46 protein-coding genes, 2 tRNA genes and 1 pseudogene (2 of these 49 cut by a window edge) are annotated in these 57671 nt (G+C 43.8%); 21 read left to right on the top strand and 28 right to left on the bottom strand.

Annotated features, from left to right (window positions below; genetic code table 11):
- The 5 genes from nifJ to AAIR98_RS06170 form a co-directional block, all read left to right on the top strand.
- A protein-coding gene (nifJ, locus tag AAIR98_RS06190) for a pyruvate:ferredoxin (flavodoxin) oxidoreductase (RefSeq protein WP_423971325.1) crosses the window boundary here: on the top strand, window positions 1-2403 show its 3' portion. Its footprint begins 1167 nt before the window's first position; the window shows 2403 of its 3570 coding nt (coding positions 1168-3570); the start codon falls outside the window, past its left edge; the stop codon is at window positions 2401-2403.
- Window positions 2404-2661: 258 nt separating this feature from the next.
- Window positions 2662-3153: a hypothetical protein gene (locus tag AAIR98_RS06185; protein WP_423971324.1), complete on the top strand. Its 492-nt coding sequence runs from the start codon at window positions 2662-2664 to the stop codon at window positions 3151-3153.
- 111 nt (window positions 3154-3264) lie between these two features.
- Window positions 3265-3561 (top strand): hypothetical protein, encoded by a 297-nt coding sequence (locus AAIR98_RS06180; RefSeq protein ID WP_423971323.1) that lies wholly within the window; start codon window positions 3265-3267, stop codon window positions 3559-3561.
- Window positions 3555-3683 carry a hypothetical protein gene (locus tag AAIR98_RS06175; RefSeq protein WP_423971322.1) on the top strand — a complete coding sequence of 43 codons (129 nt, stop codon included), beginning with the start codon at window positions 3555-3557 and terminating at the stop codon, window positions 3681-3683. The genes AAIR98_RS06180 and AAIR98_RS06175 overlap by 7 nt, the downstream gene beginning before the upstream one ends.
- Window positions 3684-3773: 90 nt before the next feature.
- The gene (locus AAIR98_RS06170) at window positions 3774-4538 is read left to right on the top strand and encodes a hypothetical protein (RefSeq protein WP_423971321.1); all 765 of its coding nucleotides are present in this window, start codon (window positions 3774-3776) and stop codon (window positions 4536-4538) included.
- 135 nt (window positions 4539-4673) lie between these two features.
- On the opposite strand, the gene AAIR98_RS06165 is transcribed toward AAIR98_RS06170, so the two are convergent.
- Window positions 4674-4746: transfer RNA gene (locus tag AAIR98_RS06165), tRNA-Ala, on the bottom strand.
- Between the two features lie 141 nt (window positions 4747-4887).
- On the opposite strand from AAIR98_RS06165, the gene AAIR98_RS06160 reads away from it, so the two are divergent.
- Complete coding sequence (locus AAIR98_RS06160) at window positions 4888-5280, top strand: hypothetical protein (RefSeq protein ID WP_423971320.1); 393 nt, start codon at window positions 4888-4890, stop codon at window positions 5278-5280.
- Between the two features lie 64 nt (window positions 5281-5344).
- On the opposite strand, the gene AAIR98_RS06155 is transcribed toward AAIR98_RS06160, so the two are convergent.
- Window positions 5345-6790 (bottom strand): hypothetical protein, encoded by a 1446-nt coding sequence (locus AAIR98_RS06155; protein ID WP_423971319.1) that lies wholly within the window; start codon window positions 6788-6790, stop codon window positions 5345-5347.
- Between the two features lie 88 nt (window positions 6791-6878).
- On the opposite strand from AAIR98_RS06155, the gene asnS reads away from it, so the two are divergent.
- The 4 genes from asnS (at window position 6879) to AAIR98_RS06135 (ending at window position 10934) form a co-directional block, all read left to right on the top strand.
- Entirely contained in the window at window positions 6879-8174 is a 1296-nt protein-coding gene (asnS, locus tag AAIR98_RS06150; RefSeq protein WP_423971318.1) for an asparagine--tRNA ligase, read from the top strand.
- A gap of 144 nt (window positions 8175-8318) precedes the next feature.
- Window positions 8319-9044: a sugar isomerase domain-containing protein gene (locus AAIR98_RS06145; protein ID WP_423971317.1), complete on the top strand. Its 726-nt coding sequence runs from the start codon at window positions 8319-8321 to the stop codon at window positions 9042-9044.
- A gap of 153 nt (window positions 9045-9197) precedes the next feature.
- Window positions 9198-9920, top strand: coding sequence for an iron-sulfur cluster assembly scaffold protein (locus AAIR98_RS06140; protein ID WP_423971316.1), 723 nt, complete (start codon window positions 9198-9200; stop codon window positions 9918-9920).
- An 18-nt stretch (window positions 9921-9938) separates the two neighbouring features.
- A complete protein-coding gene (locus AAIR98_RS06135; protein ID WP_423971315.1) occupies window positions 9939-10934 on the top strand; it encodes a GGGtGRT protein in 996 nt (331 codons plus the stop codon).
- A 483-nt stretch (window positions 10935-11417) separates the two neighbouring features.
- Here AAIR98_RS06135 and AAIR98_RS06130 read toward each other — a convergent pair whose 3' ends face one another.
- On the bottom strand, window positions 11418-12440 hold the full coding sequence (locus AAIR98_RS06130; protein WP_423971314.1) for a hypothetical protein: 1023 nt from the start codon (window positions 12438-12440) through the stop codon (window positions 11418-11420).
- A 170-nt stretch (window positions 12441-12610) separates the two neighbouring features.
- Here AAIR98_RS06130 and AAIR98_RS06125 point away from each other — a divergent pair, with 170 nt between their 5' ends.
- Window positions 12611-13111: a ferritin-like domain-containing protein gene (locus tag AAIR98_RS06125; RefSeq protein ID WP_423971313.1), complete on the top strand. Its 501-nt coding sequence runs from the start codon at window positions 12611-12613 to the stop codon at window positions 13109-13111.
- Between the two features lie 58 nt (window positions 13112-13169).
- Here AAIR98_RS06125 and AAIR98_RS06120 read toward each other — a convergent pair whose 3' ends face one another.
- The gene (locus tag AAIR98_RS06120; protein WP_423971312.1) at window positions 13170-14240 is read right to left on the bottom strand and encodes a hypothetical protein; all 1071 of its coding nucleotides are present in this window, start codon (window positions 14238-14240) and stop codon (window positions 13170-13172) included.
- A gap of 133 nt (window positions 14241-14373) precedes the next feature.
- Here AAIR98_RS06120 and AAIR98_RS06115 point away from each other — a divergent pair, with 133 nt between their 5' ends.
- Window positions 14374-15834, top strand: a complete 1461-nt coding sequence (locus AAIR98_RS06115) for a bifunctional metallophosphatase/5'-nucleotidase (RefSeq protein WP_423971311.1) — start codon at window positions 14374-14376, stop codon at window positions 15832-15834.
- A 29-nt stretch (window positions 15835-15863) separates the two neighbouring features.
- On the opposite strand, the gene AAIR98_RS06110 is transcribed toward AAIR98_RS06115, so the two are convergent.
- The 4 genes from AAIR98_RS06110 to AAIR98_RS06095 all read right to left on the bottom strand — a co-directional run bounded on the left by AAIR98_RS06110 (window position 15864) and on the right by AAIR98_RS06095 (window position 18361).
- A complete protein-coding gene (locus AAIR98_RS06110; RefSeq protein ID WP_423971310.1) occupies window positions 15864-16007 on the bottom strand; it encodes a hypothetical protein in 144 nt (47 codons plus the stop codon).
- Window positions 16008-16021: 14 nt separating this feature from the next.
- Window positions 16022-16978 (bottom strand): DnaJ C-terminal domain-containing protein, encoded by a 957-nt coding sequence (locus tag AAIR98_RS06105; RefSeq protein WP_423971309.1) that lies wholly within the window; start codon window positions 16976-16978, stop codon window positions 16022-16024.
- Between the two features lie 390 nt (window positions 16979-17368).
- Window positions 17369-17632 carry a DUF167 domain-containing protein gene (locus AAIR98_RS06100; RefSeq protein ID WP_423971308.1) on the bottom strand — a complete coding sequence of 88 codons (264 nt, stop codon included), beginning with the start codon at window positions 17630-17632 and terminating at the stop codon, window positions 17369-17371.
- 39 nt (window positions 17633-17671) lie between these two features.
- Window positions 17672-18361, bottom strand: a complete 690-nt coding sequence (locus AAIR98_RS06095; RefSeq protein WP_423971307.1) for a YggS family pyridoxal phosphate-dependent enzyme — start codon at window positions 18359-18361, stop codon at window positions 17672-17674.
- 399 nt (window positions 18362-18760) lie between these two features.
- Between AAIR98_RS06095 and AAIR98_RS06090 the strand changes: the two genes are divergently transcribed.
- Window positions 18761-19978 carry an MFS transporter gene (locus AAIR98_RS06090; RefSeq protein WP_423971306.1) on the top strand — a complete coding sequence of 406 codons (1218 nt, stop codon included), beginning with the start codon at window positions 18761-18763 and terminating at the stop codon, window positions 19976-19978.
- 53 nt (window positions 19979-20031) lie between these two features.
- Here the strand turns inward: AAIR98_RS06090 and AAIR98_RS06085 are convergent, their stop codons facing one another.
- Together AAIR98_RS06085 and AAIR98_RS06080 are read right to left on the bottom strand one after the other, a co-directional pair.
- Window positions 20032-20637, bottom strand: a complete 606-nt coding sequence (locus tag AAIR98_RS06085) for a DUF2238 domain-containing protein (RefSeq protein ID WP_423971305.1) — start codon at window positions 20635-20637, stop codon at window positions 20032-20034.
- Between the two features lie 9 nt (window positions 20638-20646).
- The gene (locus AAIR98_RS06080; protein WP_423971304.1) at window positions 20647-21372 is read right to left on the bottom strand and encodes a CPBP family intramembrane glutamic endopeptidase; all 726 of its coding nucleotides are present in this window, start codon (window positions 21370-21372) and stop codon (window positions 20647-20649) included.
- A gap of 112 nt (window positions 21373-21484) precedes the next feature.
- Between AAIR98_RS06080 and AAIR98_RS06075 the strand changes: the two genes are divergently transcribed.
- The 5 genes from AAIR98_RS06075 to AAIR98_RS06055 all read left to right on the top strand — a co-directional run bounded on the left by AAIR98_RS06075 (window position 21485) and on the right by AAIR98_RS06055 (window position 24704).
- The gene (locus tag AAIR98_RS06075; protein WP_423971303.1) at window positions 21485-21958 is read left to right on the top strand and encodes a MarR family winged helix-turn-helix transcriptional regulator; all 474 of its coding nucleotides are present in this window, start codon (window positions 21485-21487) and stop codon (window positions 21956-21958) included.
- A gap of 13 nt (window positions 21959-21971) precedes the next feature.
- Window positions 21972-23099, top strand: a complete 1128-nt coding sequence (locus tag AAIR98_RS06070; RefSeq protein ID WP_423971302.1) for a sigma-70 family RNA polymerase sigma factor — start codon at window positions 21972-21974, stop codon at window positions 23097-23099.
- Between the two features lies 1 nt (window position 23100).
- Window positions 23101-23613 carry an adenine phosphoribosyltransferase gene (locus AAIR98_RS06065; protein ID WP_423971301.1) on the top strand — a complete coding sequence of 171 codons (513 nt, stop codon included), beginning with the start codon at window positions 23101-23103 and terminating at the stop codon, window positions 23611-23613.
- Between the two features lie 11 nt (window positions 23614-23624).
- Window positions 23625-24110, top strand: coding sequence for a type IV pilin protein (locus AAIR98_RS06060; protein ID WP_423971300.1), 486 nt, complete (start codon window positions 23625-23627; stop codon window positions 24108-24110).
- 108 nt (window positions 24111-24218) lie between these two features.
- The gene (locus AAIR98_RS06055) at window positions 24219-24704 is read left to right on the top strand and encodes a type IV pilin protein (RefSeq protein ID WP_423971299.1); all 486 of its coding nucleotides are present in this window, start codon (window positions 24219-24221) and stop codon (window positions 24702-24704) included.
- 53 nt (window positions 24705-24757) lie between these two features.
- Here the strand turns inward: AAIR98_RS06055 and AAIR98_RS06050 are convergent, their stop codons facing one another.
- From AAIR98_RS06050 to AAIR98_RS06020, 7 genes and pseudogenes are all read right to left on the bottom strand, one after another.
- Complete coding sequence (locus AAIR98_RS06050; protein WP_423971298.1) at window positions 24758-25333, bottom strand: hypothetical protein; 576 nt, start codon at window positions 25331-25333, stop codon at window positions 24758-24760.
- 67 nt (window positions 25334-25400) lie between these two features.
- Window positions 25401-26006, bottom strand: a complete 606-nt coding sequence (locus AAIR98_RS06045; protein ID WP_423971297.1) for a class I SAM-dependent methyltransferase — start codon at window positions 26004-26006, stop codon at window positions 25401-25403.
- 147 nt (window positions 26007-26153) lie between these two features.
- Window positions 26154-27604, bottom strand: a pseudogene (locus AAIR98_RS06040) (alpha-amylase).
- A 115-nt stretch (window positions 27605-27719) separates the two neighbouring features.
- Window positions 27720-28196, bottom strand: coding sequence for a type IV pilin protein (locus tag AAIR98_RS06035; protein WP_423971296.1), 477 nt, complete (start codon window positions 28194-28196; stop codon window positions 27720-27722).
- Window positions 28197-28255: 59 nt separating this feature from the next.
- Window positions 28256-28332 (bottom strand) — tRNA-Arg (locus AAIR98_RS06030).
- A 116-nt stretch (window positions 28333-28448) separates the two neighbouring features.
- The gene (locus AAIR98_RS06025) at window positions 28449-28820 is read right to left on the bottom strand and encodes a PEGA domain-containing protein (RefSeq protein ID WP_423971295.1); all 372 of its coding nucleotides are present in this window, start codon (window positions 28818-28820) and stop codon (window positions 28449-28451) included.
- Window positions 28821-28828: 8 nt separating this feature from the next.
- A complete protein-coding gene (locus AAIR98_RS06020; protein ID WP_423971294.1) occupies window positions 28829-30499 on the bottom strand; it encodes a DEAD/DEAH box helicase in 1671 nt (556 codons plus the stop codon).
- Window positions 30500-30613: 114 nt separating this feature from the next.
- Between AAIR98_RS06020 and AAIR98_RS06015 the strand changes: the two genes are divergently transcribed.
- The 3 genes from AAIR98_RS06015 (at window position 30614) to guaA (ending at window position 35151) form a co-directional block, all read left to right on the top strand.
- Window positions 30614-31882: a potassium/proton antiporter gene (locus tag AAIR98_RS06015; protein WP_423971293.1), complete on the top strand. Its 1269-nt coding sequence runs from the start codon at window positions 30614-30616 to the stop codon at window positions 31880-31882.
- Between the two features lie 345 nt (window positions 31883-32227).
- Window positions 32228-33580, top strand: a complete 1353-nt coding sequence (locus AAIR98_RS06010; RefSeq protein ID WP_423971292.1) for a glutamine synthetase family protein — start codon at window positions 32228-32230, stop codon at window positions 33578-33580.
- A gap of 41 nt (window positions 33581-33621) precedes the next feature.
- Window positions 33622-35151: a glutamine-hydrolyzing GMP synthase gene (gene guaA / locus AAIR98_RS06005; protein WP_423971291.1), complete on the top strand. Its 1530-nt coding sequence runs from the start codon at window positions 33622-33624 to the stop codon at window positions 35149-35151.
- A gap of 57 nt (window positions 35152-35208) precedes the next feature.
- Here the strand turns inward: guaA and AAIR98_RS06000 are convergent, their stop codons facing one another.
- From AAIR98_RS06000 to AAIR98_RS05950, 11 genes are all read right to left on the bottom strand, one after another.
- Window positions 35209-35691 (bottom strand): type IV pilin protein, encoded by a 483-nt coding sequence (locus AAIR98_RS06000; protein WP_423971290.1) that lies wholly within the window; start codon window positions 35689-35691, stop codon window positions 35209-35211.
- A gap of 102 nt (window positions 35692-35793) precedes the next feature.
- Window positions 35794-43830: an MFS transporter gene (locus tag AAIR98_RS05995; RefSeq protein WP_423971289.1), complete on the bottom strand. Its 8037-nt coding sequence runs from the start codon at window positions 43828-43830 to the stop codon at window positions 35794-35796.
- A gap of 384 nt (window positions 43831-44214) precedes the next feature.
- Window positions 44215-45390 carry a glycosyltransferase gene (locus AAIR98_RS05990; RefSeq protein WP_423971288.1) on the bottom strand — a complete coding sequence of 392 codons (1176 nt, stop codon included), beginning with the start codon at window positions 45388-45390 and terminating at the stop codon, window positions 44215-44217.
- Complete coding sequence (locus AAIR98_RS05985; RefSeq protein ID WP_423971287.1) at window positions 45368-47542, bottom strand: SpoIID/LytB domain-containing protein; 2175 nt, start codon at window positions 47540-47542, stop codon at window positions 45368-45370. Before AAIR98_RS05985 ends, AAIR98_RS05990 begins: the two co-directional genes overlap by 23 nt.
- 136 nt (window positions 47543-47678) lie before the next feature.
- Complete coding sequence (gene lon / locus AAIR98_RS05980; RefSeq protein WP_423971286.1) at window positions 47679-50180, bottom strand: endopeptidase La; 2502 nt, start codon at window positions 50178-50180, stop codon at window positions 47679-47681.
- A gap of 181 nt (window positions 50181-50361) precedes the next feature.
- Entirely contained in the window at window positions 50362-50949 is a 588-nt protein-coding gene (locus AAIR98_RS05975) for an ATP-dependent Clp protease proteolytic subunit (protein ID WP_423971285.1), read from the bottom strand.
- 113 nt (window positions 50950-51062) lie between these two features.
- Window positions 51063-51734 carry a hypothetical protein gene (locus AAIR98_RS05970; protein WP_423971284.1) on the bottom strand — a complete coding sequence of 224 codons (672 nt, stop codon included), beginning with the start codon at window positions 51732-51734 and terminating at the stop codon, window positions 51063-51065.
- Window positions 51735-52017: 283 nt separating this feature from the next.
- Window positions 52018-55812 (bottom strand): hypothetical protein, encoded by a 3795-nt coding sequence (locus tag AAIR98_RS05965; RefSeq protein WP_423971283.1) that lies wholly within the window; start codon window positions 55810-55812, stop codon window positions 52018-52020.
- A 71-nt stretch (window positions 55813-55883) separates the two neighbouring features.
- Complete coding sequence (locus AAIR98_RS05960) at window positions 55884-56018, bottom strand: NAD(P)/FAD-dependent oxidoreductase (RefSeq protein WP_423971282.1); 135 nt, start codon at window positions 56016-56018, stop codon at window positions 55884-55886.
- On the bottom strand, window positions 55970-57046 hold the full coding sequence (locus tag AAIR98_RS05955; RefSeq protein ID WP_423971281.1) for an aminoacetone oxidase family FAD-binding enzyme: 1077 nt from the start codon (window positions 57044-57046) through the stop codon (window positions 55970-55972). Before AAIR98_RS05955 ends, AAIR98_RS05960 begins: the two co-directional genes overlap by 49 nt.
- Window positions 57033-57671 carry the final stretch of a hypothetical protein gene (locus AAIR98_RS05950; protein ID WP_423971280.1) on the bottom strand. Its footprint extends 10431 nt past the window's final position, so 639 of the gene's 11070 nt are visible here — the last part of the coding sequence; its start codon lies beyond the right edge, outside the window — the gene reads right to left on this strand; the stop codon is at window positions 57033-57035. Before AAIR98_RS05950 ends, AAIR98_RS05955 begins: the two co-directional genes overlap by 14 nt.

Raw genomic sequence — 57671 nt, 5'->3', positions numbered from 1 at the left:
AAAACAAACTTTGTGGTAGGTATTGATGACGATATGACAGGCTCAGCCTTACCCGGCACAATACAGTGTGACTCACTTGGCGCGGGCAATACATTTGGCGCTATGTTCTACGGTTTAGGCTCAGACGGTACCGTAGGCGCTAACAAAAACACCATGAAAATTATCAGCGAAAAAACTGATAACTACGCCCAAGGCTACTTTGTGTACGACTCCAAGAAAGCCGGCTCCATGACAACATCACACATCCGCTTTGGTAAGAGTATTATTAAAGCCCCTTATTTAATAGAACAGGCTGACTTTATTGCCGTGCACATGTTCTCTTTCTTAGAAAAGTACGACGTGCTCAGCAAAGCCAAAACAGGCGCGACATTCCTGCTTAACGCCCCCTACCCGGCTGACCAGGTTTGGGACAATATCCCGGCCGAAGTACAGCAGCAGATTATTGATAAAAAACTTAAGTTTTACTCAATAGACGCTTCAGAAATCGCCCTCAAAACAGGTATGGGCGCCAGAACAAACACCATCATGCAAACGGCGTTCTTCGCTATTTCAGACGTTATTGAAACAAGCAAAGCTATAGAAGCTATTAAAGACGCTATCAAAAAAACCTACTCCAAAAAGGGCGAAGAAATCGTACAGAAAAACTACTCCGCTGTTGATTCAGCCATAGCAGGTTTGCATGAGGTTAAATATCCTTCTGAAGTTTCATCTAAACTTCACGTTAAACCCGCTGTGCCGGCCACGGCCCCCAAAATGGTTAAAGAAGTGCTTGGCGAAATGATCGCTTTCCGCGGTGACGCCCTGCCCACTTCAGCCATGCCTAAGGGCGGCGTATTCCCCACAGCCACAACCCAGTATGAAAAACGCAATATCGCCATTATGTGCCCGTCATGGGACACTGAGACATGTATTCAGTGCGGTATCTGCTCCATGGTTTGCCCTCACGCCGCTATCAGAATGAAAGCGTACAGCGCCGACCAACTGGCTAACGCCCCCAAAACATTTAAATCAGCGGACGGTAAAGCTGACCTCGCGGGCAACAAAGTAACCGTACAGGTAGCAGTAGAAGACTGCACAGGCTGCGGCGCTTGCGTATTTAACTGCCCTGCCAAGAACAAAGCCAACCCGGAACTCAAAGCCATCAACATGACGCACCAGATGCCGCTTAGAGACACAGAGATTGACAACTTCGCTTTCTTCTTAGGTCTTAAATCAGCTGATGTCAAAACCAAAAAAGAAAGCATTAAAGGCTCGCAGCTGCAACAGCCGTTGTTTGAATTCTCCGGCGCTTGCGCGGGCTGCGGCGAAACACCGTACGTTAAGCTTTTAACACAGCTTCACGGCGATCATATCGCCATAGCCAACGCCACGGGCTGTTCCTCCATTTACGGCGGCAACCTGCCCACCACGCCTTACTGCAAACGTGAAGACGGCAAAGGCCCGGCATGGGCTAACTCACTGTTTGAGGATAACGCTGAATTCGGTTTAGGCATAAGACTTGCTTATGACCAGCTTAACTCTGATGCCAAAGCCTTACTTAAAGATGTAGCTGCCAATGTTAAAGAAGTAGCCCCGTTAGCCCAGGAAATACTTGGCGCAACGCAGGCCACAACACAGGAAGTTGACGCGCAGAGAGCCAGAGTAGCTAAACTTAAAGAAGTTTTAGCTGCCCAGAAATGCGAACATTGCGCCAGACTTATTACCATTGCAGACTACTTAGTCAAAAAATCTGTTTGGATTTTAGGCGGCGACGGCTGGGCGTATGACATTGGTTATGGCGGTTTAGACCACGTGCTTGCCAGCGGCAAAAACGTTAAAGTTTTAGTCATGGACACAGAAGTCTACTCCAACACCGGCGGCCAAATGTCAAAAGCTACCCCTATGGGCGCTACGGCATTATTTGCCGCGGGCGGTAAAACAACGCCTAAGAAAGACCTTGGTATGATTTCCATGACATACGGCAATATCTATGTCGCGCAAATCGCCATGGGCGCCAATATGAACCAGGCTGTACAGGCCCTGGCGGAAGCTGAAGCCCACGACGGCCCGGCTATAGTAATAGCGTACGCGCACTGTATCGCTCACGGTATCGATATGAGCAAAGGCATGAACGAAGCCAAAAAAGCAGTGCAAAGCGGCCGCTGGGTACTTTACCGCTTCAACCCCGCTCTTAAAGCGCAGGGCATCAATCCGCTTAAGATTGACTCCCCCGCACCTACAATTAAAGTAGAAGACTTTATGAACGGCGAAAACAGATTCAAATCACTCGCTAAGGCAAACCCTGAGCTGGCCGCAAAGCTTGCCAAGTTAGCCTCCGCCGAGTATGACTGGAGACGCAGTGTTTACACGCAGCTTGCCACACTTGCATGCGACGTTAAAAAAGAAGAAACACCGCAAGCCTAAGTAAGCAAAATAGTTTAGTATAAATACCCCGCCATATGGCGGGGTATTTTTTTGTACTAAGAAGTATTAATGCTAATATCTTGGATAAAAATATAACTGTAGGGGCGGAGCTGGTCTCCGCCCGCCGCCGCTTAACAATTTATCTATTGCGGCCTTTAGAATATTTTACCTACCGGTTGGTAGAATTTTGCAATAAAATATACCTCCGCTGCGTTTTAGCACTATAAGCAGTAGATTTTGCAGTAAAGGAGGCCGTTTATGAAAAAAGTATTAATACTTATGTTATCAACCTTATGTTTAGGCGCTTGCGCCACAACCGGCGGGTATACCGCCCGCAGTTATGACAGCGTTTATATATTTGACCAGCCCTCCTACCATACTGAAACAGTTATAGTGAAGGAAAAGGTTAAGCAACCTGTTATAATAGCGTCTTCTAAGTCTAACCATGGTAAATACCATACGAATATAAACGGTAATAAAAATGTAAACCATGGTAAAAACAATAATAAGAAAGAACCTCAAAAAGCCTCTTTTTATGGCAATAATAACAATAAAAAACAAAATAACGGACATATAGGCGGCAATAATAACAAGGGCGATAAAGCTGCCGCCGGACAAGCTAATAACAAAGGTTCTGGGCGCGGCAATAAAAACAATGCTTCAGCCCCCTCAAAAGGTAATGGCGGCCCGGACGGCAACGCCGGCAAAGTAACAGGCGCAAGCATACGCAGTATTAACAGCGGCAGATAATAAGATTATTACTGTTCCCCCCAGACGGTCTAAGGACCTATTTAAAATATAGGTCTTTAGGCCCTGGTTTTTTGTATTGTGTTTCTATAAAATCTTGTAGAGGATATTTATATGAAAAAACTTTTTATATTATTTGCCGTATTATTGTCCGCCACGCTTAGCGCGGGCACAACGCAGGATTTGCAGGCGGTTTTTGACGCTAAAGTTAAGGCGGCGCAAAGCGCCGATATTCCCGCCCCCAAGAACAGGACCCTGAGCCTGTTGATTTTAAAACTTTACCTAAAGAACGGCAGCTTGATATTATCAACAATTTTATGCTTTCCGCCGCGCAAACAGGTTCCGCCGTTATGCACAATGAGGCAGTTTCACTTTTGGCTGTGTATTGCACAGAGCAAAAACTGTTGGTAAACCAATTTTATAAAGGCGACATAACCCAAGAAGCCCCCTGTCTTACCAAAGAGCAAATAGATGAAAAAATGAAAGAAGACAGTGTTGAAGTAACGGAGATTGGCGTACTGGCGCTATTATAGGGCCTATATCAAAAATAGGTCTTTTGACCCATGTTTTTTATGACGTTAATGCTATAATTTAATTAAGTAACTTAACAGAGAGGAACTAAAATGAAAAAAATATTATTGTTAGCCCTTATTTGCGCCGTAGCTGTGACAGCAAACGCGCAGAACGCAAAAAAAGCGTACAAGAATGCCTCAGCCATGGCATTAGAGTTTGCCACATTTGAAGAAGCCCAGGCGCACTTTAAACAAGCCTATGAAAAAGAAATGGCAGCCAAAAAGGCTGAAGAAAAAGAGGCTCCCGCAGGCGAAAGGTTTTGCGCTATGATTGGCCTGGAGGCCAACCCCCATTATACCCGTGACCCGCACTCCTGCCTTTGTTTAGAAGGGGATACAAACATGACATCTAATGAAAATATTAGTTCTTATGTTGTGCGCACAAGCAAAGTCCGCCCAGGTATTTATATTAAACAAGGCGACGAAAAGGGCAATTTTATCGCAGTGCCCGCGCAGTCTGGCGAAGATATTATAGAACCCGGCATTTACCATGCAAAGAATTGTGACGGCAAAGATTGCTCCTCACACGGCTGCTTTATGATTAAGCCTAAAATAGAGGCTGACGTTACAGTTTCTTACCCCGCCATAGAACCGCCTGCCGTTGAGTATGGACCTGGTATACATCATGGTAAATCTTGCAATGGTAAAGACTGTTCAGACAAAACAGGTTGTTTAATGGTTTTGCCAAAAATAGATGCTGTTACAATGGTTGCTTACCCTGCCATAGAACCACCCGCCGTTGAAAAAGGTGAAGTGCAGTGCACATGCGACGGATATCATTGTGACGCAGGCTGGTGCGCTAAAAGCGGCAAATAAACAAATAAAAATTTAAAATAAAACCCAAGCGTTAACATTTTAACGCTTGGGTTTTATTTTGCGGATGTAAATTTATAAAATGAACAAGATTCCATAATAAAAAAAGCACCCCTTAACGGGATGCCTTTTATATTATGGACGTGATGGGAATCAAACCCACGACCTCCTCGTTGCGAACGAGGCGCTCTATCAACTGAGCTACACGCCCTAAAATCAAATTCAACATAAATATTATACCAAATATTAAAAATTGATTCTTAAAAATTCTTAGAAGTAAAACAAAAATATATTTATTTGCCGCGCAAAAATTTACTACCATATCACTAAGCTGGTTACTAACGGAGGATTTATGAAAAAAGTTATTATTTTGTCTATGTGTGTTTTGTTTGCCGCCGCTTGCGCTAAAACTGTGAAAGTTGAAAACACCGGTTATATGTGCTCCGCCCAAAACGCCGTAAAAGCGGGTAATATAGAGGACGCTAAAAGAGTTTACGGTGACGCCTGCGCCAAAGGCGCGGCTAACGCCTGCAACCAGGCGGCCTTCATAGCTTTAGAGCAGGAAAATACCGCCCAAGCGCAGGAATACTTCCTAATGGCGTGTTCCAAAAGCGAGAAAAGCGGCTGCTACAACGCGGGCCTTATTAAAGAGGGCAACGGCGACGCGGCCGGCGCTAAAAAGCTGTATAAGAAAGCCTGTAAAAAAGGCCTTGCCAAGGCGTGCGAAGCAAATAGCAATATTTAAATTAGTATAAAACAAAAATCCCCGGCAGTGTTTAAATGCCGGGGATTTTTTATTTTGTGATTATCTAATAATCATAAGTCGTGGAATATTCTTCAATATATTTTTTAAGTTTCTTTTCCTGTTTGCCGTTGGTGGGTAAATGTATAAAATAATCTGTGCCCGTCATTTCTCTAAATTCTTTCGGGACAAAAAATACAAAGTGTTTATTTTCCAAGCCGAAATGTCTAAAGTACAGTGAGTCCGGCGCCATGGCAAAATGTTCCCCTACTATAGAAACGCTTTTGGCTTTTACTCCTTCTTTTATCAGCAGCGGGCCTACGTTAAAATCTTCCGGTATATTAAAGTGGCTGTGCCCTTTTCCCATATAGGCCAGCATTCTTGGCTTATTTGCCGTTTTTAATGTTTTGGTTATAAGCTCTGTCCAGCTAAAATTTCTTGTGGTAACATTGCTTCTGTCAAGCCTTTGGTCAAAGGCTATAATTTCTGTTTCAGGTGCTTTTTTTGTTTGCAGGTCACGCAATTTCTTTTTAGCGGCTTTGCTGTCTTTATAATCTCTACCCAGCAGGTCTTTGTTGCGCTCAAGCGGAAGTATGTTAATATCGCAAAATAAAGCGTTTAAACAATAACGGTTAACATCATCGCGGCCGGTTGTGTAATCTTCTTCTATATTAAGGTAGCAGTCGTTGCCGGTTTCTTTAAATTTGGCAATATCCTCTTCTTGCATTTCCAGTAAAAACTCAGAGGCAAAGTGCGTCAGCCCCCCCTTACACTGCAGGCTTTTTGCTATGCGGGTGACTTCTTTATAGTATTGGCCGTAATGGTATTCCCCCACTACAAGCACTTCAGTGTCAAAAGGCATTAAAATACTGTAGTCAAAATTTTTATCTATAAATCTAATATATTTAGGGTCTTGCAGGTAAGCAAGCCAGCGCGTTTTTTCTTCCGTTTCAAAAATGCCTTGCGGCGCTTTAAAGTCAGCCAAGGCGTAGTAGTCCGGCATGCTTGAAGTGCTTTGCATATAATGCGCCAGTTCTTTATGGCCTAGTATCATTGCCAGTTCCAACGGGCTAAAGTGTATGGCGGCATCATCGTTAGTGCAAAAATAAGACTCATATTTCTGTTTAGCTTTTTTATAAAGTATTTTAAATTTTTCTAAAGACAATGTCCCTTTGTGATAATTTTTTACCATATCACAGATAAAGCGGGAAGAGTTGTCTACATACTCTTTTTCTGTTTTATATTTTAAAGGCAGTTCCAGGCCAGCTTCAAACATAGCTTTTAATGTGGCCGGGCGGGCAAAGTAGGCTATGCGCATTGCGGCGCTTTGGTTTTTGTTGTTACGTATATCAGGGCATTGTGTGGCAAGCGCGGCACAGGTTTTTATGTCTTCCGTCTGATCACAAACGTATACATTATTTATAAATTGTTCATAAGTATACGGGCAATTTTGCGCAAAAATAATATTAGCGGCCGCAAACACCGCTAATATTGTTAACATAGTTTTCTTCATAATTTCTTATATTATATCATTTATGCCGTCTACACAGTACAGTATTTATTTGATAAAATGAAATAATACTTTAGTAAAAGGAATTATTATGAGCGAAAGAGTTTATATAAATAAGATTGGCAACTACCTTGGCAAAGAAGTAATTTTAAAGGGTTGGCTTTACAATATGCGCAGCAGCGGAAAACTGCACTTTTTGCAACTGCGTGACGGCAGCGGCATTATACAATGTGTTGTTTTTAAGGGTAATGTAACGCCTGAAGTTTTTGAACTCGCCTCTAATTTAACGCAGGAAACCTCGATCTCCGTTACCGGCACCGTTAAAGAAGATAAACGCTCTAAACTGGGTTTTGAACTTGACGTGAAAGATTTGGCCGTTATAGGTAAATCAGTAGATTACCCTATTACCCCCAAAGAACACGGCGACGCTTTTCTTATGCAAAACCGCCACCTCTGGCTGCGCTCTAACCGCCAGGTAGCCATACTTAAAGTGCGTGATGAGATTATCAACGCCATAAGAGATTTTTTTAGAGAGCGTGATTTTACGCTGGTTGATTCCCCTATCCTTACTCCCGCCGCCTGCGAAGGCAGAAGCACACTTTTTGAAACAGATTATTTTGACGAGAAAGCCTACCTCAGCCAAAGCGGCCAGTTATACGCCGAGGCTTCGGCCATGGCACTTGGCAAAGTATATTGCTTTGGCCCAACCTTTAGGGCGGAAAAATCTAAAACCCGCCGCCATTTGACAGAATTTTGGATGGTTGAGCCTGAAGTAGCTTTTAACACTTTAAACGACAATATGGAACTGGCTGAAGACTTTATAGTTTACATAGTGGAGCGTGTGCTCAAAAACAGACGTGAAGAACTGGAAGCTTTAGACAGGGATATCAGCAAGCTTGAAGCGGTTAAAAAACCTTTCCCCCGTTTAGATTATACAGACGCTATAAAACTGTTAAATGACCTTGGCAACCCCACAGACTGGGGCGGCGACATAGGCGGCGACGAGGAAACTTTAATTTCCAACCATTACGACCGCCCTGTTATCATACACCGCTATCCGGCCGACATTAAAGCTTTTTATATGAAGCGCGATCCAAACAACCCCAAGGTTGTACTGGCTATGGACGTTATAGGCCCGGAGGGCGCCGGTGAGATTATAGGCGGCAGTGAGCGTGAAGATGATTACGATGCCCTCGTACAGCGCATGAAAGACCAGGGTATTGAGCCCGAATCTATGGACTGGTACCTTGACCTGCGCAAATACGGCAGCGTGCCGCACAGCGGTTTTGGTATGGGCGTGGAGAGAATGGTACGCTGGATATGCGGCCTGCACCACGTGCGCGAGACTATCCCGTTTGCCAGAATGATGGATAAAATCAGACCGTAAATAATATTAAACTAAGGGCCCCGAAAGGGGCCTTTTTTATTTGTATGCCATTATAAAGGGCGGACACAAGGTCCGCCCCTACAAGTAGTCTTTTCTCTCATTCTTTAATATGTTTTTTTATTTTATTATTGTTAAAATGAAAGTATGAAAAACAAATATTTGCAGGAAGCCGTTAAACTTCTACAAGCTTTGGATAAAGACGCCAATATAGATGAGTCCGCCGCTATAGTGGCCAATACTATTGAACACGATGGCATAGTGCACACATTTGGCGCGGGGCACAGCGGCAGTGTTGCGCTGGAGGGCTTTCACCGCAGCGGCGCGCCGGTGCAAATAAGCGCGATTTTGGACCCGGCGTTGATGTTCCAGCACGGGGCGGAGGCTGGCACTATGATTGAGCGGCAAGAGGGCTATGTTTTACCTATACTTGCCTCGCACGATATGCGCCCGCAGGACTGCATTATTATAATCTCCAACTCCGGCCGTAACCCTGCCGGGATAGACACCGCTATTTACGCTAAAAAGCGCGGGCTTAAAGTTATTGTTATAACTGCGTATGGGGCGCAAAAAGCGTCCCCCTCCCGCCATTCAAGCGGCAAGAAGTTGGCTGATTACGCTGATATTGTTATAGATAATCTGGCGGGTAAAGACGAGGCGAATATAGAGTTATACGACGGCAAGAAAGTAGGGCCGCTTTCCACAATAACAGGGGCGGCTATAATAAACGCTGTTTATTTTAGGGCGGTAGAGTTACTGTTGGCTAAAGGCATTAAAACACCTGTATATTCCAGCTCAAACGCCGGCGGTGACGATGGTAACGAGGTATTGGCGGAAAAATACGGCGCCAGAGTAAAACACCTTAAAGGTTAACACTATTATTTCTCCCTTTTGTAAAGGGAGATTATTACAAACTCCTCTAAATTTTATAAAATAAGCATATAGCTAAACTAACTTTTTAAGGCGCACGTCCGCCTTATTTTTATGCTTTGTTTTAGTTTTTATATTTAACTTAGAGGAGACAATATGAGCTGTGACACAAAAAAATGTCAGTATGAATGTTCACATGAAGTACAGCAAATGTGTAGTGTAGCCCGCGGCCCCAAACACGGCCCGGCGCCCATACCTGAAGAAGGTAAATGGGTAAAAGCCACACAAGTAACCGATATCAGCGGTCTTACCCACGGTGTGGGCTGGTGCGCACCCCAACAGGGCGCGTGCAAATTAACTTTAAACGTTAAAAACGGCGTAATTGAAGAGGCCTTAATAGAAACCTTAGGCTGCAGCGGTATGACGCACTCCGCCGCCATGGCCGCCGAAGTTATTACAGGCAAAACTATTTTAGAAGCTCTTAACACAGACTTAGTGTGCGACGCTATTAATACAGCCATGAGAGAGCTTTTCTTGCAGATAGTATACGGCAGAACACAAACCGCTTTCTCAGAAAACGGCTTACCCATAGGCGCGGGCCTGGAAGACTTAGGCAAAGGTTTACGCTCACAGGTCGGCACCATGTACGGCACCAAAGACAAAGGCGTACGCTACCTTGAAATGGCCGAGGGCTATATTCTTGAGCTTGGTTTAGACAAAGAGGGCGGCGAAGTTATCGGCTACAAATTTGTGCACCTTGGCAAAATGATGGACGCCATTAAAAAAGGCACAGACCCTAAAACCGCTTATGAAAAAAATATAAGCACCTACGGCAGATTTGACGAAGCCGCAGCCAAAATTGACCCCAGGCACCAATAATTTAAGGAGAGCATAGATATGATTAGATTTGAAGGTTATGAAAGAAGAATCAACCAAATAAATGCCTGCCTTAAAGAATACGGCATGACAGATTTGGAAGACGCAAAAAAAGTTTGCGACGGCAAAGGCATTGACGTTGACGCCATTGTCAAAGGCATACAGCCTATAGCTTTTGATAACGCCGTTTGGGCCTATACACTTGGCGCAGCTATCGCTATTAAAAAAGGTTTAACAAACGCCGCTGAAGCCGCCGAAGCTATCGGCATCGGCTTACAGGCTTTTTGTATACCCGGTTCAGTAGCTGACCAGCGCTTAGTAGGCATTGGCCACGGCAATTTAGCCGCCATGTTACTGAGAGAGCAGACAAAATGTTTCTGCTTTTTAGCGGGCCACGAATCCTTTGCCGCCGCAGAGGGCGCCATCGGTATTGCCAGAACAGCCAACAAAGTCAGAAAAGAACCTTTAAAAGTTATTTTAAACGGTCTTGGCAAAGACGCCGCTTACATCATTTCCCGCATCAACGGTTTTACACATGTTGAAACGGAATATGAGTACGGTTCAGGCAAGCTTAACATTGTAAAAGAAACACCGTTTTCTAACGGCGACAAAGCCAAAGTAAAATGCTACGGCGCGGACGATGTGAGCGAAGGCGTTGCTATTATGAGGCATGAAAATGTAGACGTTTCCATCACAGGTAACTCTACCAATCCTACACGCTTCCAGCACCCCGTTGCCGGCACCTACAAAAAGTGGGCCGGTGAAAACGGCAAGAAGTATTTCTCAGTAGCCTCCGGCGGCGGTACAGGCAGAACGCTTCACCCCGACAATATGGCCGCGGGTCCCGCTTCTTACGGTATGACAGACACCATGGGCCGCATGCATGGCGACGCGCAGTTTGCGGGTTCGTCCTCAGTGCCGGCGCACGTGGAAATGATGGGCCTTATCGGTATGGGTAATAACCCTATGGTAGGCGCGTCTGTAGCTGTAGCCGTTGCTATTGAGCAAGCTAAATAGGAAATAAGACAACTTATTTTATAGCCCCCTGCATAATTACTGTGCGGGGGCTATTTTATAAAAAATTGAATATTTGAGTTTTGTAAAATATAATACCTCTCCATTGTTTGTTGAAAAGTGAGCAAAGCCTTGCGAGCGTATCAATAAGATTATCCCTCTCCCTTGTTGGATGGGAGAGGGAAGCGAACGCAGTGAGCAGGGTGAGGGTGAATATGAGTGTTTTATGGGGATAATGTTTAAGTTGGAATCACCAACCAATATCATAAAATATGTGCTGTAGATTTAAACAAAAGTTTTTTAAGTAGACAAAACACTCATATTCACCCTCACCCCGACCCTCTCCCATCCAACAAGGGAGAGGGAGAGCACTTGATACGCTAGTAAGGCTTTGCTCACTTTTCATCAAGCAAGAGAGAAGTAATTTAATAAAAACCCCGGCGGAATAACTTCCGCCGGGTAATCCCCCGATTGTAGTTGCTATATCTATTTACTCTTTTTATTTTGTATTTTTTGCAGTGTTTGAAATTGGTTGAGCAAAGTATTTTTATCCTTTATTTCAGGCACGGTAAGCTTGTTTAAATCAACAGCGTTCTTATATTGTTTTTGCACATTTTCCGCGCGTTTTTCCGCCCTGTAAAGCGCTTTTACCATGAGTGAATAGGCAAGCGGGCGGGTAAGCTTGTCAGCAGGCACCTGGTCAGCCTCCCAAAAGAGAGATACCGGTATGGATTTATATTTATTTTGATAGCGCAGGTAGCTGGTATAATTATACATATAGTCCATCATTTCAGGGTGCTTTTCAAACAACATCATAAGCGCCATGGCGGTATCTTCCAGGTTTTCCCCCTGCGAGGCAAAGTAGTCCGGGTTTTTAAGCAGCATTTCCACCTTTTTGTCCGCGCTTGTGGCCGGGTGGTTAAAGTCTGAGTAAGTTTTAAAACTGCTTGCCAGCACGGCTACGGATGTTACTATCATAAACGTAGCGCCCGCGCCCCTGGCTGCCCATTTTAAAGACTGCAGTTTTTTAGCTTTGTCAAAGCATTCAAAGGCGATTATAGCTTCTGCCACCATAATTGTGGCAAAAACACCGTAGCCTTTGTCGCCTATAATTTCCAAGAGCCTTGGGTTTTTAATATCTCTTTTAACATTAAAATCCGGTCCTATCCCGGCGATGTTTGCCTGCATTCTACCGGGCAGCATCAGCAAATCTCCGGCAAGGGCCAGGCTGGCCTGCATTACGTTTTCTTTAGCCTTTTCTTCGGCAGTTTCTTCTGTCATGCCCGCTTTAAGGTTGCGCTTGTACTGCTGCTTTATTTTTTCTTCGGTCTTTTTTTGTTCAGCTTCCAGTTTGTCCAGCTCTGTGCGTAAATCTGTAATATTATCTTTAATTGTTTGCAGCTGGGCGTGGTAGAGCGCTACGGAATCCTTTTTGCTTTGAGCGCTGGCATACGGCGCGGATGTAATAAAAAGTGCGGCGGATAGTGCGATGCTTAAAAGTTTTTTCACGGTGTCCTCTGGTTGTTCAATATGTTAGCAGGAACTAACTATATTAACTATACCAAACTTATCTGCTTTTGTACAGAACTTTTTTACGTTAATTTTGACCCTTTACAAGGGGTATAAATAGATGTATTATTAAAGAGTAATGATTATTTATTACTTGGAGGGTACTACATATGGGAACAAAAGACATTGAAATAGTAAAAGCAGGCGGTTTGGACGTAAATGAATTAATTGAAACGCTTAACAGCGCATTTGCAGACGAATGGCTGGCCTATTACCAGTACTGGGTAGGCGCAAAAGTGGCCGAGGGCTTAATGAGGCCCGACGTTCAAAAAGAACTTGAAGAACACGCCGGAGAAGAGCTGGACCACGCGGGCAGACTGGCCGACAGAATTATATCACTCGGCGGCACGCCGCTTTTAGAGCCTAAAGCCTGGTATGAAAAAACAAAAGCCGGTTATGAAGTTCCTTCAAACCCCGATACAACCGTTCTTTTAGACCAAAACATTAAAGGCGAACGCGCCGCTATTGCCGTATACAAAAAAATATTTGATATGTGCAAAGGCAAAGACGCTATTACCACACATATGGCCCGCCATATTATGGAAGAGGAAATTGAACACGAACAGGACCTTGAAGACTTGGTTAAAGATATAGAATATACAAAGAAATAAAATTAAAAGCCCCGCTTAAACAAGCGGGGCTTTTAAAAACTAACTGATAAACAATATCTTAATATAACGCTGTTCTAAGCCAATCCGTAAAACCTAATGACTCGTCGGGCGATTTGCCCTCAAGAATATTTAAAAAAGCTTTCTTCTTTGCATAAGTTTCTTTTTTCAGCGTACCGCTGAAATAGGCTGTCTTATCATCAAGTTTTTTTACAAGGTCATCTTTTATAACGCTTAAATCCGCGCCTGCGTATTTTGCCATTTGCATGTAGCGGATAGCCCGCTGTGGTTCACAGAAAGAGTCTTTTACCAGTTTATAAATTTCAGGCGCCACGCTGCCCGGCTGCAGGGCCTCGGCCATTCTAAAAGCTTGTACTAAAACGGTATTGGAGTTTTTTATTCCGATGTTACTCTTTTGAGTGGAATTATAATCATTATTAAGATAGAAGTAAAACGCAAGGCCCAGTTTTGACCAGTTTATCTCACCGTTATTAATGAAGATAGAGTTTTCTTTTTGTTTTGCCTCATTTTGCAGTACTTTGTAGGCAATGTTCATTACTTCTGTAGTGGGTAATCTTTTGCTTGTTTTTTCTTGGCCCATATGATAAAAGTAGTCTGTAATTAAATTTGCCTGTGTGCGCTGGGGCATAGCAAAAAAGCGTTGTATTTGCGCGTTTGATTTAGATATATCTAAGAAAAAATTTTCAAGTTCTCTGGGGTTGTAGAAATAGTCTCTATTAGGCGCCATAGCATACTCTATGGCCTCAAAATTTTTATAATGAAGCGCTTTGTTTAAAAAATACTGAGCGTCGGTAAATTTCCATACTTCAGGGTTAGCGGACTGCGCCGCCACGCCGGGGGAAACCTTTGCGCCTTGTTTAACTAAATTGTCTATAACTGCCTGGGGCGCGTTATCAGCAACCGCTTTATCAATTTTTGCCGTTAAGCGTTTGGCAAGTGCTTTTTTATCTTTTTCAAGTTGTTCAATTTTTTGCTCATATTCTTGAGCGGCAATTTCTTTTTGCTGGTATGTGTCTTTAATATCCTGTTCAATTTTTTTCATGCTTTGGGCGGACGCAAGCGCCGGGCACAATGTAAGCGCTATAAGTAGAGATAGTAGCTTTTTATTCATAAACTCTCCTATATTGAAATAGTATAACTATATAATAAGATTAATCCGTATTATTTACATGGGCCAAAGGACCTATTTAATTTTAGGTCCTTTGACCCATGTATTCTACTTCTAAGAATAGTATAATTCATAAATGAGAAGACTTTCATTAATTTTAACTGCCGTATTTTTTGCTTGCGGATTGTGGGCCAAAGATATTGTAATATACCACACCAGCGATACGCACGGCTATTATTTTGCCAAAGAAGATGAAAACGGCCGCATGCAGGGCGGTTTTGCCGCGCTGGCCGCTTTTATTAAGAAAGATAGTAAAGGGCAGGCTAATTACCTCCTGCTTGACAGCGGCGATTTTATGCAAGGCAACCTGGAGGCCAATGATTCCAAAGGCATGACTTCTGCCCGGGTTTATAACGCTATGGGTTACCACGCAGTAACAATAGGCAATCACGAGTTTGACTTCGGCGCGTCAGTTTACGACGTAACCAAGTCTATGGACGCCAAGGTGCTTGCCGCAAACTTTTTAAGCATAGGTACTACACAAGAATACGAGATATTTAATGTAGACGGTGTTAAAATAGGCGTAGTAGGCATTGGCCTTAACGGCGGTAAAAATAAAACATTTAAAGAACGCGACACAATAGAATCTTATAAATCTGCCATGGCGGAAGTATATAAAAATGATGTGAACGCTGTTGTTGTTCTTACACATTCTTCAGACTACGATATCCGCGACGGTAACCCGCCTAAAGAAATTGCGGCCTCTTCCCCCCTTAAAGCGCATGTTATGCTGGGCGGGCACAGGCATATTGAAGCCAGCGCCATAGCGGACGGTACTTTATTTGCCGAGAGCGGCACCCAGCTTAAAAGCGTTTCTAAAATTATAATGACATTTGACGATGACACAAATGTTTTTAAATCCGCCAAACACGAGAAAGTCCCTCTTTACATAGACGCGGTAGGGGAGGACGCAGCCATTAAAACCATTCTCGACGGCATTAAAAACCCTGAATATGAAAAGGTTATCGGCCGTCTGGAAAACAGCTTTTATTACACCAACAACGAGCCCGGCAGGCTGGACAGCCAGCTTGGCAATTTGATGGCGGATATTGTAAAAGATTCCGTGGAAGATGCAGACATTGGCATACTAAACTCCACCAGCTTTAGAAATATTTTGCCCAAAGGTAAAATTACTGTGCGTGACCTGGTGCTGTCTATGCCGTATAACAAACTTTCCACTATTAAGCTTAGCGGTGATTTTATAGCTAATTTACTTATAACTACAGTCATGCCCAATTTTTCTTTATTTCAGTACAGCGGGCTGGAGGCGGATATTATTTTTGACGGAGATAAGCCCAGGCACGCCATTATAAAAATTAACGGTGAGCCTTTACAAAAAAATAAGGTTTATAATGTGGCTACCAATGAATTTATAGCCTTTTACGGCACCTACGAGGCGGCCGCGTTTAAAGATATTCCTGCGGAAGATAAAGAAAAGTTTGAAACGGAAATACATGATTTGCTTATGCAGTTTATAGCGGAATTTCCGGACCAGGCGCCTGATAAGGAGCCTAGGTTAAGAACAATCTCTAAATAACAAAACCCCCGGCAACGCCGGGGGTTTTGTTATTCAAACTCATCTTCTTTTATAGCTTTTTTTACCTGTGCGCGTTTGGCCTTTTGCCTGGCGCGTTTTACGCGCGTACGGCTTTTGGTGTTTGAGGTAGTATAGCGCCACTCGTCTTGTTTTACGTGATTATCTTTGTCCATAATGTTTACAGCGTTTACGCCGCGTCCTTAAGTTTTTGAAACAGTTCCATCTGTTTTGCCGACGGGTTTGTGGGTATGTCTATAAGCATGCTTACATACAAATCCCCTTTGCCGCCCAGGCCCTTGCCGCTTAGCTTCATTCTTTTACCAGTCTGCGTGCCTGCGGGTATTTTGATTTTAACGTCGCCGTCTAATGTGGGCACATATATTTGCCCGCCAAGCACAGCGTCCCACGGCATAACGCGTACTTTAACTTCCAGGTCACTGCCCGTTACGTTAAATACCGGGTGCGGCGTGATAGAAATTTTTAAGTGTAAATCTTTTGCCCCTCTTCTGCCTTGCGAACCCTGCCCTTTAAGTTTTAAGGTTTGGCCGTCTTTTATGCCAACGGGTATATTGACGGTCACAGTTTTGCCTGTGGGCAGAGTAAGGCGCATTTTGCCGCCTTTATGAGCGTCTTCTAAAGACACTTGCAGGTTGGCTTCATCGGCCGCATTGCCGGCCGCCTGCTGCCCGCCGCCAAAACCGCTAAACCCGCTCATACCCCCGCCGCCACCGCCAAAAGCGCCGCCGAATATGCTTTGAAAGAAGTCGCTAAAATCGCCTGAGTCAAAACCGCCGGTGCTGTGAAAGTTAAACCCCTGCGAGCCGCCCCCGCCGGACCCGCCGTAATACTGCTCATACGGGTTGCCGCCCGCGGACTGGCGTTGGTATCCCCCAGCGCCGCCGTTTGCGTATTTTTTGTAGTCCGGGCCTACCTGGTCATAAATATTTCTTTTTTGTTTGTCTGAGAGCACTTCGTACGCTTCGTTTATGTCTTTAAACTTTTCCGTCATAGCGGCTTTATCCGCGTCTTTGTGCATGTCGGGGTGGTACTTGCGCGCGGCCGCCTTAAACGCTTTTTTAATTTCAGCGTCTGACGCGCTTTTATTTACACCTAAAATTTTGTAGTAGTCTTTATAATCTGCCATAATGTTACCTCATTAAAATCTAACAACATTATATTAAAAAAATATCCTATTAAAACAAATGCTAATCTTCGCTTGGTGTTGCGTTGTTAAAGCAAAGTGTCTTACACGGCTTTGGCTTGAGACCCTCACGCCCGCCTTCGCTTCGCTACGGCGCGGTATAACTCGTACCTCACTGAGGGAACGGCACTTTTTATATAAAATCATATTTGTCGAAGAGTTATGCGTAAACATTAGATGTCAACTAGCACTCATATTCACCCTCTCCTGCTTTTATTTGTGCATGCGCCCAAATAAAAACTTCCTCTCCCGTCAAACAAGGGAGAGGAGATATAAAAACAAAGCATTTTAAATATTCTAAAAGCCCCGCCTTAGTATGCGGGGCTTAATTAATTACGGAATAGCGTCCATCACTTTTTTGAGAGCTTCTTCGCTCTTACCCCTTATTTCTACCGTTTTTTCCTTGCCTTTAGCGCCTTTTACGATGTTAACGTTATCGTTACCAACGGAAAAAAACTCAGCAAGAAAAACCTGGATAATATCGTTAGCTTCGGCCTCTATGCTCTTGGTTTTTACTTTTACTCTTAGCACACTGCCTATTCTGCTGACAACTTCATTATCCCCTGTTGTTGGAATTACACGTACTTTTATAATCATTTTTCCTCCAAGAGTTTAACTATAACCTTGCGGTCTTTATTAGTCAAAAATGGCACTGCCTATACGGGGCATTGTAGAACCTTCCCGCACCGCTGCGGCGTAGTCCCCGCTCATTCCCAGTGATAACTGCGCGCCTGGCACGCCGCCAAATTCACTGTCCCACAGCTGTTTTACTTCTTTAAATACAGGTCTTAAATCCTCGGCGTTATCCGCCTGGGGCGCTATAGCCATAATGCCAAGCAGGTTAATGTTAGCAAGCGTTCTTATTTGTTTTATCAACCCCGGCGCGTCGGCCATTTTTACGCCGCTTTGCGTAACGGAATCAGTAAGTTTTACCTGCACCATACAGTTAACTGTTTTCCCCTGCTCTTTGGCCTTTGCGTCTGTAAATACAGCGGTTTCAAAGCTTGCTATTGAATCTATAAAATCAAAAAGATTAACTATTTTGGCAATTTTATTTTTTTGCAATTGCCCGATGAAGTGCAAAGTAACGCGCGGTCTTAATAAGTTAAACTCAGTTTTAGCCCACCTGGCCATGGCGTCCTGCAGTTTTGATTCCCCCGCGTGAACGGGGCCGCCGTTATGACTGAGAAGGGTTAAAATATCTTCCTCTTTGGCGTATTTTATAACGGCCATAGGGTGTACGTTTTCAAAATTGGTATGGGTGGCGCTGCACGCCGCTTTTATGCCTTCAAGTACTGTGTTATAATTAGTAATAACTTTTTGCATAAAAATCCCTTGACATATTATACCAAAATTAACTATCATATGCACTTTTTCTTCGTCTTTTGCTTTAAAACGTTGTCACTGCGGGGCTCGGATATTCGGCCTGGCGGCACTCACGATATACCTCGCCCCGCGCTCCTAGTTTTAAAACAAAATACTGTGAAAAACGAGGACTTTTTCTTCGTCTTTTGCTTTAAAACGTTGTCACTACGGGGCTCGGATATTCGGCCTGCCGGCACTCACGATATACCTCGCCCCGCGCTCCTAGTTTTAAAACAAAATACTGTGAAAAACGAGGACTTTTTCTTCGTCTTTTGCTTTAAAACGTTGTCACTGCGGGGCTTGGATATTCGGCCTTGTAAAGGGGCATACATTAAATAGATAAGCTATAATTTATTTAATATGCGCCACCTTATTAAACGCAAAGAAATACCGCTTATACGCCTTCTGTCTATGGAGGGCTGCACAGCCATGGCCCGTTATACTCTTGTACTTGTGCTGCCGTGGTATGTGTTGCAAATATCAGGCGGGGCGGTTGCGCTTGGCGTGCTTAGTTTTGCTATGATGGTGCCCGCTATATTCGGCTCCTACATAGGCGGTAATATTATAGAGCGCCTGGGCGCGCGTAAAACTATTTTACTTTCTGATCTGTGCCAAATGCTGTGCACTATAGTTATATTTTTCTGTGTAACATACTCTTTTATTCCGTTTTATTTTCTTGTTATGATGGCGTTTTTAAGCGCGTTTTTTTACGCGCCGGGCAAAGTGGCCCGCGGTGCGGTAATACCCGTGTACGCGCGCTACGCCAAGGTAAGCCCGCACAAGGCCTTTGGCTTTAGAGAGGCAGTCAGCGGTACCGCCGCCATTATGGGGCCGTTAACAGGCGGGTTTATTATAGCCGCTTTTGGCGTGGGCAGCGCGGTACTATACTCGGCCGTTTTCTTTTTGCTTGCGGTGCTTTTGTGCCTGCAAATGATACAAAGGCGTGAACGCGCGCTCAAGTTTAAGTCAAAATCTACTTTTAAAAAGACGATTATTTATGTGCTGCGCAGGCCGCATTTATACCTGGCAATACTTTTTACACTGCCATTTTTTATAATTTATACGGCGTGGGAATCTGTGGTGCTGCCAAGCTATGTTAATTTATATGGTTATGGTTCTGTATTTTTAGGTATGCTTGAAAGCGCGTTTGGCATAGGTATACTGTTAGGTGCGCTTGGCTACGCTGTATATGGTAAAAAAGTTAAGTTTAAAACTATGCTTATACTTAATTACGCTGCTTACATATTGCCTATAGCTATATTTTTGCTGACAATAAACAAGCCCGTTGTTTTATTTGCCAGTTTTATATGCGGCGCGCCTTTTGGCGCTTACGCCGCCATGATGACAACGTTTTTAACTATTAATACGCCCGAATATATGAGAGCCAAAATTTTAGCTTTTTATATATCATTAACAGCTATTGTAGACGCTGTGGGTATATGGGTGACATCATTGTTAATACACCGCAGCGGGTTTGAGTACTCTATGCAGCTGCTGGCGGCTGTTTTTATACTGGCCCTATGCGCGGCGACACTTATTGAAATAAAACCTCACCCCGTAAGATTTAGGAAGAGATAAAAAAGCCCCGCAATACGGCGGGGCTTTTTAAATCTAATCAACAGGGCTTTTGTTTAAAGCTTTTGCATTTGCCTGTCCTGCCACTTGGCGCATACTAACTGCGCGAATGTGCCGCCAAGCAGGCACATAAACATATCTTTCTGTGCGTCCCAAATATCGCCCTGAGAGCCTAAAAAGTCCGCCGCGCCGTCAGCCACAAGTTCCGCCGCCGCCCATTCAATAAGTTCGTAGGTGGAGCTTACAAACATCGCCACGCACACGCATAGGAAAAATAACATTTTTCCCCTGCCTACTTTAGTTATTCTTATAAGTATTTCTCTGGCAACAAGCGCGGGTATTACGCCCTGGAAAAAGTGCCCCATTCTGTCATAGTGGTTGCGGCTCATATCAAAAAGGTCTTTAACATAATCGCCCACAGGCACAAGCGCGTAGGTGTATTTGCCGCCAACTATAAGTATTACGCAGAAAAACGCTATAAGGCAGTAGGTAATATCGGTAAACTTAAACTTTTTATAGGTTGCTATAAGTATAGCGGCGCCTATAATGGCGGGCGCTACCTCCATATACCAGGTTAACCTGTCGTACGGGCTAATGCCCGACCATACTAAAAACAATCCTACAATGCCAAGCAGCGTTAAATGCAGCGGTTTTATTTTCATGTGATATCCTTAAAATATAAGTTTGTAGCCCACGTACATTATAGCTAAATCCGCGCCCATGTGCGCCAGCCAGGGGCTTATAAGCGTGTTGCCCTTTTTATATAAAAGGTTAAATATCACACCGCCTACCGCTACCCAGAATGTTAAAAACAATGCCCATGTGAGCGGGAAGTAGAAGTTACATATTATAAAGTGATGTAACGCAAACGCTATGGCCGAAACTATAACCGCAGTATTTTGTTTAACCACCTTTAATAAACGGCCGCATACAAACCAGCGCCAGTAGTACTCTTCCAGTAAAGAATGAAAGAAGGATATAAAAATACTGTACGCCAAATAATATTGTGTAACGCCAAAGTTTGCCGCCTTGCCTTGTACCAAACCTGCGTTAGCTTTAGCCGCCTGCGCAAACGGCGGGTAGCACCATAAGGCCACCGCGCCGCCAAATATCAGCAGCCCCCACGCCAGACCGAGGGCGGCGTTTTTAGCGTCAAAGCGCAGCATTACGGGTATATCAAAAGGGCGTTTTATAATAAACTTCATAGCTATTATAGGCCATAACAGCACAAATATTTTGCTGGCGCCGTAAATGTGTTTTGCTAATGGGCTGCCGTCAAATATATTAAAGTAAAACACAGCCGCTATAAATGGCAGAAGCATAGCGGGTGTAAGCGCTTTCCATATTTCTTTAGCCGGATTTGGCGCGGGCCTGTAGCCCGGTGTGCGTATTATCATAAAACCTCCATATTTGATTAACTGGTAAATAGTTTACCAGTTAAACATTCTTTTGTCAACCTAAACTTTAAATATTTGTGTACAATGAAGTTATACTAGTGTAGAGGTGTGTATGCCAGATTTTAGGGATTACGGTATTTTGCCTGAGAAGGGTAGAAACTATGAGGCAATTGTTTATGTAATGGCGCTTATTTATAATATGATAAATAACGAGGCGTCGTCTTACCTTGCCAAGTTTGATTTAACGCCCGCCAAGTACAATATACTTATGATTGTAAAGTACACCGGCGGCAAAGAAGGTATGAGCCAGGTGGATATATGCAAACGTTTAATAGTTTCCGCCGGGAATATAACAAAAATTTTAGACCGTTTGACTTTGCAGGGGTTTATTACACGCAGCCCCAGCAAAACTGACCGCCGCGTAAACGTTATTAAAATAACCGCCGCCGGCAGCGACGTGGTGGAAAAAGCGTGGGAGCAGTACGACGCTATTATCAAACGCTCCGTAAGCCACCTTAACCAAACGGAACAAAAACAATTAACATCCATTTTTAAAAAATGGTTTGCAGCACTTATGAACAAGTAAGGAACATCGAAAAATGAGCGAAAATGTAGATTCTTTAAGCCAGTATTTTAAACACATTGGGGAAGTGTCCGAAGATATTGACAGAGAGGCGCAAGCAAAACTTTGGGCGCGCGTTAAAAAAGGCGACAAAGCGGCAAAACAAAGAATGATGGAGCTTAACCTGCGCCTTGTAGTGCCGGCGGCCAAGCGTTTTATGCGCCCCGACATTGAACTTTTAGATTTAATAGAAGAGGGCAACCTAGGCCTTATGCAGGCTATAGAAAAATTTGAACCGTCTAAAGGCTTCCGTTTTTCCACCTACGCTATTTATTGGATAGACCAGTCAATACGCAAATATATAGACGAGCAAAGCGGCACTATTAAAATACCGTCGCACGCCTGGGGCGATATTAAAAAGTGGTCCCGCACCTGGAACGCTCTTAGAGAGAACCTGGGGCATGAGCCGTCTTTAACAGAAATGTCTGAAGCACTGGACTGGAGCGCGCGTAAGGTAAAATCAATTTTAGAAACTATTAACGCCGCTAAAGGCGTGGACTCATTGGCGCTTGCTATGGGTGACGAGGACGAAACCACGCTGGAAGATACCTTGTCTGACGATGGCACGGCTAACCCAGATGATGTGTTTTCCCGTTCCAGCTCTAACGCCGACTTGCTTGGCGCTCTTAACGAGCTTACGCCGCGCGATAAAGAAATTTTAATGATGCGCCACGGTCTTAAAACCAATGAACCTATGACGCTTAGCGAAGTGGCAGAGGTTATGGGCCTTTCCCGTGAGCGCGTGCGCCAAATTGAGGAACGCGCTGTAAACCACCTTAGAAAAAAAGCGCAGAAGCTGGGCATTTTGGAGCGTAATATCCCGCAGGATTTCAGAACCAAAAATATTCACACCGGTATGGAACTTAAGCAAAAAACTAATGTGCTGGGTGAAATAACCGGCAACAGCGCGCTTGAAAGACTTTTAAGAAAAAGAATGGAAGAAGTGCGCCTGCGTGAGTCCGCCAAAAACGCTGTTGAACGCCACGGCAGAAAGCCCAAAGAGGCCAAACCCAAGCCCGCGCCTAAAACAAAAGCCCCCGCTAAAAAAGCGGACAAACCCGCCAAAGCGGTTAAGACAACCAAAAAGACAACTAAGAAAAAATAACATGGACCTTAAACAATATATTAAAGACGTGCCTAACTTTCCTAAAGAGGGCGTAATATTTAAAGATATTACCCCCCTTTTGGACGACCACGCCGCTTTTACTGAAATGGTTGCGCAGCTTATAGCCCCGTTTAAAAACGCGGGTATAACAAAAGTGGCGGGTATAGATTCCCGCGGGTTTATACTGGCGGCGCCTGTGGCGCTGGCGCTTGGCGTAGGTTTTGTGCCTGTAAGAAAAAAAGGCAAATTGCCGCGCGAAACGTATAGTGTTACTTATGAGTGCGAGTATCACGCCAATGAGATACAGGTGCACAAAGACGCTTTTACCCCCAATGACGTTGTGCTTATTGTAGACGATGTGCTTGCCACGGGCGGCACAGCTAAGGCGGCGGCGGAGCTGGTGGCGATGTCCGGCGCTAAGCTGGCGGGTATGACATTTTTAATGGATTTAACCTTTCTTAAGGGGATGGAAAAATTAGAAGGAATAAAAGTTAACAGCCTTATAAAATATTAAGAATAAAATTTATGAAAAATGGATTCACATTAATAGAATTGCTGGTTGTGGTTTTGATAATAGGCATATTGGCCGCTATCGCGCTGCCGCAGTATAATAAAGCGGTAGAAAAGTCCCGCAGTATGGAAGCTGTAACCCAATTGGCCGCATGGAGCCAGGCTTTAGAAAGGTATTTTTTGCAGCATGGTGAGTATCCTAACGTGGGAACATCATTTCCTAGTACAGATAAAATGAATGAAGTTTTAGATGTGGATATTCCTATAAACAAAAATTGGGAGTTTGTTTATTACAGGGGCATATATATAGCGCTTAATTCTCATAAAGACGGCCGTTATATTTTTATAGGGCAGAGCCCGATATCCACTAGTCCTATTTTTAAAGAGGGTAATAGGGGCTGCTGGGCGTATAATACCAGCCCTAAAGGGCTAAAAGCGTGCGAGGCATTGTGCGGCAAACTATCTGCTGCTAATGCAGATACATTTTACTGCCTACTTTAATATGTTTACATAAAAGCCCCGCAAATTTGCGGGGCTTTGTATTAAAGGGTAATAGTTGTAAAAGTAAATCTTGTTGTATAATATCAATAAATCAAAAAAGGAGGCAGTATGAAAAAAGGGTTTACCCTGATAGAGTTGCTGGTTGTGGTGCTAATAATAGGCATATTGGCCGCTATCGCGCTGCCGCAGTATACTAAAGCGGTAGAAAAGTCCAGGGCTATGCAGGCCGTTGTGGCCGTAAAAGCCGCAGGAGAAGCATTGCAACGCTACCAGTTACAGCACGATTCTCTGCCAGCAGCCGGGGACTTATCTTTTTTAGATGAACTAGATATAGAACTGCCCCCTTTAAAAAACTTCCGTTATTCATGGTGGAACAGCAATTATAACCCGCAAGACGCTAATTTTATGGCTTTTAATAAGATTAACGGCAGTGATGAGGACGCTGATTATGAAATAGCTTTCTATGTGTCCACACAAAATTACGGCACGCATTTAACCTGCGGCGCGTATACTGAAAAAGGAGGCCGGATTTGTAAGGCCTTGGGAACTAAATTCCACTCTACAAAAGGCGGATACGACACATATACCTTTTAGTGTTATAAAAAAAATCCCCCGGTTTAACCGGGGGATTTTTATTTGCTTATATTTTATTTAAGATTGTCTGCTTCACGCAGCAGCAGCTCGGCGGTGTATTGCGTTAAAAGCACGTCTTTAAGGTCATAGCCAACGTAACGGTCTTCAAAATTTGAGTAGTAAAAACCGTCTAAATAATATTTATAGTCAGCCGTAAGGTTCAAAGCTTCATTGTTAAGCTTTTTTGCTATTACACCGTTAGCCGGGGATTTTGTTTTTTTACAAAAAACTATAACTTCCCCAGCATACCTTTTTGCAGTACTTTCTACTTCAAGCATAATTTCTTTAATTTGCGCTATATTGGCCTGCGCGTCTTGCAACTTTGCCGCCCCGTCCTGTGGCAGTGGCAATTGGGCGCCGTTTTCAATATCTTGCAGTTGGGCGGCAATATGGTTTACGCGGTTCAGTTTTTCTTCGAAAGGAACGTCCTGGTCGTTTAAAAATTTATAAGGAAAGGTTTGGTATGATTCTAACAGTGTAATTTGCTCCGCGCTGTCTTTAGCGTTAAAGTTATCAGCTGTTGTTTGCGCGTGTATGGCACAGGGAATTAGAGTTAGCGCGGCGGTTAAAGCTAAAAGTTTCTTATTCATAAGTTTGTCTCACTTTTATACAAAATCCCCCGCCGGTAGTTGTAGTACCGGCGGGGGTGTTGGTAAACTAAAATTTAACTACGCAGCTGGGCGGTAAAACAGTGTTACCGTATTTGTCTGTATATTTCTGGTAAAACTCACCTTTGTGCTGCAGGCTAAGGGCGTCTTTCAGTGAAATGTTGTAATATTTGTCCTGAAAAGATTTGAAAGTCTTTTTATTAAAATAGTCTTTAGCTGTATCTAAATTAGGGTTAGCCGCTTTTTTAGCCGCGATGTCTAATGTTTCTTTTTTAAGAGAACCTTTTTGTATGGCGACACAGTCGTTAAAAAATTCGCGTGTAAGTTTGTCATCTAATTCAACTTTTAAGTCAACCAACTGCGAATGCATACCGGCAAGTTCTCTGTCTAAGGCTATAAGAGAGTTTTTTGTTTTTTGGTCAGGCGTATATTTGTTAACGTATTGTGAAGCAAGTTTTGCCTGAGCGCGGTAAATTTCGCCGGTTCTTTTAACTTTATTGTCAAAAGATATTTTGGTGCTGTTAATTACTTTTATAAATTCTGTTTTATGTTCTTTAATAACCTGGAAATCCGCCCAGGATTTGCTTATTTGCTGCGCCGACGCGGCGGTGCCGATTACGGCTAAAGCTAAAAATGTAATAAATAATTTTTTCATGTTGAACCTCGCTCGAAAATAACTTTCTAATAAAATTATATAGTTTATTAACAATTATTACCAGGGCCAAAGGACCTACGGCGTCTTAGGTCCTTTGGCCTATGTGGAAAAATAGTCGCTTTTATTATTACTTACCGCAGATATAAGTTAATCTTCTTTTTTAACCCATATTGCTATATTGCCGCCCGATACCTTAAACTCCGCCTTGCCGTCGTCACCGATGGTTACGGTGTCTTTTATATTTCCGGTAAACTCGCGCCAGACTTCGCCTTTGCGCTCCTCACCCACAAACATGGTTTTGCCGCCGTTGTCGCCGCTGCACATTAAAAACGCCAGGCCAGAACCGGGGTGTTCTTTGTCCCCCGCCTTACAAAGCCAACTGTGTTGCCGTGGTCAAAATAGTTGTCCTGTTCGCCATAGGCATATTTTTTACGCGCCTGCAGACAAAGGTCAATTATTAAATGATGCGGGGATTCTTTATCCCCCAAACGGTAGTAGTCGCCGTAGAAGAGGCATGGGTACCCCTCTTTCATAAGTAAAATTAATCCATAGGCCAGCGGTTTAAACCAAGACTTAATTTGAGATTCCAGCGAGCTGCCCCACTGCGAGTCATGATTATCCACAAACGTTACCGCGTTTTGCGGGCGCTTAGCAACAAGGGCGTCGTTCATCAGATTACGTAAATCATAGTCTCTGCCCTGCTGCGACGCCTGGTATAAATTGTAGTGCAGGCATACGTCAAATAGGCTTACCTCGTACTTTACTTCATTAAGGTAATTTATAAGAGAGCCTATGTCCTTTTTCCAGTATTCTCCCACGGCAAAAAACTTTTTGTCGGGCAGGCTGGCGCGTACGGCCTCAAGAAAGTTTTGTATGAATTCGTCGTTAATATGCTTAATAGCGTCCAACCTTACGCCGTCCAGTTCCAACTCTTTGGCCACCCACATGCCCCACTTTTTCATTTCTATTCTTACTTCCGGGTGGTCAAAATCTATATCGGCGTACATAAGGTAATCAAAATTGCCCTTTTCACCGTCTACGCCATCGGCCCATTTTTTGCCGTCGCCTAAAATGCGGTAAATAGCTTTTTTGCCGTTTGCTTTGTTATAGTCCACGCCTGTAAAGTGATAGTAGTGCCATTTGAAGTCAGAATATTGGTTCTTTCTTCCGTCAAAGTTAAAACCTGTCCAGCCTTCAATTTCGTAAGGGTCGCTGACAGTTTGCTCTCTATTGTCCCAGTTTACTTCCTGCGCCATAAATTTTTCGGTATAATCGGAGCCTGATTTGTGGTTCATAACGGCGTCCAGGTAAACTTCTATGCCGTATTTATGCAGCTCGGCAATGGCTTCTTTAAGTTCTTGCTTTGTGCCGTATTTGGTGCGTACGCTGCCCTTTTGGTCAAACTCGCCCAGGTCAAACATATCATATGGGGAATAGCCCACGCTGTTTTGTTGGTCGCACTTATAGGCCGGCGGTATCCATACGCCTGTTATGCCGACGTCACTTAAGTGTTGTGCGTCCGCTTTTAAATTTTTCCATAAATTACCGTCGTTAGGTATGTTCCATTCAAAGTACTGCATCATCACGCCGTTTTTCATAGTTGTGTTCCCCCCTATTGGCCCATTGTAATAAATTATACTTAGTTTTTAAATTAAATAACCGTCTTCTTTTTTAGAAGACGGTTATTTAGAATAATTATATTTTGCGAAACAGCTAAATTATATAAGTGGCTTCTAAATCCTCATTAAAACCATATTTGTGCTGGTCTTTGCCGATTTGTTTGCATTTGGTTTTGCCTATATCGTTTTGCGGCAGACAGGTAATCCTGTGATTATATTTATAGTAATTGGTATTTTGGTTAGTTACAATAAAATAAGACAAAACATAAGCGCCGCCCGGCGGCACTGCCCTGATATACCAAAAATAATCAACATCGCTGTCTTCACCTATAGAATATGTGTAATACTGGTCTTGTATATCTATATCCAAATCCGACATATCCTTAGTTATATTCTGGTTTTGCAGCAGATACCTTTCCATGGCGTCGCCTACGGCTTTAAGCTTAACCACGGCTTCAGACACGCGGGACTTTTCTACCGCTTTGTTATACTGCGGTAAGGCAATCGCGGCAAGTATGCCTATTATTAAAACGACAACTAAAAGTTCTATTAATGTAAAACCCTTATTCATAAAACCCTCCGAAGAAAATAAACCTGCCGCACTTGGCAGGCTTATAGTAATAACTAAAATGGCACCCCGGATAGGAATTGAACCTACAACCTTATCCTTAGGACGGATCTGCTCTATCCAATTGAGCTACCGGGGCAAAAAGTATGAATTTGCAACGTAAATTGTGACATGTTTTATGGCAACAGCCAAATCTTATTTACATTATAGCAATCTATCTTATTTTTATAAAGTTTTTATTTGTTTTTACGTTAATTACGCCGCTTCTTTTTCCATTTCTACTACCAGGTTGGTATGGCTTAATTTATGCGCGCCCGGAAACGCCAGGCCTATAAACGGAATAAGAATTACGCACCCGGCCACCAGGTCAACCACGCCCAACTTGCTAAGCTGCGTGCTTGTGTAGGCGTAGCCTGTTTTATAACCTTCTTTTTTTGCCATTATCTGCGCTTCCTGGTTTCTTTTTACTTTGAATGTGGAGTTGGTCACGCCTACTTTTTGGCCGTTAATGTATACATCCGCCCCGTCAACGTTTGACATAACGGTAAGCTTTTGTTTGGTGCCACCCATTACGGAACAGCCCGATATTAAACATACAGCCAAAAATAAAGATAATAGTTTTTTCATTTTAATTTTTATCTTCCTTTAATAAATTTTTTAAGCTTTTGCGTAAACTTTTTAAATTTACTTTTTTTTGCGTCACGTGTTTTAAACTTGGCGTTTTTGCCGCCTTTAAAGGGTTTGCCCGTTTTTGCGCCGTACTTTTTGTCGCCGTCACGTTCCTGCCTGCCGCCGGAGCGGCCTTTGTAGGCGGGTTTACCGCCGCCGCGAGGTGCCCTTTTTTCAAACTTGCCGCCGCGTTTAAAGTTGTCTTTCTTTTCAAAGTTATCTTCGCGCTCAAAGCCGCGTTTTTTGTCAAACTTTTCAAAGCCGCTTTTTTTAGCGCCGCGTTCTTTTTGCTCAAAATTTTTAAATTCCTTTTTACTTGTAAAAACCTCTTCTTTTTCTTCACGCTGTTTAGGAGCGAATTTTTTATCTCTTTTTTGCTGCGCTTTAAATTCTGCCCTTGAGGCTGTACGGGAGCTTTTGCCCGCGTTTTTACGCGCGGTTCTTTTGGCTTCCGTTCTTTTTTGGGCGAAAGATTTGGGCTTTTCGGCGCGTTTTTCTTTTTTCTTAAATTCTTTGTAATCTTTGCCTACGGGGCGCTGCGCTACGTCTTTGCCGGCAAGAAACTTTTGTATATCGTCCCAAAGGTGTTTTTCCCCTTTGCTTATAAATGATATCGCCGTGCCCGTGCGTTCCGCGCGTGCCGTACGGCCAATGCGGTGTATGTAGTCCTCGGCGTGCAGCGGCAGGTCATAGTTAATTACCAGCTGAATATGTGGTATGTCTATACCTCTGGCGGCGACGTCTGTGGCTACCATTATGTCAAACTTTTCTTCTCTAAAATCTTTTACGGCTTTGGTGCGTTTGCCTTGCGTAAGGCCGCCGTGCAAAGGTATGGCGTTGAACCCAAGCTTTTCAAGCGCTTTGGCCATCCACTCAACATTGCGCTGCGTGCGGGCAAAAATTAAGGTAGAGCCGCCGCGTGAGCGTAAAATATCCTGTAATTTTTCAAATTTCTCGTCTCTTAAAATTTCAAAGTGTTCTTCTTTTACGCCTGCGGCTACGGCGTTTTCTTCACCAATGGTTACACGTTTGGGGTTAACCAGAAACTCCTCCGCCAACTTTGCTACACGCTTGGGGAACGTGGCCGAGAACATCATAGTTTGTTTTTGCGCGGGCAGACGAGCCACAATTTCTTTAATTTGGTAGAGAAAACCTATGTCTAACATCCTGTCCATTTCGTCCCATACCACAACTTCTGTATTGGCAAAACTTAAGGAGCCTCTTTTAAGCAAATCGTTAATACGGCCCGGCGTGCCTATAACGCAGCGGGGATTTTTTTTAAGGTTTCTCTGCTGGTTGGTTACGCTTTGCCCGCCTACTAAAAACGCTGAGGATAGTTTGGGGTGTTTTACGGTAAGTTCCGTAAAAACTTTATGCACCTGCAGCGCCAGTTCGCGCGTGGGCGCTACTATAAGGGCGGTGCTTTTAGGGTTTTGGGTTAAATGTTCTATTATGGGTAAAGCAAAAGCGCATGTTTTGCCCGAACCTGTCTGGGCGGAGGCCAAAATATCTTTGCCCTCCAGCGCTAACGGTATAACCGCCGCTTGTACCGGGGTAGGTGTTGTAAAGCCAATTGTTTTAATTGTATTTAGGGTTACTTCTGATAAGGCAAGGTCCTGAAATGTATTTTTATTCATATTTATAATATTTTATCAAATTATAATGAACAGCAGTTAAATATATAATGATTTTTATAGACCTGCCATCACCTTTTTTAGTAAACTATAACAAAGACTAAGGGGCCTTCTTACATGGAATTTATAGCAGAATATATAATGCTGGCAGGATCGGTAATGATAATGTTAAGCATTGTGGCAAGCAAAATGTCATCACGGTTTAGCATTCCCGTGCTGGCAGTTTTTTTGTTTGTGGGTATGCTGGCAGGCTCTGAGGGTATTGGAAAAATACAGTTTGATAATGTGGATTTTGCTAAAACGCTTGGTATCATAGCGCTGTCTTTTATTTTGTTCTCAGGCGGTTTAGACACCAATTTTAAACGTACGCGTATTGTTATGTGGCCGGCTATTACATTGGCCAGCGTGGGGGTGTTATTATCCGCCGTTATAGTGGGGCTTTTGGTATGGCTGGTGCTTGGCAGAGGAATGATGGAAAGCTTTCTCTTGGGCGCGGTTATCTCTTCTACCGACGCCGCGGCCGTGTTTTCCATTTTGCGTTCCCGTAATGTTAAACTGCGCGGCACATTAAAGCCGCTTTTAGAGTTAGAATCCGCCAGTAACGACCCTTCCGCCGTATTTCTTACCATAATTGTTATACAGATAATGACAATGCCTACGCTAAACTTTGCCAGCGTTACAATACTTTTTCTTAAACAGATTTTTTGGGGCGTTACGCTGGGCTTAGGCATATCAAGACTGCTTGAGGTTATTATACGCCGTCTTGACTTGCAGTACGAGGGGTTGTACCCCGTGCTTACGTTTTCTTTTGTGCTGTTTACCTACAGTATAACCTCACTTTTAGACGGTAACGGATTCTTAGCTGTTTTTCTTATGGGGCTTAACCTCTCCCGTTTTGATTTGCGCCATAAAAGCAACCTTATCACTTTTCATGACAGTATAGCGTGGCTGATGCAGGCGGTGATGTTCTTGACGCTTGGGCTGCTGGTGTACCCGTCGCGCCTTATGGACGTGGCGCTAGAGGGTATAGTAGTGGCTTTAATACTCTTCTTTATAGCCAGGCCAATAGCGGTGTTCGCGTGTTTAAAACCCTTTGGCAATACGCTTAAAGAGAAGATACTTATATCTTGGGTCGGCCTTAGGGGCGCGGCGCCAATTGTGCTGGCCACTTTTCCGCTTACCGAGCACGTTAAAGGGGCGGAGTTTATATTTAACATAGTTTTCTTCGTGGTACTGCTGTCTGTGCTTATACAAGGCACAACCATTACCGGCGTGGCCCGCAAGCTGGACCTGGACGCCAGCGCCGACGCAGAGCAAATTGCCCCGGAAGACGATGAAAAAGAAAAAGAAATAAAAACCGAAGAAGACGCCAATTACCAATCTTAAATTACGGCGTAATTTTGCGCCGTGGAATTTTTTATAGTAGAATATATTATGCACATAAAAAGACGGCTTTACATGCAGTTTGATATGTTGTCCGCTCCTTGTTTTAAGGAGACATCCGCCGTCCCACAATTTTAGCACCCCTGCCTCTAACGGCGGGGTTTTTTTTATATATTTTCCTCTCCCTTTTAGGGGAGAGGGCAGGGGGAGGGTGCTAAAGCTGTTTATTAAAAAGCACTTAATTTAGTAACAGCACATATTTGTGTGCATCACCCTCACCCTGCTCGTATACACTCGCTTCCCTCTCCCCTAAAAGGGTGAGGGAGTAAAATAAAAGGAGACGTTACCATGGCAATAACAAGGACGGCCGCTGAAATTAAAAAAATAGAAGAAATAATGCGTACCTGCCAGGAAAATAACATACAGTTTTTAAAGGTATGGTTTGTGGATATTTTGGGCAATCTTAAGTCTCTCTCTATTTCCCACCGTGAAATGGAGTACGCGCTTACCGAGGGGATGGGATTGGACGGTTCTTCTATAGAGGGTTTTGCCAGAACTTTTGAGTCCGACCTTGTTGCCGTGCCTGATTTAAACACATTTTCAATATTACCCGAGGAACTTATGGGCATGCCCGTGGCCCGCGTATTTTGCGATATCAAAATGCCCGACGGCAAACAGTTTGAGGGTGACACAAGATATATTCTTAAAAAGAATCTTGCCGAAATGCGCAAAATGGGTTTTAGCAACTTTATGGTAGGGCCTGAGTTAGAATTTTTTTATTTTAAAAATGATAAAAGCGTAGAGCCTTTAGATAAAGGCGGTTATTTTGATACTATACCGATAGACGAGTCACACTCTCTGCGCCGTAAAACTATGATAATGTTAGAAAAGCTGGGGATACGTGTGGAATACGCGCACCACGAGGTGGCCCCCTCGCAGCATGAAATTGATTTAAGGTACGACGAAGCCCTTAAAATGGCCGATAATGTTATCACCTACAAAGCCGTAGTTAAAACCATTGCCGAGGCCAACGGAGTGTACGCCACCTTTATGCCTAAACCAATACAGGGCGAGAACGGCAGCGGTATGCATGTGCACCAATCTTTATTTAAAGACGGTGAAAATACGTTTTTTGACAAGAAGGACCCCTATTACCTTTCCCCCACCGCCAAACATTATATAGCGGGCATTATGGCGCATGTAAAGGGTATTTGCGCGGTAACTAACCAGTGGGTAAACTCCTACAAACGTTTGGTGCCCGGTTATGAAGCGCCCGTTTATATTGCATGGGGCAGAAAAAACAGAAGCACGCTTGTAAGAATACCGCAGGTTAAAACAGGCAAGCCTAACGCAACGCGCATAGAGTGCCGTTTTCCGGACCCGGCGTGTAACCCTTACCTGGCGTTTTCAGTCATGCTGGCGGCAGGGTTAGACGGTATTAAAAATAAACTGCCGCTGCGTGAGCCTATAGAGGAAAATATTTTTGGTATGAGTAAAGAAGACCGTAAAAGCCATAAAATTGAAAACCTGCCAGGCTACTTATTCCAGGCGGTGGACGAGCTTAAAAAGAGCGATATCGCCCTTAAAGCGCTTGGCAAGCATACTTTTGAAAAGTTTGTGGCCAATAAGAAAGTGGAGTGGAGCCAGTACCGTCTGAACATCAGCCAGTACGAGCTGGACAAATATTTGCCTTTACTATAGTAAAAAGCTATCATAATTAAAATTATAAACAGAGGTATACCGTGAAACAAATACTTATTTTAGACTTTGGCAGCCAATACACGCAGCTTATAGCAAGACGTCTTAGAGAGTTACAGGTTTATTGTGAGATAGTGCCCTTTAATACCAAGATTGAAGAGATAAACGCAAGAGATTTGGCGGGTATTATACTTTCCGGCGGGCCCAGCAGCGTATACGGCAAAGGTGCCCCTATGCCCGATAAAAGAATATTTGACGTTAAAGTGCCTATATTAGGTATTTGTTACGGTATGCAGCTGCTTGCTGTTAACGGCGGCGGCAAGGTAGTGTCCTGCGCTAAGCGTGAGTACGGCTTCGCCCAAGTTAAAGTAAAAAGCGACTCTAAACTGCTTAAAGGCATGCCAAAAAGTTTTACCGCCTGGATGAGCCACGGCGACGGCGTAAAACAAATGCCAAAAAGTTTTAAAATAACCGCCACCACAACATCATCACTATTTAGCGCGGCTGAAGACGCTAAGAATAACCGCTATGCCGTGCAGTTCCACCCAGAAGTGGTGCACACGCAAGCAGGCGAGAAAATACTTAAAAACTTCGCCCGTTTAATATGCGGCTATAAAGAAAAGTGGACGCCTAAATCAATAATGCTGTCCGCTATGGCGGACGCCAAAGCGCAAATAGGCAAAGGCCGCGTTATATGCGGGCTTAGCGGCGGCGTGGATTCCAGCGTAGTGGCGGCGTTACTTGCCAAGGTTATAGGCAAACGCCTTTACTGTATTTACGTTGACACAGGCCTTTTAAGAACCGGCGACAGAGAGCGCACCGTGGCTTTAGCCAAACAGCTTAAAGTAAGCCTTAAGGTTGTGGACGCCGAAAAACTATTTTTAACCGCCCTTAAAGGCGTGACCGACCCTGAGAAAAAGAGAAAAATTATAGGCAACCTTTTTATAGAAGTGTTTGAGCGTGAAGCCCGTAAATTTAAAGACGCTGAGTTTTTGGCGCAGGGCACCTTGTACCCCGATGTGATAGAGTCTATATCGGTAAAAGGCCCGTCGGCCGTAATTAAATCTCACCATAACGTGGGCGGCCTGCCTGAAAAAATGAAGCTTAAACTGGTAGAGCCTTTACGCTTTTTATTTAAAGACGAAGTGCGCGCCCTTGGGCGTGAGCTCGGCTTAAGTTCAGACATTATTGACATTCACCCGTTCCCGGGCCCGGGCCTGGCGGTAAGACTGCTTGGCGCAATAACTAAGCCTGATTTAGATACTTTACGCGCGGCGGACTTTATTGTACGTGACGAACTTAAAAAGAGCGGCTGGGACAAAAAATCATGGCAGTCATTTGCCGTGCTTTTACCCATTAGAACAGTAGGCGTTATGGGTGACGAGCGCACCTACGAAAAAGCGTGCTGTGTGCGCGTGGTAAACAGCGTTGACGGTATGACGGCCGACTGGACCAAGCTGCCGCATGATTTGCTGCAAAAAATTTCTTCCCGCATTGTGAGCGAGGTTAGAGGTATAAATAAAGTGGTTTACGATATAACTTCCAAACCGCCAAGCACAATAGAATGGGAATAAATTAAAAAACCCGGGCCATATGGCCCGGGTTTTTATTGTGCAACATGAATTTTAAAGTTACTCACGTTGAAATTGTGTTGATGAAATTTCTTTTGTAAAACCCAAAGTTTTGCATAAAGAAGTTTCGTCTGCAGAGGCAGGATAGCAAAAATCTAAACCTTTATTTGCCGTAGTGCGTGAGTTTTGGTAATACATGTTAAACTGCGGTTTTAAAGTACCTGAAGTTCTTACCACATAAATGTGTGAACCTGCTGCGCCGCCTTCAATTTGATATTTAAAATTTTTTTCAGCCAATGTGCCGCCATTAGCGCTTTTTGTACCTGTATAATCCAGATCAAGATTGGTAAAATCAGCGGTATATTCGCCATGTTGCAGGAAATACCTTTCCTGAGCGTCTTTAATGCTTTTGGTGATAAGAAGCATTTCTGTAAAACGCGTCTTTTCCACCGCTTTAGTGTAGTTCGGCAGCGCGATGGCGGCCAAAATGCCGATAATCAAAACAACTACCAATAATTCTATTAATGTAAAACCCTTCTTCATAAATCCTCCCCAACTTCTTATAAAGTATATAAAATTTTTTTTACAAAGCAAAAGGCCGCCATTGTTGGCGGCCTTCCCCCCGAATAAAGTTTTGCGCTTAGACTAAGCGTATTCTGTCATTAATTTATACGCCGTGGGCGCGGAGGAGAGCGGTTTTATACCCATGGCATTTTTTACCGATATCCATTTCTTTGTTATAAAATCATACATAAGCACATCTTTTATTTCATCCGCCCGCATAGACCTGCCAAGCGTCAATATCATTCCGTCTGTTCTAATATCTTCAGGTATATTTGATATTACTATTACAGAATAGCCTTTATTTTTTGACGGATTGGATTGTCTTCCAACGCCAAAAGCGTACTTCATGGTAATACGCGGCGCAGAGGCAAAGTACATATCCGTAGGGGCGGCGTCAGCAAACATATCGTCGTCTTTAGTATTTTCCGACACCATGGCGATATCCATGCCGTTATTAATAATATTTTCTACCTCACTTTGGGTTTGCACAAATAAACCTCTGTAAGCGTGCCCGGTACCCTGCGCGTATTGCGGGTAGTCTGTTTCCAACTGTTCGGCGGCATAGGTAAATACGTCATAATCATTTTTGACTTCTTTGTCTTGGTTTTTAAAATATGCTTTAAGTTCTTTGAATGCTTTATTTTTATTCTTGTTATAAGCTCTTTCAAAGTCATCGGCAAACGCTATTTCGGTTCCGCTTAAACCAAAAAAGCCTTTGGGTAGCGTTCTGTTTAATAAAAGCAAGGTAATGGGCAGGTTAAGCAAGACAGGCGCCACAATCATACCCAGGTAAGTATCATTAAATATATAAGTTGAAATGCCGCCAAATAACAACGGTCCCACCGCGCAGCCAAAGGTTGTAAAGTAGAAAAAGGGCAGCAGCATTCTTTCTCTGTCCACATTTCTGGATAGTGACGCAAATGATATGCCAAACATTGTAGATATCCCAAATTCAACCATAAACAAAGAGGGCAGCAATGCTATTGTGTTAACAGCGGAAGCTGTTGCCATAAGAGTGCCAGCCACAACTATAACGTTAGCTATATGCTTGGCTCTAGTTTCACCAAAAGCTCTTATAAAGGCGGGCGCTAGCAATCTTCCTAAGAAAAACGGTATAGGAAACGTGGCTATATTAAGTATACTTGAAACTGTTTCTGAATATACGCGCTCAAAAATCATCGGCCCGGCGGAACCAAGCGTCATTTCTATAAAGTTCATAAGTATAAGGGCGGCCACTGTTTTTTGCGCTACGGGGTCAATTTTAAAATATTTAAATTTAGTTCTTAAATCATCTTTAAAAGCGGTGGCTTCATGTTTAAACATTTTTAAAGTATCTTTAACGCCCGTTTGTATTTTGGACGTTTTGGGTTTATTATGTACGTCATTATGCATGCCGGAAAGTTTAAGCCATGCCAGCCCCACCAAAGCCATAGGTATAATAAACGCCGGCAAAGCTGTTGTTTTATCAATAAAAAACATAGGCGCGAAATATATAGCAAACGAGCCCGCCGCGCGCGCTATCTGCGCCCTGCCGCTCTTTTTAACACGCACGCTGCCCTCGCCTGTAAAAGAGGATATCATGGGTGAAATAGAGTTAGCCAGCATATCCGCGCCAACGCTTATAAGCCCCGCAGAAGCCAAAATACCTGCCAGCTGCAGCCCCTTCATATCCCATGCGCTAAAGTGTCCAAAACCAAAAGCCCATGACGCTATAGCCCCGGCAAGCATAAACGTAAGCCCGCGGTAAAGCGCTGTTCTCTTACCGTATTTGGCGGCAAACGGCGCTGAAATAAAAGGCATTAAGCCCGCCACCGTAAAGCTTGCTGCGGTAATGGCTGTGGTGGCAAAATCACTTATGCCAAGTGTTCTCTGTATAACGCCCAGCTGCGGCGTAAACGCGCCTTCAAAGCCTATCATAGACGCCATCCAATATAAAGGCGCCGTATATCTGGCGGCCGATGTAAATTTTATTTTTTCAGGTCTTACAGCCTCGTTATTGTTTAAAAATTCATCCGCGTCTTTTATGTATGGTTTTTTCCCATCTTCGCTTCTAATAATATAAGAAGCGTTTATTTTGCCTGTTTCATTATCAACAAAAGCTATATCGTTATCTTCTGAAACAAATGGTGTGTTTTTTTCTAAAAACTTCTCAAACTCAACCACCTTTTTTTGATTGTCTACGGTAATAAACGGTACGGTGACTTTTTTATCATGATTTATTGTTTCCCCTTCCTGCACGGGCATACTTAAGGTAATAGGTTTTGTTACTTTTGCCCCCTCTTCGGCTTTAGGTAAAAACGTTTGTATTTTTCCCGCCATAAATCTGCTAAATACCGCGCCCAAACCAAAATCAGTAAATAAATACCCCGCGCCGGAATTTGAGCCGCCGTCACTTTTTTTATTTCTGCTGAAAAATTCTATTATTGTCTTTTTTTCTTCTTGCACGGGTATTAACGCTTCCTGCGGTTGCGGCGCTTTCTTTTTAAAGCCCAGGCCGCGTAAAAATTCTTTTAAACCGGTTTTTGTGGACATTAAAGCGGCGGATGCCAAAAACAGCGAAACAGGCGCGTAGAAGAAAAATGTTGAGAGTGCTTTAAATTCCGCCGCGCCCTGCGCCACGCCGCGCGCCATAAGATATTCCTGGCCCATATCCGCGCCAAAGCCTAGCGCCATAGGTATTAACGCCGCGCCTAACGCTGAGTTGTGTATTAAAGGCAGTAAAATACTCTCCCTTGTGGGCGCCGCTGAAAGGCCTGTATAGGTTATGGTAAATAATGTCGATATACCGTATTCCGTAACAGCTATAGACATAAGCAGCGGGGCTATACCCATACTGCTGGTGGAAACAGCCGTAAGTATACCTAGTGTGGATACGCCCATGGCAAATACCTTGCCACCAAATATGCCAAATTTATTTACCACGCTTTTTGCCATAAACCTGCCCAGCAAAAACGGGCCGGATGAATAAAGCAGCGACATTGTGCCGATAGAGCCGTTTTCTGAGAGGATGTTGGCAAGGAAGACGGGCATTATCATCATAAACGCCACTTCCGCGCCGTTCATTAAGAATGCTGTTGTTACTAATCTTCTGGCTTCAGGGTCCTTTTTTGCCCATTTTAACTGCTCAAGTAAAGAGAGTGATGATTCTTTTTTATTTTCTCTTACAAAACCATTGTATCTGAAGTTAGGCATTTTAGATGTTGCCACTAATGCCAAAGACATAATGGCGGAACCTATTGAAAGTATAGGCAGGCCGGCGGTGGGGTCAATGCCTATGGCGCTTAAAGGTGACGTGATTAACGCGCCCAACATTACGCCAACGGCCATGGTGCGCTGCGTATTGGTGCTTTTCTGCACGGTAAGCATTCTGTCGCCCGTATAGTTAGATACCATTGTAGGCGCTGTTGTGGCCGTGATAAAGACGCCCGCTGAGGTTATAAGGTTAGCTAACAGAAAGCCCGCGTATTGCAATGTGGTGTTATCCCATGCGTGCATGTGTCCCGCGCCAAAAATTATGCTGGAAAGCCCGCCCGCAAGCACAGTGCCCGCGCCTATGTAAAGAGTATTTTTTTTACCAAATTTATTTTTTAAAGCACTTGCTATATGCGGCGCCACCACGGCTAATGTAAACGTAACCATGGAGAACCCGGCAACCTGGGTTTTGCTTAAATCTAAAGCGTCTTTAAGGTAAATAATATTCGCGCCCGAATAAAGCGTGACAAAACCGTTTATTAAAGATGTCGCGTATATCGCCCTTGACCATTTGCTTACATTGCGTACACTAAGGTCAAACGCGGGCGCGGCGTTTTCTATTTGCGCGTGGCTGAGTTTGCCGTTATTATTTCTTACCATATCAGCAATTTTATTCAGCTTAGCGTTGCTTGTAACGTGCACGGAGAAAGAAGTATTTATTTTATCCTTTTTGGGGTTATAAAATACCAAATGATTGTCTTTGTTAACATACGGTATATTTTTATTTATATGCGCGGTAAAATTGCTGATATCTTTTTTGGTGCCTTTTATGTTTACCGTTATATCATAAAGCTGGTCTATATCTATTTTACCTTCGGCTGATTCCACCGCCACCGATAATTTTACATTTTGTAAATAATTATCCTCATGCGCTATATTAAACGCCTGCTTTTTAAAGTTTTTGCCTACGGCGTTTTTAATATCCGTTACTAATTCAGTTTTTAGCTCTTCATTTAAAAAGTTGATTTGATTTACGGCAGAGTTTATATTATTAAACAGATTGTCTGTCTGGTTTTGTGAAATAGCGACACCCTTTGCCTCAACAATAGCACGCGCAAAGGTATTATTTAAAGTATTTTCAATGGATATTCTTTTACTGTAATTTAAATTATATTCAGGTTGGGTAAGAATATTACTTGTAATTTGTGCAAATATCTCATGGTCTAATAATGGCGCGGCTGTTTGTCCGCCGGCCTTATTAATGCCGGGTTTTTTACTAAGCACGCCAGACACCCATTTTTTAACGGCGTTAAACGGCCTTGCCAACACGGCGGGGTTAAGGCCGGAGTTTAGCGTATTTCCGCTAATTGTTGCCCCTGTGTCTGTTCTGTCAAAAAACTTTATGTAGCCTGCGTTTTCCTGCGGGGTTACTTCTGTAGCGTGCAGAACATCAAGCTGTTTTATCTCCGCTAACTTGTTTACTATAGGTCTTGATGGTGCCGCAGTCACATCGGTATTTATCCATGCATAGCTTGCAGCGGGACTGCCGGCTATTGGGGATTGCGGGGTTTTCACCCCATTGTTTATGTGCGGACGGAGCGCAACTAAATTTTCTTTAGCTACTGTAGCCGGGGTTGCCTCAGCATGGGTTATTTGGGGGCGGGGGGTGGTGGGATTGGACGCTGTGGTCTGGTTTTTTACTTCTCTGGGTTGTACGCCCGTAAAGTAATTGTTGTTTAGGTGCGTTATCGCTTCTTGCCCCGATTGCGTGTATTGCTTTTGCCAAACGCCGCTTTCTTTATTTAATACCCAATGCTGGTTGTTACCCTCTATATCATTTATATAACCTTTGACAGCGCGCGTTTCGCCAACTGTCAGCATTCCTTCTCTGCCAGAGGCTTTCGCGTTTTGGTAAATTGCATCTATCGCCGCTACGCTGCGGGCAAGGCGCGTTTCTCTGGACACATTATATTGTTGGTCTACACTTCTTGTAAAACCGTCCGCCTTTGTTTTATTACTTAATCTTTGCGCTGCGTACCTTAGCCCCATCTTAGCGCCGTTGGCCAAGTTGCCCGCTAAATTATCCGCCTTTACTATCTGACCGCCTACTTCTTTGGCAAACGGGTTCATCGCTTTTAATAAATATTCAAAATCACTTATACCTTTATCTTCTTCCGCAGTTCGCCCTTGCATAGGCGTGCGGATGTCGCGCCCGATTATCCTCGGCGCGCCTAACGATAAGCCCGCGCTCGCCCCGGCGCTTACAGGTATATTTAATTTGCCCAACGCTTTGTTTATACCGCTGTTTTCCCCCACTAAACCATTTAACGTCTTGGCCGCCGAACTTACAGGACTTGCCGTTGTTACTTTTGTTACAGGCGCTGTTTTGCTTACACTGCCAACACCTCTTATCGCCGTGGGCGCGCCTGACTCCGACAATATGCTTGCTGAGGGCATACCACTCTTCATAGACTGCATTACCGAGAACTCCGCCGTCGCAGCCCCCTGCGTGCTTACAGCTTGACCCGCAGGCGTTATTAACGACGCCGCTACATACTTCTTGTTGCTCCCCTGCAAACCGTAGCCTATATTGTCTTTTAATATCTCTAAACTTAAACTTAACTCTCGGCTCCTATCAAGAAGGTTCTGGCGCCAGCCTGACGCCTCGCCATAACTCTTTCCTCCCAATATCCTGCGCTCTATAAAATTGTTTCCCGTCTCACTGCCCAACCTGCTAAACTTCTTCCCCTCCAAACCTTCCACGCTAACCTTATTCCCTCCCGATGCCAAGGTCTTACTTATATTTGGGTCTACCTTGCCTATCTTTTTACCGCTTATTTGGTTTAATTGCTGCTCCCTTGCCAACGACCTCTCTATACTTAACTTCTCGCCGGCCAGCTGCTTCGCCCGCGCGTCTACCTTCGCGCGGCCTATACTCGTCCTCAAATGCTCACGAGTTAAAATGTTCAACGGGTTCGCCGCGTTGTTCGCCTTAAACTGACTGCCGCTAAACGCCTTAAAATTACTACCACGCCCTGCTCTCGTCGCTTGCGATAAGTTCTTATACATCGCGTAATGCCTTAGGTTCTTTATACCGTTCGTTCCCTTCCTGCCCACCTGCGTCAAACGGTACATCTTTAAACCTATCTGTCCGCTCTGACGTACTAAACTTACACCCATTCGACCTATAAAAAATACCGCCAGCGCTACATCCGCGCTGCCCGCAAACGTCGTCATTATACCCGTCTGGCTTACCTCACTCCCCTTCCATAACTCACCCTCTCGATTAATTACCGCGTGCTTCGTTACGTTCTTCTTCAACGCAGCACTGCTCTCTGTCCTTAATAAATAATTGTATATCCTCTTATCCAACTTCCCCTCATCTACCTCGTTCATATCTCCAAAACTCGCGTTCATTATATGCGCCAATAACATCCCTCGCTGGCTTAACCCCGCCGCCGCTGCCTGTCCGCTAAACTCTATACCCAAATCTACCTTAACCTTCCCGCTTAACAAACCCTCCGCTATAAACGGCATCACTCCACTACAACCCACACTCCTCGCTCCCATATACGTCCTTACTCCACACGCCCCAACACTGTACTTAGACAATATTGACAAACTCTCCGCGCTGCCTTCCGCCAACAATACATCCACAACCTGCGTCCAAGCATTACCCATGCTCGTCCTGTCTATTGGGTACGCCGCATTCACACTCTTCTTCCCCAAATACTTCCCGTGACGGTCCTTCCACTCACGCGCATACGTGCTTAATAATAATAAATCATAATCCCCGCTAACCTGCTTCCTTTCCTCCCTCGTCGCGTATCCTACAACGGTGTCCAATTCACTATACGCCCCTAACGACAACAGCGTCCCCGCGCCTGCCATCAATAACGCGCCGCTTCCCGCAATATCCATACTGTTTATTAACAAACGCCTAACATCCCCACCGTCACTCCTGCTGCCCAACATCCCTATACCCATCACCGCGTACATCTCATCCACACAACCCGCCTCCAAACAATTACCCTTCGATACTTTACTCTTATACAAACTAAGTAATTCCCTTCGCTCTCCTACATCAAACATCCCCTCAACCGTCAACAATAACGGACTCACCCTCAATACATACTTGCCATACGTATTAGGCTCACGCCTCCATAAACCAAGCAACTCACTCTTCTTCTTCGATAGCTCTCGGTGCGTCTCCCTCAATAACCTCTCCTCTACCTTCCCCCACTCTGCCTTGTATTGCGCGTACCTAGACTTGCTGTCTACTCCCAATACTACCCCCAACTCACCATGCAATTCTTTGCTCCAGGCCGATATCTCACTAGTCTTGTATCCCTCATACAACGCCAGATCCGCCGCACTCATCCCCCTCAACGAGTACTCCCTCAACTCCCCAGCCAATATCCCCTCCTGCTCTCCTACCTTGCGCGATATCTCACCTAAATACTTTACCTCCAAATCCCTTCGCTCCTTATCAAACTCCTTCTTATAAGATTCATATCCCAACGGCCCAGATTCTACCCCTTCATTTAATCCAAAATATCCCTCTATTACCTCACTCAACTCGCGCCCGCGCTTATCCGATATACTCTCCACTACCTCCTCTGCCTTCTCTCCAGGCCCCATTGGTACATACACAACTGTAGTGTTATCTCGACGCAATACTATATCTTCATTCGCTTTTGCAGCCGCCTGTGATTTGATCTCTTCTATACTAAATGTTTTTAACTTGCTCAAATCATATTTTGATAAAGAGGCAGAAACGGAACCTTTTCCGGTGTTATTTTTTCTAACGGTGGAAGACTTGACTTGCGCGTACACGTCCGCAGGCAATAAACTTACAAGTATGCTGTTAATTAACAGTACACTTATGGCTTTTAGCAAGATGTTTTTATAAGAAAGTTTATTCATTTTATCCTTAAAATTTAAACAACTAATATAGTTAAATATTTTTTTTACCGTCACACCAGGGTCAAAAGACCTAAACGCAAGTAGGTCTTTTGGCCTACTTTTACCGTCTAAGCAGTAAAAAAACCTCCAATATCTTTTGGAGGTTTTAAGTTGGCTATATAAATTAAAATTTATAATTTAACCTAATTCCTCCACACCATATCTAAACATAACACGTGTGGACACGTTCGTCATACGAACGCGCTTTGAAAGACGGGAAATTAAGTTAATGTTGTTTATCATAAACAATAAGTTTTTACAATTTGTACGTCTGAACTATCACACATAAATATTATACTAATTTTATTTAGGGTGCTTAACATTGTTTGGGCCTATAAAAAAGACCTATTTTTTTAGCAGTTTTTTGTAGAGTTCGGTTTGTTTTAAGACGGTAGTTTGCGCGCTATATTTTTGATGGTTAAAGCTTTTTGCGCCATTTTTTAAATGGTTTAGCAAGCTTTCACTTCCAAGAACTTTTACTATTTTTGAGGCCAGTTCATCTTTTCTGCCTTGGCCGAAAATATAGCCGTTTTGGTTGTTTATAAGAACCTCGCTTGTGCCGTCAGCCTCATAACACAGCGCCGGCACGCCGTAGGCAAGCGCCTCTAGCAGCGCTATAGGCAGCCCCTCGCGCAGAGAAGTGCTTACATAAATATCACTAATAGCGAAAAGTTCTCTTACGTCATGGCGAAGACCAAGAAAAGAAAAATGTTTTTTAAGCCCCAGCTTTTTTGCCAAAGTTTTTGTTTTAGCTTCATCAGTGCCGCCGAAACCTACGTATAAAAAATGAACATTAGGCATGCGTTTAATTACCTGCGCGGCGGTAAGCACAAATTCTTTAGCGTTTTTAAGCGGTTTAAAATTGCCTATACCAAGCACAACTTTGCTGTCTTCTTTTATACCAAGACTGGCAAGCTTTTTTTGTCTGTCAAAAGACGGTTTAAGCTCTTCAAACTCCGCCCCCGCGTGCAGCAATATGTTTTTTTTGTTGCCGCCTATGCCAAGGTTGGCGGCCTCATTCATATTAGCTTGGGATACAAATATTAGTTTGTCGGCAAGCGCGGCCCAAAACTTTTCTATATATGTAAAAATAAAAAATCTTTTTATGCCGCCGTACATGCTAAAGCCAAGACCGTGATATGTGTGCACCACTTTTGCGCGCGGGTAAAGTATGCTTGCCGCTCTGCCTACTATGCCAGCCTTGGGGCAGTTGGTGTGAATAATGTCGGGGTGTATTTTGCGTATAATTAAATATGTTTGAAAAACTGAAAGGATGTCCGCCGGTATATTTGCCACTGATACACGCTGGCGTAAACTTTTAATAGTAAAAAAACGGTTTTTAAGTTTGCTTTTTGCGTGAGCCTCCAGCGGGCCGCCGGGGCCTGACGCCAGAAATGTATCATACTCTTTACGCGGCAAATTAACGGCGGAGTAAAGCACGCTTTTCTGCGCTCCGCCGCCGTCTAAACGGGTAATAATATAAAGAATTTTTTTCTTTTTAAATTTCTGGGGTTTTTTCATTAGCGTCCGGTAATGTTAAAAGTTCTCCTGTGTCCGCAGGTTCGTCTTCATGGTCTTCCACTAAAGCCGGTAATACTGTTTTTAACGTTACTTCGGGATAGTAAAACTTTAAGATTTCGTTAAAATCTTTAGCTTCTTTTTCCAGCCCTTGCGCGCCATTAAGGCACAGCCCGCTGCCAAGCCCGCTGTCTACGCCCAGCGCCAAAATACTTTTTATTTTAGCGCCTTTGTAAAAAGGAATAAGCTGAAAAAGATTTGAACGGATAGAGCCGGCGCTGAGTACAAAAGATATTTGCTTGGCCTCCGTTATTGTTACCGAATCTTTTGTACCCTCAAACTTCATTGTTTTAACATGGCCAAGAAAATCTGTTTCTAATATTTTTATACCGGTAAGGGCGCCTATGTCTTTGAAAGAGGCTTTTATTCTTCTGGCAATGTCCTTGGTATCGTAAAGATACGCCCATTTGAGCGGCGCCCAGGCGCTGTCGTCCGCAGGAGCGGACAGTAAATCCGCCGGCGGGTTGGAAATAATATATTTAAATACGTTTGACGGAGAGTAGGCAAAATCCCCCGCCGAGGCTGAGTTTTTAACGCCGTTGGCGCCGTATATAAAGCATGAACTGTAAAAGTCATCATTATTATCATCCAGCACCATGCCAAGAGTATCCGCCGCGGCCTTTTTGGCTACGCCGGACTCCATATTTACGCCGCCAAACTTAAGGCTGGGTTCGCTGTCTGAAATATGGTAGAGGCCGTCTTCCGCCGTTTCTTTGTAAAGATACGTTCTTACCGCTATGGCGAATGCTTTGAGCGTTTGCGGTGTATGTTGTATGGCTCTTGATTCAGACGCTAAAAGCGAGGGTAAAATATCCTCAATAGTAACATTGTTTATAAGATTAAACCCTTTGTCCGAGGTGTTAACTGTAATAGTGCCTTTAAGTTCTTTGTCGCTAAAGTCAGCTTCAAAAATATTGTTGCTTTTTGCATTTTTAACAAGCACTGTGTAACCTGTGTGCGGAACAATTGTTAAAGGACGTTTTGTTGCAAACTTGGTTTTTCCGTGGCGGTCTTTGATAATTAGACTTTTAAATTGATTGTCAAAAGTTACAGACTCCGCCAATAAGGGGTTGGTTTTAAAAACTTCACCCAGTTTTTCGTCCACTATGCTCATGGGCGCCGTACTGACGACCTCGAAGCTTTGCAGGTACGTGGGCGTCATGTCCGCCCTGGCGTAGAGCATCATTTTTACCTCGGGCCCGGGGATGGATTTATAGTTCCTTACAATAGGCTGGTTTAAGGTGTAAATAAACAGGCTTTTATTTTTTAAATCTTTCTTGCCGAGTTTCTGTACCCTTTTAAGTGATTTTGTATCGGTATTATCACGCGCGTAAAGCATGGCATAGTATTGCCAGGCGGTATTGTAGTCTTTCCTTTTGTCTTTTACTTTGGCAAATAACTGCGCGGCGGGAAAGTTGTGCTCATCGTGGGAAAGTGACTGTTGTAAAAATATGTCGGCCGCGTTAAGGTTTTTGGTATTGCCTATATTATAGCTTTCCAACGCTATCATGTAGGACGCCAAACTTATAAGGTAAGGGTTAGCCGTGTAAATATGGGCGAAGTGTTCCTGCTCTTTATTATCCCCCTCCAAATGACTGATGAAGGCGGCGGCCAGGTTTTTAGCGGAAATATATTCAAAGTCGCCTGTAAGGTAAAGCAACGCGTCTAACTGGCTTTGCGCTTCTTTATATTCACCTGTTGTTATAAGAAACCAGGCTTTGGAGAGTAACGGGAAAGGGTCCTCAGGATTAAGAGAGGAGGCTTTGGTTATATGCGTAAGCGCTTTATCATATATACCAAGATTATAATATGTAAAAGCTATTTCTGTTTGCGCGCTAGCGCCTATTTTAGGGTCCGGGTTGGATTTGGTAATATCTTCCAGGTCATCTATGCAGGACTGGAACGCCGTGTTTGCGCACAGGCGCGACGCCTGGGCCACTTCAGCGGGGATAACAAAATCAAATACAGATCTGCGTGTTTGCGTTTCGTTAAGACGTACGTCTGGCAGTCTTTCATAGCCCTGCGAAGTTACCGCTACCTGGGCGCTAAGCGCCGTGTTTAAAAATATAAATGATATTATTAAATATTTTTTCATACAAAAATTATAACTTATTTGGCTGGGTGAAAAATAGGTTTTTGGGGAAGTGGCGGGCTGTTTATTCTCACTTTACAAAAGGGAGAAATTAAAAATAAGCCCCGGCTGTTAGGGCCGGGGCTTATTAATTAGAGCTTTATTTCCTTTTGGCTTTTTTACCCGCTTTTTTTGCGGTAACTTTTTTAGTTTTTACCACGGGTTTTTTAGCCTTAAGTTTTGCTTTTGCCGCGGGCTTAACTTTTACAGCCTTAGCGGTTTTGGCTTTAGACTTTTTGGCGGGTTTGCGTACCAGCGGGTCTGCGCCGTCAAAAGCTATTTTTACCACCTCATCCATATGTTTTACGGGGATAAGTTTTAACGCTTTTCTAACCGTTTCAGGTATTTCAGACACGTCTTTCTCATTTGTATGAGGGTAAAGAATTGTGTCCACGCCCTCTCTGTAAGCGGCGAGGAATTTTTCCTTGATACCGCCAACGGGCAGCACGCGGCCTGTTATAGTAACCTCGCCCGTCATGGCAAGCTTTTTACGCACGGGGCGTTTAGTAAGCAAGCTTATTAAAGCCGTGGTAATTGCCGTGCCGGCGCTGGGGCCGTCTTTAGGCACAGCGCCCTCGGGGAAGTGGATATGAAAGTCCGTCTTATTAAAGTCCGTACCGTTGCCGTAGCCTTTGCTTCTGGCGTAAGTTAAAGCGGCGTGGACAGATTCTCTCATAACATCACCCAGTTTACCAGTTAAGGTTATTTTACCTTTGCCGTCCGGTATTTCTGTGGCTTCTATGGAAAGCGTTTCGCCCCCCACGCTGGTCCAGGCAAGGCCTGTGGATATGCCTATGCCGTTTTCCTCAGTAGCAAAGTTGGAATACTTTGGCACGCCCAGGAAATCATGCAGGTTATCCTCAGTTACTTTTATAGCTTTACCGCCGTTTTCAACGTATTTTTTGGCGGCTTTGCGGCATATGGTGCCTATTTCACGCTCAAAGTTTCTTACGCCCGCTTCACGCACATATTCACGCATAATTAGCTTGATGGCGGCGTCATTGATTGTAAGGGCGCCCTCTTTAAGGCCGTGCTCTTTTGTCTGTTTAGGTATAAGATATTGGCGGGCTATGGAGTTTTTTTCATAATCAGTATAGCCGTCAAAATCTATAATCTCCAGACGGTCACGCAGTGTTATAGGTATAGAACCCAGCGAGTTTGCCGTAGTAATAAACATTACTTTAGACATGTCAAAAGGCACGTCTAGGTAATGGTCCATAAAGTCTTTGTTTTGCTCGGGGTCTAAAAGTTCTAACAAGGCCGCCGCAGGGTCGCCCCTCCAGTCTGAACCCATTTTGTCAATTTCGTCCAGTAAAAATACGGGGTTGTTGCTTTTGGCTTTACTTATACCCTGTATGATACGCCCGGGCATAGAACCTATGTATGTGCGCCTGTGGCCGCGTATTTCACTTTCGTCACGCACGCCGCCAAGCGACATTCTTACAAATTTGCGCCCTATAGCCGTGGCTATAGATTTGGCCAAGCTTGTTTTACCCACGCCCGGAGGGCCCGCAAAACAAAGTATAGGGCCTTTGAGCGAGTTGGTAAGCTTGCTTACAGCAATGTACTCAAGTATACGCTCTTTAGGTTTTTCAAGGCCAAAGTGGTCCGCGTCCATAACTTGTTTGGCTTTTTTAAGGTCTAACACGTCCTCTGTGCTGACGTTCCATGGCATATTAACCAGCCAGTCTAAAAATGTGCGCGAAACCGTGGCCTCAGGTGAAGACGGCGCCATTTTTGACAGCCTTTCCAGTTCTTTTTCCGCCGCTTCTTTGGCGTTTTTAGGCAGGTTATTCTTTTTTATTTTGGCTTTAAGCTCGTCAATTTCTTTTTGGAAATCGTCCTTCTGGCTAAGTTCCTTTTGTATAGCCTTCATTTGCTCGTTAAGATAGTATTCTTTTTGGTTTTTTTCTATCTGTGAGCGTACTTTGGTGTGGATTTTCTCTTCTAAGGCTATAATTTCCGTCTCGTTAGCTAATATTTTTATAAGCAGTTCAAGACGTTTTTTGATATCAACCGTTTCTAAAACTTTCTGGCGGTCAGCAATTTTAACCACCATGTTGCTGGCGACGGTATCGGCCAGTTTGGAAGGGTCTTCAATTTGCCTGAGGAATGACACGCCCTCAACAGCTATACGGCGGGAAACCTCGGCGTAGGACTCAAACTCGTCCAATAAATTACGCATAAGGGCGGTAATTTCCGGCCCGTCATTAAACGCTTCAACCGGGTAGGAAACATTAGCAAACCAGGAGTTTGAAATATTATTAAAATCCAAGCTGCTAAGCTCTACCCTTGCTATACCCTGTAAAAATACTTTGGCGGTGCCGTCGGGCAGTTTGAGAGACTGCGTAATCTCGCTCAGTACGCCAAAGCGGTAAATTTCTTCAGATTTAGGGTCCTCTACCTCCGCAATTTTTTGCGCTACGGCAACAACGTATTTGTTGGTGTTTAAGGCTATTTCTATGGCCGCCATGCTTTTGGCCCTGCTTACCGACAACGGCAGCGACATACCCGGAAACATTACTACGTCCCTTATGGCAACCGCGGGCACTATAGTGGGCAAGTCCCCCGGTTCGTGTTTATTTATCATTTCTGCTGTCATGTAATCCCCCTTTGTAGGTTGGTTAAATAGTTAAAATTTGTACTTATATATAGTGTGTGTACAGACGGTAAAATTTAAAATATAAAAACTATATTAATCTATTTTAGCAAATTATTGTTAAGATTGCTAGTTATAGATTAAAGTACAGGCCCCGGCCAATATTTGGCAAGGGCCTGTAAAGTTACTTCTTAAGTGTTAAAACTTCGTCAATAAGGCCGTAAGCTTTAGCTTCTTCCGCCGACATATAGTAGTTGCGTTCGCTGTCTTGGCGTATTTTTTCTTTAGGCTGGCCTGTGTGGTGAGAGAGAATATCAAGCAAGTGTTCTTTGTTTTTTGCCAGTTCCTCGGCCTCGATAGCGATATCAGTAACCTGGCCGCTTATCCCGCCGCCCCATATTAAAGGCTGGTGTATCATAATGCGCGCGTGCGGCAGAGCGTAGCGTTTGCCTTTAGAACCGGCGGCTAAAAGCACTGCGCCAAAGCTCATTGCCTGGCCCATACAAATAGTGGTGATAGGCGCTTTAATAAACTGCATTGTGTCGTAAATAGCTAACCCGGCTGTTACCAGGCCGCCCGGGGAATTGATGTAAAGGTTAATGTCTCTTTCAGAATCTTCCGCGTCCAAGTAAAGCAGCTGGGCTATAATCATGGTAGCGCTGGCGGTGTCTACCTCCCCCTCTCTGCCGCCCACAAAGATAATGCGGTCTTTAAGTAATCTTGAAAAAATGTCGTACCCGACGTTTTTGTCCATAATTGTAGGTATAATCATGTTTAGTCTCCAATATTAAAATCAAATTAATTATATCTTATTTATTGCGCCTAGGTAATACCACCGCCCCGGGATAACAAACCCGGGGCGGTATTGATAATGCTATAAGCATTTTATTGGGCGGCCGCGTTTCGCAAACCTGATTTTTTTACAGCGGCTTGAAGGTTGGCTTGCCAATCCGGATGAGTTACGCAGTCATTGCCGGCCGGGTTAAGACAGCAGGCCCTGGCAACCCCTTCAGCCGGGCACTCTTTGCCCTCAGAACTAGAATCCTCCACCAGTATCATATGCTTTTTGCCGTCTACGTCAGTCAGCTGCAGCCATCTTAGTGTGGAGGAAGCGCTAAGCCCTTTTTTAAAATCTACCGTGTCATTGTTCCTGGCCTTAAAGACAGGCTTTGTTTTTTGCGCGCCTATTATATTGGACGCGGTAAATTTTGTGCCGGGCGTGATGAATTTTTTTGAAGCATGGGCCGTTTTTATATCCGCCACGCCTTTTATATCCACTTCAGCCCCTGAACCCCTTATTGCCATGGATTCTGTTACCAGCAGCCTGCCTGCGGCGGCTTTGCTTTGAGAAGAGACAAGGTCTAAGTTGCCCTTAGCCACCAGTCTGCTTATATTTGCCGCGGTTGTGTTGCTTGCGCCCGCGTTAAGCGTATTGGATACGCTTAGTTTGGCATACTTACCTGACGGCGCAGGATGGAAAGCCACACTTTCTATTGTGCCCGCCGCTGCAAAAACTGCCGCGGTTAAAACCCCTGTTATTAATAATAGTTTTTTCATATTGAAGCCTCCTTAATATGTTTTTTATGTACATAAAAAAGGCTACTCAAATGCTATATATATAATAGTCATATATGATTATTAGTCAAGACCTAAATATTTTTTTGTAAAAATATTATAAAACATAAATGATACTTATTTGCTTCTTTTTGGCTACTATTTTCTTATAATCTCATATCGGCTTCATAGATAAATTATAATGTAAAATACATATAAAAATCATCCCACGCTTATGCGTGGGATGATTGTATGCTGTAACCTTATATGTTTTACGCAAAGGGAACTATTTCTTTTTAAAGAAGGTTTTTAGCTTGCCCAGCAGTGAGGAGTTTTCTTTATCTTTTGCTTCTTGTTCCTCTCTTAATTTATCTACTCTTTCTTTTCTTATTTCTTCTTGTTTCGCCTTTCTTTTGGCTGCGGCCGCCGCTTTTTGTTCTTGCTTTTTTGCGTTCTTTTCCGCTTCTTCTAAGTCTCTCTGTTTTTGCAAGGCGTCTCTTTTTTCATGCGCCTCCTGCAGGCGTTTTTCCACTTCAAGCTTCGCTTTTTCTTCAGCTGCCCGGAGTGCCTTAGTTCTTTGTCTTTTTTCTTCTTTTGTTAGGTTAGGTTTGGCGGCAGGCACGGGGGTTAAGGCTTTATTTTCTTGCGCGTGAACAGGTTGCACGCCGGATGTTTCTTGTCCCATTGTGGTAACTGCTCTTTCTAATCCTGTAAGACTTTCCAGCGTCACTATCTGCTCTGGCATAGAAATAACTTGTTTATTTATTATATCCTCAACGCTCTTTTTTAATACAGGGTCCTGAGTATAAGATTTGCCTGACTTCTTTACTTTTTCTATTATTATTTCAGTATCGAACTGTTCTTTTACTGTTGGTTTACGCGCGTTTAATAACCTTTGCTTGGTACTGAAAAGCAGAGGGCGTTTATGCGCATGAGGATTAAAGTGTAACTGATAATCTTCATAGGATTCTGACAAACCTGTTTTTGCAAAAAAATCTTCTTCCGCTTGTTCTACGTCAAAGACTTCATTGTTGGTAATAGTCTTTTCTTTTTGCGCCAGCATAAAGCGCAACGCGCTGTAATTGCGTGAAATGGCTTTAACTTCTTCTGTGTCTAAATATCTGGCGATACTCCTTTCTAAATTATAGTGATTGGCGTCTTCAAATAATTTTCTAAAGGCATTAATGCCGTGAATATCAGATATCTCATCTGAAACAAGGATGTCAAAATATTGGAATAAAACATTCGTTCTGTCTTTATACATATAAAGAGCAGGGTCTTCATAATCTCCGTCCTGCAGTTCTCCTTTGGTAAAACCCAAAATCGCGCTGCTGTCATAACTGTAGCCGCTGTCGGCTTTGTAGGCGCCTTGCATTGACGGGGCAAAGTCTTCATCTTCAACGGGTTTATACTCAGAGTCCAGTTCGGCAAAGGCGTCGTTTAACATTTCTTGCGCTAAAATAACATTTTCTTTTAGTTCTTCAAAAGTAAAACTGTCCGTGAGAGTAGTGCTTAGCGAAGAAATACTTAATTTTCTAAGAAGTTCTTTTATATTATCAAGCTGGTATTGCTTTTGTTCAAGCATGGTTAGATTGCCGCTTTCGGCAATATACTCAAGTTCAAGTTCTGTTATATTGGCGTCGTTAAGCTGGCGCTGCAGTTTTTCTAGCGCTTTATAGGCGGTATTATTTATAGGTTGGGTATCTGCCGCATCCTTTTTAGGGCGTTTGGAAACCTCGTCTAGTATTTTGTTGAGTTCTTTTTGCTGGTCTTGGCTTAAGCTGTAGAAGTTGGCAAGTAAAAACTCGCTTATTACGCCGTTGCGCGCGTTGTTTAACTCTCTTTCCAGTTTGCCGCTGTCAACTCTTTGTTCAAGCTCTGTTTGTTGTTCTGTTTTGTTGCTAAATAAGGTTCCCGCTAAAACAGTTACATATGTTATTGCTTTGGTAATATTTGGAGTTTGCGACGGCCTGGCTGTGTTTGCCGCGCCTGTGCCTGTGATGTCACTTATTGTGCTTGCGCCTTTTCCTTTATTTGCGCTTTGCAGCAGCTCATCGACTTTTGTGTAGTTTTCCAATATTTTTTCCAATAAATTCGGCCGCATATACACGTTTGCTTCCAAAGGATTAGTTTTCGGCTGTGTTTTCGGTTTAGTTTGCGTTAAAACTTCTGCGTCGCCTATTGTGTTAACCTGCGGTCTTGCGCCTATCTGCGGGCGGCCTGTGTTTAACACGGGGTTTTGCATACCGGGCTCTTTTAATATATCCCCGCTAAGCTTGCTGCCCGCGGGTGTTTTGCCGGGCGTTTTTTGGCCAAATGTTTTGTTATAGTCTTTTATTAACTCATAGCCTATCCTGCCTGAGTTTGTTGTGTTTACGTTGGGAACGTCAGGGGTTTTTAAATTAGAGCCTATAGCTTCGCTGGGGGCGGCTTTGCCGGCCTGCGCGCCGCGGCTTGCGCTAAAGTAGCGCCCTATCCTGCTGCCTCTGGCCCACTGCGGGATGCTTGCCACGAACTCCATAAAACTTGGTAAACTTACCACCAAGGCTACCATATATACCCCGCCCATTATTTGGTCAAATCCTCTCGCTCCGGACATCGCTTTGCGGTACTCCGTTACCATGCCTATGTGGTTCTCATTGATTGCGCTGCCTCTGCCTAATTCAAGTTCTATTCTGCGTCTGGTGCCTTCAGGCATGTCTGCGTACGCGCTGCCGGCTTTGTACGCGTAATACAGTTTTTGGTTGTAGTCCGAATAAATAGCAGCGCCGATAGTGAACGGTTTGTGTAAATTGGGTTCTTCCGATACCAACTCACTTACTAACTTTTTACCCCTCGCTCCGCCAAATAATATTAACTCTGAACCTATGTCCTCCCATACGTTCCTCGTCGGCATCATCACACAATCACGCGTGCTTGAGAACGGCGTACACTTGCCTGCCGTGCTTGGAAGACCAAACTTTTTTATGTGTTTTACGTCAGGGTATTCAAAGCGTATTGTGACCTCGTTATTGTATACTCCTTTAAAATATTTGTAACCTCTTTCTACATAACTAGTCACCCAGATTAAATCGAAAAACGCGTTTAACGCTATCTTAAAAACGTTGGTGGGGGTCGCTTTTTTTACGCTGTTTTTTATTACTTTTTTTAGCGCTTCGTACGACGCCTCGCTGTCCATTAACATCAGCGCGTTCGCCCCGCCTTTTAACACCGCGTGCGCGTTACGCCCCATGTAATTGTGGTTTAAAAATTCGTATACGTTTTGTTCGCCCTGGCCCAAATATCCCAACGCCAACATGCTTGTCACGGCGTTAGGACACAGACGGTCTTTTTTGTTGCGCGCTATCGCCCAATCTTCGCGGATCTCCATACCGCTTACTTCATCGCAAACCCATTTTAACTCTAAACCTTTTTTAAAATACGCGGCTAAAACGTGGTTCGTGTCATAGTCCACACCGTCCGTCTTTAACATTATTTTGTAAACCTGCTCACTGTAATGCAAGGCTGTCTCGCGGTCCGTTACCTTCTCAAATGACTTCGCGAAAGCTTTTAAAAAACCTTTGTTCAACGCGTTAAATGTTACCGCCATTTTTACACTGCCGTCGGCGTTTTTTACCGTTATGTACATGTCTTTGTGCCCGCGCCCCGGCGCCGTCCATACTTCACGGCCAGTCGCGTCCGCCTTCAAATACTCGTAATCGCGTAATATGTGGTAATATTCGCTGATGATTTTACCGTGCGCGGCAGAGCTGCTTCGCTTAGATTTGCCGACGGAAGTAAAGTAACGGTAAGCTTCGGATGTTTCGGACGCCTCAAGTTTGCCCGGTGTCACATTGATATTTTTTAAATTGGACATGCGCGTAACTGCGTCTTTGAACTCCAGGTTCTTTATGGCTAGCGCACGCTCAGATGGCACATGACGCGTCGTCTCGGATACTAAACTTACGTCATATTGGTTTTTAGAGGGAGTAAAGGTATAAATAGGTTTTTTAACGCTTTGCCCAAATGTAGACACCGGAACAGTGCCCATGAGCAAATTTAAAGAAATTGCTATTGATAAAAATTTTTGATAATTAATCATATTTATATTGTATAAAAGCGTGTGACAGCTAACCAGGGTCAAAAGACCTAGTTAGCTATAGGCCAAAAGGCCTATTTGGTAGCTATAGCGCGGCCCGCGGCCGCGCCGCTGGCCCAGGCCCAGTGCAGGTTATACCCGCCCAAGCGGCCGGAAACATCTACGCATTCGCCCGTAAAATAAAGTCCGGGTACTTTGCGTGACTCCATGGTAGAGGAGGAAAGTTCTTTAGTGTCCACTCCCCCGCCGTTATTTCGGCCTTGAGATAAGATGTATTGAGAAGCGGTGTAAAAGTGTAAGCGGTAAGCGTGCGTTCAAAATGCTGCAGAGTTTCGCGCTTGGCGTTGGAAACCTGTTGGTCATAGCCGTATGTAAGAGTTGTAACAAGGCGTTCCGGTAAAAGTCCGTCTAAGATTTGTGAAAATGTTTTAGGTGTTTTGCGGGCGGCGGCGATAAGTTCCGCTATATTTGTATCAGGCAGGAAGTTGATTGTTAAAGCTTCGTCCCCCTTACTGTAAAGCGACATTTGCAAAGCCGCCGGGCCGCTGATACCGTAATGGGTAAAAAGCATGCTGTCTTTAATGGTTTTTTTGCCAAGTTTAAGCGTGACAGGGGCTGATATTCCCGCCAGAGCTTCAAATTTAGCTAAATCCGCCTTATCCCATAAAAAAGGGGTAAGGGCAGGGTAAAGCTCGGTAACATTAAGACTGAAGGATTTTGCTATATCATACGCCACACCGCTGGCGCCTATGCGCGGCATACTTAGGCCGCCTGTGGCAACTATTACACGCTTGGCGTGCAGCGGTTTGCCCGCTGTTTTTACTATAAAAATATCGTTTTCTTTTTCTACGCCGTAAACTTTGGTGTTAAATAAAAATTCCGCGCCGGCGGCGCGGGCTTCAGCGGCAAGGGTATCTAAAATATCTTTAGCGTTAAAACCAAAATATTGGCCCTTTTCGCGTTCTTGCCAGCCTACGTGATGCTTATCTAAAATTACTGTAAAATCAGAAGGTTTAAAGCCCGCTAAAGCGCTTTTGCAAAAGTGCGGGTTATGTGAGTTGTAGTCCGCCGCGGATACATTTTTATTGGAAAAATTGCACGCCCCTCCGCCGGAAATTAATATTTTTTTACCGGGGCCGGAGTTATGGTCTATTATAAGGGTGTTGCTGCCTGAGTAAGCCGCCGCGCTAAGGCCCGACGCCCCCGCGCCTATTATGACTGTGTTATAGATGTGCATGTATATATTGTACTATTTTAAAATTATTTCTTCTTTTTACCGAAGTTGGGGTTAGTATTGCTGACTGTTTTGGCGGCTTTGTCCCTTTTACATCAGCGGATTTTAAAAGGCTGTCTATATTCAAAGGTTTTCTGTTTTTGGTAAGATTCCACCCTTTTATTATTTCACCGGTTTTAACCTCCACCTGGTCAGCGTCTATCTCAATAGGCATGTTATAATAAAAAAGTTCTTTTTCTCTTTGGGGCATGGCGGGGTCGTCAGAATATTTATCCCACCCTTCTCGCGCTCCTCTAAAATCATGCATGAAAATAGTGACAAGAGAGTGGGTTTCGTCCATTTCCGCCAAAATATTATCTTGTAAAAAGTGAGTGTACTCGTGCAGTAATGTTTTAATAAGTTCAATGGTATTATTTTTAAGCAAGGCGTAGTTTAAGCTTATTTCATTATCCATATAGCCGCCCATATCGTTTGTTTTGTTAGAGTAGATTACGCGCACATGATTGTCTGCTAAAATAGAATTAAGCATAGTTTGCATATACAGCGCTTGCTCAGCTTTAGTATATTTTTTTATATTGCTAAAAAACGACTCCGGGCTCACCGCAAGTTTATCTAACTTTATATTTGC

Origin of the sequence: Elusimicrobium simillimum, from assembly GCF_049639735.1 — a bacterium.
Lineage (GTDB): Bacteria > Elusimicrobiota > Elusimicrobia > Elusimicrobiales > Elusimicrobiaceae > Elusimicrobium > Elusimicrobium simillimum.
The sequence above is the reverse complement of the archived record's forward strand: the minus strand, read 5'-3'. Positions and strand labels throughout refer to the sequence as shown.

What these genes read in the sequence shown, in the direction of transcription:
- AAIR98_RS06170 (WP_423971321.1), top strand. Translation starts at nt 3,774, where the DNA reads ATGAAAAAAATATTATTGTTAGCCCTTATTTGCGCCGTAGCTGTGACA.
- AAIR98_RS06055 (WP_423971299.1), top strand. Translation starts at nt 24,219, where the DNA reads ATGAAAAAAGGGTTTACCCTGATAGAGTTGCTGGTTGTGGTGCTAATA.
- AAIR98_RS06050 (WP_423971298.1), bottom strand. Translation starts at nt 25,333, where the DNA reads ATGAATAAGAAACTTTTAGCTTTAACCGCCGCGCTAACTCTAATTCCC.
- AAIR98_RS06180 (WP_423971323.1), top strand. Translation starts at nt 3,265, where the DNA reads ATGAAAAAACTTTTTATATTATTTGCCGTATTATTGTCCGCCACGCTT.
- AAIR98_RS05960 (WP_423971282.1), bottom strand. Translation starts at nt 56,018, where the DNA reads ATGGAGTCACGCAAAGTACCCGGACTTTATTTTACGGGCGAATGCGTA.
- AAIR98_RS05985 (WP_423971287.1), bottom strand. Translation starts at nt 47,542, where the DNA reads ATGAAAAAATATTTAATAATATCATTTATATTTTTAAACACGGCGCTT.
- AAIR98_RS06125 (WP_423971313.1), top strand. Translation starts at nt 12,611, where the DNA reads ATGGGAACAAAAGACATTGAAATAGTAAAAGCAGGCGGTTTGGACGTA.
- AAIR98_RS06110 (WP_423971310.1), bottom strand. Translation starts at nt 16,007, where the DNA reads ATGGACAAAGATAATCACGTAAAACAAGACGAGTGGCGCTATACTACC.
- AAIR98_RS06045 (WP_423971297.1), bottom strand. Translation starts at nt 26,006, where the DNA reads ATGAAAAAATTATTTATTACATTTTTAGCTTTAGCCGTAATCGGCACC.
- AAIR98_RS06185 (WP_423971324.1), top strand. Translation starts at nt 2,662, where the DNA reads ATGAAAAAAGTATTAATACTTATGTTATCAACCTTATGTTTAGGCGCT.
- AAIR98_RS05955 (WP_423971281.1), bottom strand. Translation starts at nt 57,046, where the DNA reads ATGCACATCTATAACACAGTCATAATAGGCGCGGGGGCGTCGGGCCTT.
- AAIR98_RS06135 (WP_423971315.1), top strand. Translation starts at nt 9,939, where the DNA reads ATGATTAGATTTGAAGGTTATGAAAGAAGAATCAACCAAATAAATGCC.
- AAIR98_RS06095 (WP_423971307.1), bottom strand. Translation starts at nt 18,361, where the DNA reads ATGCAAAAAGTTATTACTAATTATAACACAGTACTTGAAGGCATAAAA.
- AAIR98_RS05975 (WP_423971285.1), bottom strand. Translation starts at nt 50,949, where the DNA reads ATGATTATACCTACAATTATGGACAAAAACGTCGGGTACGACATTTTT.
- AAIR98_RS06105 (WP_423971309.1), bottom strand. Translation starts at nt 16,978, where the DNA reads ATGGCAGATTATAAAGACTACTACAAAATTTTAGGTGTAAATAAAAGC.
- AAIR98_RS06060 (WP_423971300.1), top strand. Translation starts at nt 23,625, where the DNA reads ATGAAAAATGGATTCACATTAATAGAATTGCTGGTTGTGGTTTTGATA.
- AAIR98_RS06100 (WP_423971308.1), bottom strand. Translation starts at nt 17,632, where the DNA reads ATGATTATAAAAGTACGTGTAATTCCAACAACAGGGGATAATGAAGTT.
- AAIR98_RS06085 (WP_423971305.1), bottom strand. Translation starts at nt 20,637, where the DNA reads ATGAAAATAAAACCGCTGCATTTAACGCTGCTTGGCATTGTAGGATTG.
- AAIR98_RS06090 (WP_423971306.1), top strand. Translation starts at nt 18,761, where the DNA reads ATGCGCCACCTTATTAAACGCAAAGAAATACCGCTTATACGCCTTCTG.
- AAIR98_RS06065 (WP_423971301.1), top strand. Translation starts at nt 23,101, where the DNA reads ATGGACCTTAAACAATATATTAAAGACGTGCCTAACTTTCCTAAAGAG.
- AAIR98_RS05990 (WP_423971288.1), bottom strand. Translation starts at nt 45,390, where the DNA reads ATGAAAAAACCCCAGAAATTTAAAAAGAAAAAAATTCTTTATATTATT.
- AAIR98_RS05965 (WP_423971283.1), bottom strand. Translation starts at nt 55,812, where the DNA reads ATGATTAATTATCAAAAATTTTTATCAATAGCAATTTCTTTAAATTTG.
- AAIR98_RS06155 (WP_423971319.1), bottom strand. Translation starts at nt 6,790, where the DNA reads ATGAAGAAAACTATGTTAACAATATTAGCGGTGTTTGCGGCCGCTAAT.
- AAIR98_RS06140 (WP_423971316.1), top strand. Translation starts at nt 9,198, where the DNA reads ATGAGCTGTGACACAAAAAAATGTCAGTATGAATGTTCACATGAAGTA.
- asnS (WP_423971318.1), top strand. Translation starts at nt 6,879, where the DNA reads ATGAGCGAAAGAGTTTATATAAATAAGATTGGCAACTACCTTGGCAAA.
- AAIR98_RS06120 (WP_423971312.1), bottom strand. Translation starts at nt 14,240, where the DNA reads ATGAATAAAAAGCTACTATCTCTACTTATAGCGCTTACATTGTGCCCG.
- lon (WP_423971286.1), bottom strand. Translation starts at nt 50,180, where the DNA reads ATGACAGCAGAAATGATAAATAAACACGAACCGGGGGACTTGCCCACT.
- AAIR98_RS06020 (WP_423971294.1), bottom strand. Translation starts at nt 30,499, where the DNA reads ATGAATAAAAATACATTTCAGGACCTTGCCTTATCAGAAGTAACCCTA.
- AAIR98_RS06160 (WP_423971320.1), top strand. Translation starts at nt 4,888, where the DNA reads ATGAAAAAAGTTATTATTTTGTCTATGTGTGTTTTGTTTGCCGCCGCT.
- AAIR98_RS06010 (WP_423971292.1), top strand. Translation starts at nt 32,228, where the DNA reads ATGGCAATAACAAGGACGGCCGCTGAAATTAAAAAAATAGAAGAAATA.
- AAIR98_RS06145 (WP_423971317.1), top strand. Translation starts at nt 8,319, where the DNA reads ATGAAAAACAAATATTTGCAGGAAGCCGTTAAACTTCTACAAGCTTTG.
- AAIR98_RS06115 (WP_423971311.1), top strand. Translation starts at nt 14,374, where the DNA reads ATGAGAAGACTTTCATTAATTTTAACTGCCGTATTTTTTGCTTGCGGA.
- AAIR98_RS06080 (WP_423971304.1), bottom strand. Translation starts at nt 21,372, where the DNA reads ATGATAATACGCACACCGGGCTACAGGCCCGCGCCAAATCCGGCTAAA.
- AAIR98_RS06025 (WP_423971295.1), bottom strand. Translation starts at nt 28,820, where the DNA reads ATGAAAAAACTATTATCTTTATTTTTGGCTGTATGTTTAATATCGGGC.
- AAIR98_RS06075 (WP_423971303.1), top strand. Translation starts at nt 21,485, where the DNA reads ATGCCAGATTTTAGGGATTACGGTATTTTGCCTGAGAAGGGTAGAAAC.
- AAIR98_RS05970 (WP_423971284.1), bottom strand. Translation starts at nt 51,734, where the DNA reads ATGAAAAAACTATTATTAATAACAGGGGTTTTAACCGCGGCAGTTTTT.
- AAIR98_RS06000 (WP_423971290.1), bottom strand. Translation starts at nt 35,691, where the DNA reads ATGAAGAAGGGTTTTACATTAATAGAATTATTGGTAGTTGTTTTGATT.
- AAIR98_RS06070 (WP_423971302.1), top strand. Translation starts at nt 21,972, where the DNA reads ATGAGCGAAAATGTAGATTCTTTAAGCCAGTATTTTAAACACATTGGG.
- AAIR98_RS06035 (WP_423971296.1), bottom strand. Translation starts at nt 28,196, where the DNA reads ATGAATAAGGGTTTTACATTAATAGAACTTTTAGTTGTCGTTTTAATA.
- AAIR98_RS06015 (WP_423971293.1), top strand. Translation starts at nt 30,614, where the DNA reads ATGGAATTTATAGCAGAATATATAATGCTGGCAGGATCGGTAATGATA.
- AAIR98_RS05995 (WP_423971289.1), bottom strand. Translation starts at nt 43,830, where the DNA reads ATGAATAAACTTTCTTATAAAAACATCTTGCTAAAAGCCATAAGTGTA.